Here is a 57671-nt window from a genome sequence, read left to right as displayed (position 1 = left end):
TCGGACGGTGGGACGGAGGGGTTTTCACCGTTCGGCGTCTCGCGGCTGCGTCGCCACGCCGTGCCGAGGGCCAGCGCTGCGGTGGCGAACATGCCCATCACGACCAGAACCGCGAGCAGCAGGGGAAAGCCGCGTTCATCCGGGCCGTTTCCGCGGTACCAGATGGCGACGGCGGCGGCGACCGGACCGCCGGTGAGCAGCGCCGGCAGAAGTGCGATGAAGCCGATGGCGACGAGCACGGGAGTCGGCGGAGGCTGCCGGATCAAGGCCAGCCACGTGTCGGGGAATCTATTGCCGCCTGCCCGAGAAGCTGAATCGCTCACAACCTCCACACCTCCGGATTCGATAAGTGCTCCTGCCTGCTTATTTGACGACAGGTTAGAACGCCGAACGTTTCAAATCGGGGAGGTCGGTCGGACGGCGATTCGCTAGTTCTCGACCGCCATGCGCGCGTCCACGACCAGGCCGATCACGCCGAGCGCGAGACAGGCCGCCGTCACGATCCACTGCGCGGGGGAGGTGCGATTGGTGAGGGCGTCGCCGAGCAGCACGGTGCCGACCGTGCCGGGAATGATCCCGAGGAAGGTGGCGACCAGATACGGCGTGAAGCGGATCGAAGACAGTGCCGCGCAATAGTTCACGATGGAGAACGGCGCGAACGCGATAAGCCGCAGGGATCCGACCGCCAGCCACCCGCGACGCGCGAGCCGGGCATCGACGGCCTGGACGGTCGGATGCGTCAGCCGCGCCCGCACCCGCTCGTGGTCGAGGGCCCGGACCAGCCACAGGGCAAGAACCGCACTCAAAGTCGTGGCCGTGATCGCCAGCGTCAGCCCCTCGGCCGACCCGAACAACATGCCCGCGCTGAGTGTGAAGATCGTGCGCGGGAAGGGCACGATACAGACCAGCGTGTGGACCGCGAAGAACACCAATGGCAGTGCGGGCCCGACCGAATCGGCCCACTCCCGGATCTGCTGCGGTGCCGGATGCGGCGCGAAGGCGGCCACGGCGAACAGTAGCCCGCAGCCGATCAGCAAGGCCAGGGTTCGCGGTTGACGGAGGCGGTTGAGCAGCCCGGATACCCGGTCGAGCGGCCCGCGCACGGTTGTTGGCACCGCGCCAGGTTACCCGCTGGTAGTGAGACTCCGGAGACGGTAATCGAAAGGGTGCCGCTAGCATCAGGGGAAAGACCATGAATGCTCGTTAACCAAAGTGGCCGTTGAGCTGGGCGAAGTCCAGAAAAACAGCCACACGGTCAGGGAGTGGAAGAAGGACAAGCAGCTATGCCGATTGCTTCCGACTCGGACACCGATCCGGTGCCCGAGTTTGCCGCCTGGCGCAAGGGTGTCGCCGGGGTGCTGGCCAAGGCCCGCAGGGTGGATGCGAGCGAATTGCCGGATGAGCCGGAGAAGCTGCTCGCGGTCACGACCTACGACGGTCTGACGGTCAACCCGCTGTACACGCGCCGCGACGAACTGCCCGAGCAGCCTTTGCCCGGGCAGTTCCCCTACGTGCGCGGTGGCGACGCCACCCGCGACGTGCACCGCGGGTGGTTCGTGAGCCAGCGCTTCGGCGGCGCGGACGCCAAGGCCGTCAATGGGGACATCCTCTTCGCGCTCGACAATGGCGTGAGCGCCGTATGGCTGGGCGTCGCCGAGCGCGGCGTGCCGGTCGACGGGATCGCCACCGCGCTGCAGGGCTTCCTGTTCGAGCTCGCGCCGCTGACCCTGGATGCCGGTCCGGCCGCCAATGAGGCTGCCGCCGCGCTGTTCTCGGTGCTGGACGGCTATTCGGCTCCGAACCGCAAGGACATTCGCGTCTCGCTGGGTGCGACCCCGCTGACGAGCCTGTTCGCGGGCACGCAGGCCATCGATCTGGACGGCGCGATCGCGCTGGCTCAGCAGGCGGTGGCTCGCACCGAGACGGTCCGTGCCATCACCGTGTGCGGCGTGGCCTTCCACAACCAGGGCGCCTCCGACGCCCAGGAGTTGGGCGCGGCCGTGGCCGCCGGTCTCGAATACCTGCGCTCGCTCACCGATGCCGGCGCCGATATCGCGGATGCGCTGGGCCAGTTGGAGTTCCGCTTCGCGGCCACCGACGACCAGTTCGAGACCATCGCGAAATTCCGTGCGGCCCGCAAGCTCTGGGCCCGCGTGGCGCACGTCTGCGGCGCTCCGGCCTTCGGCAACGCACCGCAGCAGGCGATCACTTCGGCGGCCATGATGAGCCAGCGCGATCCGTGGGTGAACATGCTGCGCACCACCCTGGCCGCGTTCGGCGCGGGCGTCGGCGGCGCGGACATTGTCACCGTGCTGCCCTTCGACGACGCGCTGCCCGCCGGGGAACTCGAAGTCTCCAAGGCGTTCTCGGAGCGCATGGCCCGCAACACCCAGCTGCTGCTGCTCGAGGAATCCCACCTCGGCCACGTGGTGGACCCGGCTGCGGGCTCCTGGTACGTGGAGTCGCTCACCGATGAACTCGCCGCCAAGGCGTGGGAGTTCATGCAGGAGATCGAGGCCGCGGGTGGTTACCTGGCCGCGTTGCAGAAGGGTCTGCTCGCCGAGCGCATCGGCGAGACCAAGGCCAAGCGGGATTCCGATGTGGCGCACCGCAAGACGGCCGTCACCGGCGTCAACGAGTTCCCGAACCTCGGCGAGAGGCCGCTGTCGGAGCAGGCCCGCGCCGCCAACGGCACCGCCCGCTACGGCGCGGCGTTCGAGGCGCTGCGCAACCGCTCGGACGCCTTCCTCGCCGCCCAGGGCAAGCGCCCGCAGGTGCGGCTGGTTCCGCTGGGACCGGTGGCGGAGAACAATGTTCGTGTCACCTTCACCACCAACCTGCTGGCCTCCGGCGGCATCGAAGCCGTCACCGAGGCCGGTCCGTCGATCGCCGTGCTGTGTGGCTCCGATAAGCGCTACGGCACCGATGCCGCCGCGGCCGTGCAGGAACTGCGGGGGGCGGGTGTGACCACCGTGCTGCTGGCCGGGCCCGAGAAGGCGGTCGCTGAGCTTTCCGGGGCGGATCGCCCGGATGGCTTCGTGACCGCGCGCATGGATGCCGTGGCGGCTCTGACCGGCCTGCTCGAAAAGCTGGGAGCGTAGAGATGAGCGATATCAAGCATCGCATCGGCAATTTCGCCGAAGTGCCGCTGACCGAGGGCGAGACCGCGCCCGCGCAGGTCAGCGCCGCGCAGGTCGAGGAGTTCGTCGCCGAGGCCGCGAGCGCCAATCACTATGCGCCCGAACAGCTCACGTGGTCGACGCCCGAAGGCATCGACGTGCCGCCGGTGTTCACCAAGGCCGACCGCGACGCCATCGTCGCCGAGGGCTACCCCCTCGACAGCGTGCCGGGTGTGGCCCCGTTCCTGCGCGGCCCGTACCCGACCATGTACGTGAACCAGCCGTGGACGATCCGCCAGTACGCGGGCTTCTCCACCGCCGCGGACTCGAACGCCTTCTACCGCCGCAACCTGCAGTCGGGTCAGAAGGGCCTGTCGGTCGCCTTCGACCTGGCCACCCACCGCGGCTACGACTCGGATCACCCGCGCGTGACCGGTGACGTCGGCATGGCCGGTGTCGCCATCGACTCCATCCTCGACATGCGGGAACTGTTCGATCAGATTCCGCTGGACCAGGTTTCGGTGTCGATGACCATGAACGGCGCGGTGCTGCCGATCCTGGCGCTCTACGTCGTCGCCGCCGAGGAACAGGGCGTCGCGCCCGAGCAGCTGGCCGGAACCATTCAGAACGACATTCTGAAGGAGTTCATGGTCCGCAACACCTACATCTACCCGCCCAAGCCCTCGATGCGGATCATCTCCGACATCTTCGCCTACACCTCCGCGAAGATGCCGAAGTTCAACTCGATCTCCATCTCCGGCTACCACATTCAGGAAGCGGGCGCGACCGCCGACCTGGAGCTGGCCTACACCCTCGCCGACGGCGTGGAGTACATCAAGGCCGGTCTGGACGCGGGCATGGAGGTCGACAAGTTCGCGCCGCGACTTTCGTTCTTCTGGGCCATCGGCATGAACTTCTTCATGGAGGTCGCCAAGCTGCGCGCCGGGCGCCTGCTGTGGAACGAGCTGGTCGCCAAGTTCGAGCCCAAGAACTCCAAGTCCCTTGCGCTGCGCACGCATTCGCAGACCTCGGGCTGGTCGCTGACCGCGCAGGATGTGTTCAACAACGTCGCCCGCACCTGCGTCGAGGCCATGGCCGCGACCCAGGGCCACACCCAGTCGCTGCACACGAACGCGCTGGACGAGGCGCTGGCGCTGCCGACGGACTTCTCCGCCCGCATCGCCCGCAACACCCAGCTGCTGATCCAGCAGGAGTCCAACACCACCCGTCCGGCCGACCCGTGGGGCGGCTCGTACTACGTGGAATGGCTGACCCACCAGCTGGCCGAGCGCGCCCGCGCCCACATCGCCGAGATCGAGGCGCACGGCGGTATGGCGCAGGCGATTTCGGAGGGCATCCCGAAGCTGCGCATCGAGGAGGCCGCGGCCCGCACCCAGGCCCGCATCGACACCGGCCAGCAGCCGGTGATCGGCGTGAACAAGTACCAGGTCGAGGAAGACACCCCGATCGAGGTGCTCAAGGTCGAGAACTCGCGCGTGCGCGCCGAGCAGAACGCCAAGCTGGAAAAGCTGCGCGCCGAGCGTGATTCGGCCGAGGTCGAGAAGGCGCTGGCCGAATTGACCCGTGCGGCAGCCTCGTCCGAGGGCGGCATGGACAACAACCTGATGGCCCTGGCCATCAACGCGGCTCGCGCCAAGGCCACCGTCGGCGAGATCTCCGACGCGCTGGAGAAGGTGTACGGCCGCCACCAGGCGGAAATCCGCACCCTGTCCGGCGTTTACCGCGAGGAGGCAGGCAAGGTGACCAACATCAGCAAGGCCATCGAGCTGGTCGAGGCGTTCGGTGAGGCCGAGGGCCGCCGCCCCCGCATCCTCATCGCCAAGATGGGCCAGGACGGCCACGACCGCGGCCAGAAGGTGATCGCCACCGCGTTCGCCGACCTCGGCATGGACGTCGACGTGGGCCCGCTGTTCCAGACCCCCGAAGAGGTGGCCCAGCAGGCAGCCGACAACGACGTGCACGTCGTCGGCGTCTCCTCGCTGGCAGCCGGCCACCTCACGCTGGTGCCCGCCCTGCGGCAGGCACTGGCCGATGTCGGCCGCCCCGACATCATGGTCACCGTCGGCGGCGTCATCCCGCCCGGTGACTACGACGAGCTGTACGCGGCGGGTGCGGCCGGCATCTTCGGCCCCGGCACCATCATCGCCGATGCCGCCATCGACCTGATCCAGAAGCTGGCCGCACAGCTGGGCCACGAGATCGGCACCGGCGCAACGGAATGAGCGACGCCGCACGCGGAACCGAGGGTGGCACGAACCACCCTCGGCTCGGCACCACCGCCGGGGTCGGCCGCTCCGCCCCCGGCGCTCCCGCCGCCGGTCCGGCGGCACGCCGAGTAATCGACGTCGACCAACTGGCCGCACAGGTGGCGGCGGGGGAGCGGGCCGGGCTGGCCCGCGCCATCACCCTCGTCGAATCCACCCGCGCCGACCATCGGGACCTGGCCCAGCAGCTCCTGCTGAAGCTGAGACCCGAATCCGGCAAGGTGCTCTCGAATCGCGTTGGTATCACGGGTGTTCCGGGTGTCGGCAAGTCGACATTCATCGACGCGCTCGGCATGTACCTCATCGGCCAGGGCCACCGCGTCGCGGTCCTGGCCGTGGACCCGTCCTCGACTCGCACCGGCGGCTCCATCCTCGGTGACAAGACCCGCATGGCGCGTCTATCGGTGGAACGCGACGCCTTCATCCGCCCTTCACCCACCGCGGGAACCCTTGGCGGCGTGGCGAAAGCGACCCGCGAGACCATCGTCCTGCTGGAGGCGGCAGGCTACGACGTCATCCTGGTGGAGACCGTCGGCGTAGGCCAATCCGAGGTCACCGTAGCCAATATGGTCGACGTCTTCTGCTTCCTCACCCTGGCCCGCACCGGCGACCAGCTACAGGGCATCAAGAAGGGCGTCCTCGAACTCGCCGACCTGGTAGCCGTGAATAAGGCCGACGGCCGCCACGAGCTGGAAGCCAAGGCCGCCGCCCGCGAACTCCAGGGCGCCATGCGCCTGATCCACCCCCGCGAATCCCTGTGGCGCCCACCGGTCCTCACCATGTCTGGCCTGAACGGAATCGGCCTCGACGCATTCTGGGACACCGTACTAACCCACCGCCGAGTCCTCACCGAAGCAGGCGAATTCGCCGAAAAGCGCCGCCGCCAACAGGTCGACTGGACCTGGACCATGGTCCACGACAACCTCCTGCGCCGCCTCACCGAAAACCCGAACGTGAAGGCACTACGAGGCCAGGTAGAAAAACAGATCCGCGACGGCTCACTGACTCCGGCCCTGGCCGCCGAGGAAATCCTCCGAGCCTTCGACGAACGGTCCTAAGCCCCATGGAGATCCGGATCCGCCCCGGCACCGACTCCGACGCGAAAGCGGTCGCCACGCTGCACACCGCCAGCTGGCGCACCGCCTACGCGGAAATCATGCCGGAGTCATTCCTCAATGGCCCGCTGGAGCACGACCACCAGGTCCTCTGGCTCACCCGCCTGACCGTCGGCCTCGCCGAGGGCGATCTGTTCGTCGCCGAATCTGACCAGAACCTGGTCGGATTCATCTATCTCTCCCTCCAACCGGACGGTCGAGTCCTCATCGACAACCTCCACGTCGACCCGACCCTCAAACGAGGCGGCATCGGCGGCCAACTGTTGCGACACGGATTCGACTGGGCCGCCAGCATGTACCCAGGCCGCCCCGTGTACCTGGAAGTGCTGCAAGCGAATACCCCCGCGATCGCCTTCTACGAACGCCACGGCGGCCGCGCCAGCGAACCCCGAATCGCCCACTTCTCAGCGGGCTTCGACGTCACCGAACTGGAAATCTCCTGGCCCCAGGCGTGAATCCGCTTACGACCACTGGCCAGGCTGGATCACATCCGTCCACTGAGCTGGCCAGGTAGCCAGAGCGACGATGGTCATGATGACGAGATGCACCGGGGCGGAGACGCTTTCCTTGATGCTGTGATGGTTGACGATGTGGGTTACCACGGCTCCCGTCAGGACGAGGATCAGGACGGCAGCGCCGAGAAAGCGTGTCTCGTGATACGGGAGGACCAGAAGTATCGCGCAGACCCCTTCGACAGCGCCGACCACGAACCGGAACCACCCGGGCCAACCCCAGCTGGGGAACTTTTCCGAGTACGCCGGGCCGAAGAACGTAGGGCCGGGCCAGAACTTGGTTACCGCACCCATGAGGAACTCGAGGGCCAGGATCCAGAAAAGAATAGTCATGCTGGCATGACCAGGCTCGGGGGCGGAGTGTGACACAAAGAGCCAAGAGATCAAAGAACAAAAGACAAAGACGCCAGGAGGAGGGGTGGGGAGGGGGTTGGGTTGGGCACCTCGGTGGCGGCACCAGCCTCCTCGAGGCTCGGGCGCGCAGCGGCCCGGGGTAGAACACTCAAAGACGCCCGTCGCGTGTCCAATTTGCCCGGTTGCTGTCGCCGAGAGGCACATTTTGGAGGCGGGATTAGGGAGGAACAGGACAAAGGCCCTCCAGGATGTGCCGCTCGATGAAGAGACAGGCGGGGAGGGGCTGGGCGGGGAGTTTGGCACCTTGTGGAGTTGTCAATGAGCGTTGGTGCTGGGGTTTTGGTTCTTGTTGTGTTGTTTCGAGTAGGTGATGCGTGCAGTCCGTGGGCTGGGATCGGTGGGTGGCGGCTCCGGGCTTGGCGTCAGCCCAAGTGCGGTAGGGCAGGCGGCGCAACCACGCTTCCCCGTGCTTTGCGTACGCCAGCTTCACACGAGCAGCCGGTTTCGGAAGCAGCCCACGGGGCCCCACCTTGGGTGAGGCTGCCACGGGAATTAGGGACGTAACCCGCACCGGACCGCCGGGCGCTTGCGCTTCTTGATCTTTGTGAGCAAGGCAGCCGCCAGCTCCCCGGCATGGTGACGGTCGTTGACCTGCGGTGTTTGGGTGGGGTCGATGGCGACCGGGGCGATCCAGCCGATGCGCCCGGCATGTTCGGAATCCGGTGGCATGACTACCGTTTTCCACCGGTCGGGGCCTTCCCCGATCAGCGAGTGGCAGGAATCGCATGCCAGGGTGAGGTTTTCGATGTCGGAGGGCCCGCCTTTGGACCAATCGGTGACGTGATGCACCGTGCACAGCGTGGCGGGGGCGTCGCAGCCGGGGCGGGTGCAGCCACGCTCGGTGGCGATCAAAGCCATCCGCTGATCAGCGGAGGCCAGACGGTGACCCCTGGCGCGACCGAAATGCAAAGGGCGACCGGCGTGGTCGAACACGACGAGGAACGGACGCGACTGCTGCGCCAACTGCAGCGCCTCTCCCATCGGGACCGTCCCACCGGAGGCGGTGGTCGCGACACCGGCGGCGGCCTCGACCTCGGCGAGCGACATGGTGATGATCGTCGAGACCGGCAGGCCACGGTGCTGGCCAAGGTTGGCCGGACCCATCTCCGGGCGCAGCAACGCGATCAACGCATCATGCTGACGCTGCGCGGTGGAACGGGTGTCACGGCGGGCGGCCGCCTGCAAAGCATCGGGGTGGATTCCCTTGGCGCGCTGCGGGCTCTGCGGATCATCCGGGTTGCACATGCCCGGCTGCGCGAGGTCAGCGAAGATCGGATCCAGCAGGGCACGCGCGGCGGGGGTGAGCTGGCCGGTGATGGTGCTCATGCCGTCCACGCCTTGCTTGCCCAGGATGATCCCGCGCCGCGCCTGGCGGTCGTCTTCGCTGACGAGGCGGCCGTCGGGGTCGAGGAACCCGAGGATCCGGTCCCCGATCTTGGGCAGATCATCGGGGGTGGAGCGGGTGGCGAAGTGGGCCAGCTGGATTTCGGCGTCGCCCTTGAGTTCCTCGTCGACCTTCTGCGGGATGCGGCCCATGATCTGCACGATGCGTCGCACGTGATCGGGGGAGGCCAGGCCTTGCCGCTGGGCGTAGGCGACCCACGCCAGGGTCGGTTCCAGGATCTGCCCTGCTTCTTGGCGTTCACCGAGCAGGGTGGCGGCATTGACGCGGGTGCGGGCCTCGATATGCCCCAGGCGCAGGACCTGTGCGAGGTATTTGTCGGTGTGGTTCTTCCAGCCCGCTTTCTGGGGCAGGTACCGCTTCTCGGCTTCCTTCACGAACCGGTGATCGACCGCGGCCAGGCGACGCTTGACGGTTTCGAATTCCTGCATCTGAACAACGAATTCATCATCGGTAGCAGGATCGAAAGAGTTAGCGAGCAAAGCGTCGGTGATCTCCGACAGCAGCGCGATCGCCGAAGCGATCGTGCCACCCCCGAGATTCCCTCCACCGCTGGTCATGCCTCCATTCTACGCTTCTCGATCATCCTTTCGAACCGAATTGCCAAGTGATATAAGGGTTTTCAAACTAAACCCCCAATGCCGCCGCAAACAATGGCCAGGAATCGTGGACATCGTCCTGCCAGTAAGGCCAAGCATGAGTCCCATTGCGGTAAGCCACCTGTGCCGGAATCCCAAGCGAAGCCAGCCGCCCCACAAGCGAATCCGTGCAATTCCGCACCACCGATTCCATGATTCCCCCAACAGCCAGTCGGTCCGTAAGCCGGGGCACGTCCCCCGCGATCGAGGCATCGCCGATGCCCTCGTGGATTCCGGGCAGCCCATTCCCGGCGGAGATGTAGAGGGCCACGCCGCGGAGGAGTTCCGCGTTCAGCACCGGGTCGTGGGCGTTCCAAGCCGGATTGTCGTCAGCCCCCCACATATTGGCCGCATTCGCGCCGAACAAACCCAATTCGGAGCGGACGTAGTTGCGGGCCACGGCGTCGCTGGTGCGGGGGCAGCCGCTGTAGGAGCCGACCGCTTGGTACATGCCGGGGGCGTCGATGGCCAGGTCGAGGGCGGAGGTTGCCGACATCGATGCGCCTGCCACCGCATTCCGGCCGGTCATTTGGAAGCGCGATTCCAGGAGGGGCGGGAGCTCGTGAATCAGGAAGGTGGACCATTTGTTTCGGCCCAGGGTCGGGTCGTCGGCCACCCAGTCGGTGTAGAAGCTGGCCCGGCCGCCGACCGGGGTGATGACGTTGACCGGTTTGTCGGCGAAGAACTGGGCCACGTCGGTGCGGTTGGTCCAGGGCCCGCCGTCCTCGCCGCCGTCGACGGCATTGAGGAGGTAGAAGGCCGGGGCCGGGAAGTCCGGGTGTGAAACCCATACCGGGATGGTTCGGTTCATGGCCGCGGAGTAGACGGTCACCTCGTACTGGCGGCCGCCGAGCGGGCGCACGCCGACGATTGCGGAGCCGTCGCCCGGGTCGGCGGAGGCGGTGACGGGCACAAGGGCAGCAAATGTGGCGATCAGGGTAAGGAGGGCGCGTGATAGCCGATGCATGACTGGAGTATCCCGCCGTTAGAGCCTATTTCCGGGAATCACCGCGCGTGTTCGTCGGCGGAATGTGCCCGCAGGGCGGTGATCTCGCCCGCCTCCGATTCGGATACTCGCATCCGTTCAGCTATCGACCAGCGGAGATTGCGGGGGAGATCGGGGGCGAGCTGGGAGAAGTAGGCGTAGAGCCAGTCGGAGCGGGCGACGAGGAAGGGGAAGTCGGTGCTCATCATGGCGCGCAGGACCAGCATGGGTAGCGGCGAATCCAGGGGATGGAAGTCGCGGTCCCAGAGGCCGGGGACGCTGCAGCCGGGGTAGAACTGGCCGAGCATCATGCCCTGCGACACCACCTCGGTCTTGCGGTCGCGATGAACGGCGTCGATCAGGTCGTAGCGGGTGAGTCCGGGGAACACGGTGACCAGCGTCAATCCTCGTGCCTCGGCCGGATTCTGCTGCCGCAGCTGGCGATACAGCTCGAACGCGTCATCGACGATGAGGTTCATCTGCTCAACCGGCAGGTCATCGCCGCCCTCCGCGAGCCCGGCCCAGAACAGCCGGCGCGTCAGGCTGTGCCGGACGAACGGGCAGACCGGTCCCGGCCGTCCGAGGTCCGGGTGCGGTCGCATGAGATGGTCGCCCACCCATTGCGTGAGGACTCCGGCCGCATCGCCCTGCTGCTCCCACAGCTCCGGATCCTGATAGACGTTGAACCATCGCACGCCCGTGCGCGATCCAGCCCTCATCCGCGGCCCTCGCGGTCCAGGTGCGCGTCGAGAATCGGGCCGATGACGGCGACGGCATCGGCATTGGTGAGCTGTGCGTGGGTGGCGGCCACCGGGTGCTCGATGAGCTGGCCGGTGACGTATGGCCGCCAGAGTCCGGAATCCAGCGAGTCGGTCATGCCGCGCGTGGCGGAGAAGTAGAGCAGGTCGCCATCGAAAACCGACGGTCGGTAGCGCGCGGAGAGCTGCACGCCGTCGACATAGCCGCGATGCAACCGGGTGAGCTGATCGGCGGTCAGTCCCGAACCGAAAGAGGCTGCGGACGTGGCCAATTCGGCTGCCGCCTGCTCTGCGGTGATATCGGGGAGCTCGTCGGCGTCCTCGGGTTCGTCGCCGAGCAGGTGCGTCAGCAGATCGCGCATGCGCGGGGTCGGTGGGGGAGGCATGTCATCGGGGAACACGATGCTGTCGAGCATGGCCAGCGTCGCGACTTCCGCGCCCTCGGCACGCAACCGCACCGCGATGGCGTGCGCGATCTGCCCGCCGAGCGACCATCCGAGCAGGTGATACGGCCCCTCCGGCTGCACCCGGCGGATCTCCCGCACATAGCCACCGGCGAGTTCGTCGATGCTGGTGGCGGATTGCACCTCGCCGCTGGCGCTCAATGCCTGCAATCCGTAGACCGGCCGATCCTGGATGTACTGCGCCAGGCCCGCATAGCACCAAGCCAGTGGCACGGCGGAATGCACACAGAAAAGGGGAGTACGAGAGCCGTTGCGACGCAGGGTGAGTACCGCGCCCAAGGCGTCATCGCTGGCGGTGCTGCCGTCGTGGCTCGTCAAGCGCTCCGCCAGTTCAGCCACCGTGGGCGCGGTGTACAACCAGCGGACCGTCACCGGCAGCCCGGTGGCCGCCGACAACTCGGCCGAAACCGCCACTCCCAGTAGTGAATTACCGCCCAGCTCGAAGAAGTCGTCGTCCAGCCCCACCCGCTCGGTCTCGGTGGCTGCGGCGAATTGCTCGGCCACCAACCGTTCCATCTCGCTCTCCGGGGCCCGGTACGGGTGCTGCACCGCGGGTGCCGGAGGCAGGGCGGCGCGATCCACCTTGCCGTGCGCGGTAATCGGGAGCCGCTCCAGCTCGACCAGCTGGGCGGGCACCAGCGCCGCGGGCAACAGTGTGCGCAAGCGGCGAACGAGGGCGGTCGTATCGAGTGGCACTCCCGGTGCGGCAACGACGTAGCCGATCAAGCGCGCACCGGTCGGTGCATCCTCCACGGTGACAATGGCCTGCGAGATCTCCGGCAGCGTCATCAGCGCCGCCGCGACCTCCCCGGCCTCGATACGTCGCCCCCGCACGGCCAGCTGATCGTCTGCGCGACCGAGAAAGTCCAAGCTGCCATCGACTTCGGCGACGACGAGATCGCCGGTCCGATAAAGCCTTTCACCCGACCCGAACGGATCCGCGACGAACCGCTCGGCGGTGGCAGCCGGACGATGCCGATAACCCTGCGCCACACCGGGACCACCCAGATACAGCTCACCCCGGCCGCCGGGCGGTACCGGCCGCAGCCGGGCATCGAGCACGAGCGCCCGCACCCCGGGCAGCGCCGGGCCGATCGTGACAGGACGATCAGCGGCCAACGCGTCCGACTGCGTTGCCATCACGGTGGTTTCGGTAGGGCCGTACCCGTTGAACAGCCGCAGCGCCGTCGCCCAGCGCCGCACCAGCTCGGCCGGGCACGCCTCCCCACCGACGACCGCCACCCGCAAGGTCGGGACCTCGGCCGGATTCAGTGTCGCCAGCACGGCGGGAGTCGTCAGGAAATGGCTGATCCGTGCCGCATTCAGCAGCTTGGTCAGGTCGGCTCCGGCGACGACGCCCGTCGGCTCGACCACCAGTCGCGCGCCCGCCACGAACGCAGCCAACAACTCCAGCAGGTGTGCATCGAACGACGGGGCGTGCGCGTGCAGCACATGCGAATCCGCACTCACCCCATAGTGTTCGACGATGTAGTCGGTGAGCGACCCGAGCCCGCGATGGGTGACCACGACACCCTTCGGCGTACCGGTCGTGCCGGAGGTGTAGATCAGGTAGGCGGGGTGTTCGGCGTGTAGTGGCCGGGTCCGATCCGTGTCCTGCACAACGGCACCGGATCGCTGCCGCACTTTCGCGTCCAGACGAGGATCGTCGAATTCCAGCCAGCGCGGCCCATCGGGCAAGTCGGCATGCACCGACGACACCGTGATCCCCACCCGCGCACCGGAATCCGCCGCCACCGTCTGCAACCGCCGCGCGGGATCGGTCGGATCCACCGGCACGAACGCCGCGCCGGACTTGGCGACCGCCCACACCGCCAGCACCGACTTGGCCGAGCGCGGCACCGCGACCAGGACGAATTCGCCGGGCCCGGCCCCGGACTCGATCAGCTCACGCGCCCACCGCGACGACAGCTCGTCCAACTCCCGGTATGTCCAGGTGCGACTACCGTCCTGGAGTGCGATGGCCTCGGGATCACTCGCTGCCCGAACGAGGTTGGTGCGCAGTAGATCCGGAAGCACGCGGAATTCGGCTCGGGCTTCGGTGACAGGCGGTGTCCCCGGCAGCTCCACCTCCGGAACCCGCCGGTCGAGTCCGTCCAAGAACCGCCCCAGATACTCCAGGAACCGCTCGTGATGCCAAGCCAGCGTCTCCCGGCTGTACACCTCCGGATTCGCCTGCATATCAACAGTGATCGTGCGCTCGTCCGGCCCGAGCTGGTACCCGTTGACCAGCAGATCCTCCACCGGCCCCAGCGACAGCAGCCGCACCTCCGCGCTCAACGGCCCCACCCGCGGCTGCTCGACGAACCGCAGCATGTTCACCACCGGCCCGAAACTGCCCCGCACCGTATGGCTTTCCCCGCTGTCGCGCAGCATGTCCTCGTACCGATACCGCTGATGCCGGAGCGCCCCGACCACCTTGGCCCGCACCTGTTCGATCACCTCGGCCCCGGTCGCGGTGCGAATCCCGGTCAGCCGCAACGGCACCACATTCGACACCGTCCCCGCCGAACGCCGCAGCGCCGCGCTCGGCCGGGCGGGCACCGGCAGCGACAGCACGATCTCCTCCGAGCCGGTCATCCCGGCCAGATAGCAGGCGAAGGCCGCGATGGTCAGCTCCGGAAACGCGATTCCCGAGCCCTGAAGCAACTCTCGCAGCCGGTGCGCGATCGGCTCCGGCACCGCGGCCGCCACCCGATGCGGCCGCGCCGCCGGTACCGCGGGCGCGCCGGCCAGCCGAACGGGCTCGCGCATCCCGCTCATCTCCTGCGACCAGTACTCGCGGTCGGCGCGAGCCCGGGACGAGCCGAGGTACTCCCGCTCGTCATCGAGGATCTCCGCGACCGTCAGAAATGACGGCTCACTCCTCGGCGCGGCATCCGAATCGAGTGTGGCGCTGTACAACTCGGTGGTCCGCCGCAGCAAGGCCGCGGCACCCAACCCGTCCAGCACAATGTGATGGCTGCGCAGATACAGCAGATGCCGTTCCGCCCCGAGCCGGTACACCGTGGCGACCGTCAGCGGATCCGTCAGCAGGTCCAGCGGCGAGCCGTAATCGGCCTCCATCAATTCCAGTGCGGCCCCGAGCGGATCCGCGTGGTCGCGCAGATCCACGAATGGCGCGGGCTCGAACGCCTCCGGATCCGCATACTGTCGCGGCAACCCGTCGACCAGCCGGAACCGCAGCAGCGGCGACTCCAGCTCCCGAGCCGCCCGCGCCCCGCACTCCTGCAGCAATTCCCGCTCCAGCGCCCCGGCCAACTCCAGGTACAGCGCCACGGTGTTCGGCACGGCCGGGAACAGCTGCTGGGCCACCCACCACCGCAATTGGGCTGCCGACAGGGGCAGGTCAGTGCAGACCGCCGTACCGCCCTCGCCGCCGGCCCGCGCCACCGCGCCTCCTCCGCCTCCCGAATCACCCGCCAGGTCACATTCGGTGGCAAACCTACGGCATCAGGCACCCGAACGGCCCGGAAGCAGGGCCGCCGGGCGTGGTTTCGATGCCGTCGAGGCGCGCTGGGCCGACCCAGCGGTATTTCAGATCATGGCGCGCAGCGGCCCCTCGGGCTCGACGCCCATGATGGTCAATGCCGTTGAGTGGTACAGCGATCCGGGCGTGTGAATCGCGTGTTGCAACCCCACATGCGCGTCCCGCCAGAACCGCTGCATAACATTCGCCCGCCGCACCGCATTGCCGCCCGACCGAGCGAAGATCTCGTCCACCGCCGACACTGCCCGCCACGCACAGCGAACTTGATTGCGGCGCACCAGGGAACGATCGGCGAAGGTGATCTCCTTACCCGCCTCGGCCTGGTCGTAGAGGCGGCTGACGCCATCCAGCAACTGGGTGCGCGAGGCCGCGATATCGGCCGCCGCCTCGGAAATCGCCGACAACACGTAAGGGTCGTCCTTGATCCGGGTGCCCATCGCGGTGACCCGGTCCCGCTGGTAGTCCAGGTGCGCCGCCAGCGCACCCTCGGCAATGCCGACCACCGCCGCGGTGATCCCCAGCGGGAACATGGCCCAGAAGGGCAGCTTGTAGACGGTGTCGGTGCGTCCCGCCCGCTCAGCGGCGATCTCACCCGCTGCCACCGCATCGAATTCGATGGTCCGATACGACGGAATGAACGCCCCGTCGACGATGATGTCCTTGCTCCCCGTGCCCTGCAGCCCGATCACATCCCACGAATCGTCCACGATCGTGTAGTCCTTGCGCGGCAGCACCACGTGCATGACCTTCGGCGGCATCAGCGGCTTGCCCTCGGCATCACCGGTCATCGCGCCCAGGAAGATCCAATCGCAGTGATCGGTGCCCGACGAGAACTGCCACCGCCCGCGCAGGATGAACCCGCCGTCGACCGGTGTCGCCACCCCCATCGCCGCATACGGTGAGGCGATCCAGGTGTCCGGGTTCTCGCCCCACACCTCGTTCTGCAGCCGCCGGTCCATGAGCGCCATCTCCCACGGATGCACCCCGCCCACCCCGCACACCCACCCGGTGGATCCGCAATGCTTGGCCACCGCCATGACCGCCTCGGCGAAGTCCCGCGGATGCGCCGCGTACCCGCCGAAATCGGTCGGCTGCAGCAGCCGCATCACCCCGGCCTGGCGAATGATCTTCACGCTCTCGTCGGAGAGTTTCCCCAGCCGCTCGGTCTCGTCGGCGGTGGCCGCCAACTGCCCCGACAGTTCCTCGACCCGGCTCACTACCTCGTGCGTCATCGCAACTCCAGTCCGCTATTAGAACGCGTTCTAGTGGACGGTAACGCCAATCCGGCTGCCCGCGAGGGAGTTTCCCGGTGATCGGTACCGGGCCTTGTCGTGGTCGCGGCCCCGGTGTGATGCACGAGACGCCGAGATAGATTGTGCACAATCTAATTGCGGGCTACTTTGTTGGATGTGACCGATGAGCAGGCGTTGGAGAACCAGCTGTGCTTCGCGCTCTACGCGGCGTCGAGGGCGATGACCACCATGTATCGCCCGAAACTCGACGCGCTCGGCATCACCTATCCGCAGTACCTGGTGCTGCTCGCGCTCTGGCAGCGCGACGGCCGCACCGTGGGTGATCTGTGCTCGGCCCTGGACCTGGATTCGGGCACGCTCTCGCCGCTGCTCAAACGGCTCGAATCGGCGGGCTTCGTGCAACGCCGCCGATCCGCCGCCGACGAGCGCCGCGTCGAGATCACCCTGACCGACCGGGGGCGCGAATTGCGTTCCGCCGCATGCCACATCCCGGAGCAGTCGGCCGAGATCACCGGCATGTCCCTGGCGGAGCTGTCCGAGCTCCGGGAAACCCTGCACCGCCTCACCGCGGCGCTGACCACTCACACCCGATCGAAGGAGAACGACCGATGAGCGTGCTCTACACAGCGGAGGCCCTGGCCACCGGGGACGGCCGCAACGGCCACGTCCGCACCGACGACGGCAAGGTCGAATTCGACCTGTCGATCCCCAAGGAGATGGGCGGCAACGGCCTCGGCACCAACCCGGAGCAGCTCTTCGCCGCCGGCTACGCGGCCTGCTTCCACTCCGCGCTGCGCACCGTCGCCCGCGGCACGAAGGAGAATGTGGACGACTCGGCCGTCGGCGCGAAGGTAGGCATCGGCCCCAACGAGAACGGCGGCTTCGGCCTGACCGTCACCCTCGAGGTGTCGCTGCCGCACCTGCCGCTGGACGAGGCGCGGGCGCTGGCGGACAAGGCACACCAGGTGTGCCCGTACTCCAATGCCACCCGCGGCAATATCCCTGTCGATGTCATCGTGGTCGAGGACTGAGGAGGATGAGCATGCGTGCGGTAGTCATCGAACAGTTCGGCGAGCCCAAGGATGTGCTGAAGGCGGGCGAGCGGCCCGTGCCCGAACCCGGTCCGGGTGAGGTGCGCATCGCCACCACCCTGGCCCCGATCCACAATCACGATCTGGCCATTGTCCGCGGCGTCTACGGGTACCGGCCGGAGCTGCCCGCGATTCCGGGCACCGAGGCGGTCGGCGTGGTCGATGGCCTCGGCCCTGATGTGACCGGCCTGGAAGTCGGTCAGCGCGTGACGGTTTCGGGAGTGCAGGGCGCGTGGGCGGAATACTTCGTGGCCAAGGCCGCCGGTGTGCTGCCGGTGCCGGACTCGGTGTCCGACGAGACCGCCAGTCAGCTGCTGGCCATGCCGCTGAGCTCGCTCATGCTGCTCGAGGACCTCAATGTCGAGGCCGGACAGTGGATTGCGATCAATGCCGCCAACGGCGCAGTCGGTCGACTGGTGAACCTGCTCGCCCGGGCGCGTGGCGTCAATGTCCTGAATCTGGTGCGCAGCGCGGCGGCCGCGAAGTCCTTGCAGGAGTTGGGTTTCGAACCCGTCCTGGATACCGAGACCGAGGGCTGGCAGCAGCGCGCGGGCGAACTGACCGGCGGCGAGCCCATCGTGCGGGCCGTCGACCAGGTGGGTGGCCCGGCCGCCAACGATCTGCTGACCCTGCTCGGCGCGGGCGGTGAACTCATCACCTTCGGCGCGCTCTCGGGCCAGCCGCTGGTCCTCAACCCCGGCCCGATCATCTTCAAACAGGCCGTGGTGAAGGGCTTCTGGGGTTCCAAGCGGGCCGAGGAGATCGGCGGCGAGCAGCGTCGCCGCCTCATCACCGAGCTGGTCACCCTGGCCGCCAAGGGCGTGCTGGACCTGCCCGTCGAGACGACCTACCCGCTCGAGGAAGCGGGCGAGGCGGCCGCGGCCACCGAGCGCCCCGGCCGCAACGCGAAGATCGCCCTCAGCGCCGCTGCTATCCGATAACCGGGCCGCTATCCGGCAATCAGCACCGCGGCGAGGGTGATCGCGCCCGGGATCGCCTGGGCGAACAGAATCCGCCGGCTGGCGGTGGCCGCGCCGTAGAGTCCGGCCACCACCACGCAGGCCGCGAAGAAGATCTTCGCGGCCTGCCCGACCGGATCGGAGGCGATCAGCCCCCAGATCAGTCCGGCGGCCAGAAAACCGTTGTAGAGCCCCTGATTCGCGGCCAGCACCTTGGTCGCCTCGGCGAATTCGGCGGTGTTCCCGAAGCTCGCCCGCACCCGCGGCGTCGTCCACAGGAACATCTCCATGACCAGGATGTAGACATGCAACGCGGCGAGCAATCCAACGAGAATCTCCGCGACCAATCGCATAACCCAACCGCCTTTCCTGAGGTGCCAGCCGATCCGGAACCGCCGCAATACTGACAGATCGGTCTCGGTGCGGACCCCGAACCCCTTCGGCGATTCGCTCGAGGCTTAGCCGAGGTCGAAGATCGCGGCCGCGTTGTCGTGACAGACCGCGCGCAGCCAATCGTCGCCGAGGTTCAGGCGTTCCAGGGCGAACAGGGCGTGGCCGTAGGGGTAGGGGATGTTGGGGAAGTCGCTGCCGAAGAGGATGCGGTGGCCGAGGTCTCGGACGCGGGGGAGTTCGGCGGTGGGGAAGTCGGCGGCGTCGAAGAAGTCGGTGAAGCTCATCGTGGTGTCGAGCAGGACACCGTCGTAGGACTCGGCGAGGTCGAGGAAATCGCTGTATTCGGGGGCGCCCATGTGGGCGATGATCGGGCGTAGTCGCGGGAAGCGCTGCAGCAGGACCTTCATGGGTTCCGGGCCCGTGAATTCGCCTGCGGCGGGGCCGGATCCGCAGTGCATGACCACCGGGATGCCCGCGTCCTGGACCATGCCCCACACCTCGTCCAGGCGCGGGTCGGCCGGGTCATAGTCGCCGACCTGAATGTGCAGCTTGAAGATTCGCGTGCCGCCCTCGATAGCGGCGCGCACGTAGGCGGGCGCGGACGGCTCCGGGTAGAACGTGGACGTGTGCAGGCAGTCGGGTGTGCGCGCGGCGAAGTCGGCGGACCAGTCGTTGAGCCAGGCCGCCATATCCGGCTTGTGTGGATAGATCATCGACGTGAACGCGCGAACACCGAAGCAGCGCAGCGTCTTCAGTCGCACCTGTTCCTCGTCGCGGTAGGTGATCGGCCATTCGCGGTTGCCGATCAGCGGCCCGGCGGCGTCGAAGTAACCCCACACCTTGCGCAGCACCTGGTCGGGCATGAAATGCGTGTGGATGTCGATGATCCCGGGCAGACCCAGGCGCTCGCGGAAACCGGTGACGTAGTCGAAGTCCTGCTCGTCGGTCACCGGCCGGTCTCGCCCTCCGCGAACACCGTCCGCGCGTAGTCGCCGACCCGGCTGATCAGCCGCTCGAAGAACACCTCCGGATCGGTGGCGACCACGATGTCCGCGTTGGGTTCTCGCCCCCACATGCCCGCCCAGTCGGCCACCGTGGTGGCGCGGGTGATGGTCCCGACCAATTCCACGTCCACGGTCGCGGGCTTGGTGATCGCGAGGCCCGGATCCAGCGCGACCGCCGCCGCGAACGGATCGTGCATGTGCGCCAGATAGCCCTGGTCGTAGAGCTTGTGGAAGTCGAAGTAGAAGCGGATCGCATCGGTCAGGAACCGGACCAGCGGATTGCTCGCCGCCGAGCGCGCTTCGGGCGGATCGTTCTCGGTGACCATCTCCACCGGGGTGCTCGCGGCCCGTTCGGCCAGCAGCGCCAGGTGTTTGGGCTTCATCTCGATGGTCTCGGTGATGTCGAGCGCGCATACGATGGGCCGCCGGTCCGCGGGCGCGGCGGAGAAGGCGTCGAAGACCTCCTTGGCCGCCTCCGGATCCACGTGGATGTTCCACTCGTTGGTGGGGGTGGTGTTGCCGGGGTGGTTGAACGCGCCGCCCATGATGACCAGCCGCCGGAGCAGTTGCGGCAGCTGCGGTTCCATCCGCAGCGCCAGCGCCAGATTGGTGAGCGGGCCGGTGCACAGTCCGACGATCTCGCCGGGATGCTCGCGGACCAGGTCCACCCACAGCTGCGCCGCCGACCGGTCGGACAATTTCCGGGTGGACGGCGGCAGTTCGGCGTAGCCCACGCCCTGCGGTCCGTGGGTGTCCTCGGTGGTGCGCAGTGGCACCGACAGGGGAGTCAGCGCCCCCTGGGCCACCTCGAGATCCGGCGCGCGCACCAGGTCGAGCAGGGCGAGGTTATTGGCCGCCACCTGCGGCGCGGGCACATTGCCCGCGCTGGAGGCGATTCCGACGATCTCGGCCTCGGGGGAGGAGAGCAGGTAGAGCAGGCCGAGGGAGTCATCGATGCCGGTGTCGTTGTCCATCAGGATCTTCTGCCGCACGGGTTCGAGGGTAGCGGGCACGGTGCCGGCACGAACTTCGGCACGGTGCCGGCCACGTCGACGGCACCGCACGCTCAGTAGGTCGGCAGGACGTAGTCTGCGGTGGCGGGGGAGAACAGCTTCCTGGCCACCGGCCGCATCGGCTTGGAGGTCATGAGCCGCCAGTTCATCCGCGCCATCGCGGTGCCGAACTTGCTGGTGGGCAGCATCATCTTGATGCCGCCGCCGGGCAGCTCCTTGGCCTTGTCCAGGAACGGGGTGATCAGCTCCTGGTACCGGGCCTGCGCCCGGCCCAGATCGCCCGGCGTGGCGGCGATTTCACCGGCGAGGATGTACGCGCCCACGATCGCCATGGCCGTACCCATGCCGGTCAGCGGCGAACCGCAGTACCCCGCGTCGCCGAGCAGGGTGACCCGCCCCGAGGACAACTCCGGCACATCCACCCGGGCCAGCTGATCGAAGTAGAAGTCCGGCGTGGAGGCCATGGCATCGAGGATGGTCGACGCCTTCCAGCCTGCGCCCGTGAGCATTTCGCGAATCCGCGCCTGCTGGGCCGCCGGATCCCGCCGCAGCGCCGGATCGTAGTCCTGGCGCAGCGTGATGATCGCCTTCGAGGTGACCGGATCGCGATCGGGCCGAATCGCGAAGGAGGCGCTGGGAATCGAGCATCCGGTCAGCCAGCCCTCCTCGGCGTCGGCGGGGGTGGGCAGGGTGAAGAAGGCCATGTAGCCGCCCAGGTGGGTGGTGAACTGCTCCTCGGGTCCGAAGACCAGGCGGCGGGTGGCCGAGTGCACGCCGTCGGCGGCGATCACGAGGTCGAAGCGTTCGGTGCCGCCGGAGGCGAAGGTGACATCGGCGCCGGTGTCGTCCTGGGCGATGTGCTCGATCCAGTCGCCGTAGCGGTAGTCCAGCGGCCCACCGGTCTCGGCGATGTGATCGAGCAGGACCTGATTGAGGTCGCCGCGCGCGATCTCGATCTCGGCCGCCGGACCCTCGCCGTCGAACATGGCCACGTCGATGCGGGCGTAGACCTTGCCGCTCTCGTCGACGTAGGCCCAGCCGCGCTCGTCGATCTGCAGCTTGCGGATGCCGGGCAGCAGGCCCATGCGCTCGGCGGCCTCCCGGCTGGCGGTGCGCAGGTCGACCGCCTGGCCGCCCGGCCGGGGAGCGGTGGCGCGCTCGACGACCGTGGTGGCGATGCCGGCCCGAAGCAGTTGCAGGGCAACGGTGTTGCCGGCGATGCCGCCGCCGACGACGAGGATGCGCGGTTTGGAGGTGGTGGTCATGGTGACTCCCGGATGAGGTGTGAACGTCTGTCTAAGACATATGTCTAACAGACTTTGACACGGCTGTCTAGAACAAATGTCTAAGACGCTGCTAGGGTGGGGTCATGGGAAATCGAGAAGACCTGCTGGAAGGTGCACGCCAGGCCGTTCTGGAACGTGGCCTGGCCAAGGTGACCGCACGCGATATCGCCAAGGCGGCCGGAGTGAGCCTGGCGGCCATCGGCTATCACTTCGGGTCCAAGGACCAATTGGTCACCGAGGCCATCACCGTGGGTATCGGCTCCCAGATCGGTGACGCCATGGACGCGGCGATCCGGGACGCGGGGGAGGGGCGCAGCCTGTGGGAGTCGCTGGCCGCGACCTGGAACGGTTTCGTCGACGTCGTGCGGCGCCATCGCGACGGGCTGATGCTCAGCGCGGAGAACGGCATTCAGATCGCCCGCGATCCGGAACAGCAGGCGTTCATGGCCGAGGCCACCGCGGTGGCCCATCGCGATATCGCGACGATCGTGCACGAGGTGCACCCGGACCTGAGCGAGGAGCAGGCCATGGCGGTCGGGCAGGTGCTGTTCCTGCTCTTCCAGGGCCTGGCCATGCAGAACGTGATCGCGCCCGGCGCCGAACTGCCGAACGGGGATTCGCTGCGGATCGCCGTCGAGGCCATGCGCGGCAAGTGAACTCGGCTGCGCCGAGCTAGCCCGGCGGGACGTGCCGGAGCTTCGAGATGGCGATCACCGCCAGCAGCAGCGCCGCCCCGGCGGCAATGGCCGCGGTGAGATGCATTCCGGTGAGGAACGCGTGCTTGGCCGCGTCGGCGACCGCCCCACCCACCTTGCCCGGCAGTGTCTTGGCGACATCCATTGCCGCGCCGAGCGTGTCACGCGCCGCGCGGGCGTCGTCGTCGGGCAGCCCGTAGGGCAGCGTGGCGTCGAGCTGGCTGCGGTAGATCGCGATGCTGATGCTGCCCAGAATGGAAATCCCCAGCGCACCCCCGAATTCGGCCCCCGTCTCCGACAACCCCGAGGCCGCCCCGGCCTGCTCCGGCGGCGCGGTGCCGACGATGAGTTCGGTGGTGATCCCGAAAACCGGTGCGAGACCGAAGGACACCAGCAGCGAGGCAGCGACGGTCAAGCCCACGCCGCCGGTCGCGGTGATCTGGGTGAGCAGCAACAGGCCCGCGGCCGCCATGGCCATGCCGACGCCGATCATGTAGGCGGGCCGCAGCACCTTCATGATCCGCGGACCCAGCTGTGAGCCGATCATGAATCCGAGCCCGGCCGGAATGGTGGCGATCCCGGCCCGCAACGGCGACATGCCCAGCACCAGTTGGAAATACTGGCCGACGAACAGCGCGTACCCGAAGGCCACGAAGATCGCGACCATATTGATGGTCAGCGCGGTGCGGAAGCTGCCCAGCCGGAACAGCCGCAGATCCAGCATCGGCTCGGCGGTGGTGAGCTGGCGTTTCACGAAGACCGCACCGATGCCCGCGCCGACCGCCAGCGCGCCGAGGGCGGCCGGGCCGGGACCGTCCTGGGCCGCCTGCTTCATTCCGAAGACCACCAGCAACACCGCGCTCGTGCACAGCGCCGCACTGATCAGGTCCAGGCGTCCGGCATGGGGATCGCGGTATTCGGGCAGCACTCTCGGGGCGAGCACGATCAGCAGCAGCATCACCGGCACCGCGAGCAGGAAAACCGAACCCCACCAGAAGTGTTCGAGCATGAGCCCACCGGCGAGCGGGCCGATGGATCCGCCGACCGAGTAGGAGCCCACCCAGACCCCGACCGCGATGGACCGCTGGCCGGGATCGCGAAACATGGTGAATATCAACGAGAGTGTGGACGGTGCGAGGGTGGCGCCGGCGACCCCGAGCAGGGCGCGGCAGCCGATGAGAACCGGGGCGGTCGGTGCGAAGGCTGCGATCACCGAGACGGCGGCGAAGGCGGCGGCACCGACCATCAATAGTCGTCTGCGCCCGATCCGGTCGCCGATGGTGCCCATGGTGAGCAGCAGCCCCGCCACCAGAAACCCGTAAACGTCGATGATCCAGAGCAATTGGGAGCTGGTGGGGCGCAGCACCTCGCTGATCTGCGGTACGGCCAGGTGCAGGACGGTGAGGTCCATCGAATACACCAGGCAGGCCAGGGCCAGCACCGACAATCCGGCCCATTCCCGTCTCCCTACCGCGTTACCGGCGTCAGCGGCGGCGGTGAGCAAGGGAGCAGGTGTGTCCACGATGACGTCCTCCATCCACATGTCGACATAGGGGTCGACAATATAGGTGTCGGTTTCAGGGTCTCATTTATTAACGTCACGCGGGGGTCAAGTACGGCGTGTCGAATGCCATTGATTACAAGCCGAATTCGCTTAATTCGCGGATGCACTTACGGGTGTGCGTGCATCGCGTTGTATACATTCGGTCCGGTCACAAACCGTCCGGTCGGGCTTTCCGGCTGAATGTGTCCGAACCGTAATCCGGAGCGGGCCAAGGATGGTCGGGATACTCGCTCAGCGCGGGCGCGGCGGTCGTCACCGCGCCGTGCGTGACGGCGTAGCGCGGGTCGGGCGCCTGCGCCACGGGGTGGTCCGGCGTGCGCCCCGGCTGGCTGAGCAGCCACGATCCGGTGCGCGCCAGGGCGACTCGAACATCACGGCCGCGACCGTCGGCGCGGCGGGTGCGCAACGCGTCCAGGACGCCCGCGGCGAGCAGGTAGCCGCTGGCGTGATCGAGGGCCTGCGCCGGGAGTGCGCCCACGGACGGTTCGCTATGCGAATTATCATGTGCGCCTTCGATGAGGGAAATTCCCGATGCGGCCTGCACGATGCTGTCGAAACCGCGCCGACCGCCCCAAGGTCCCGATTCACCCCAGGCCGAAACTCGGCCGTGCACAATTCCCGGACGCATTTCCGCGGGCCGCACTCCGAGTCGTTCCAAGCTGCCCGGTCGGTAACCGGAGATGATTATGTCCGCACTGCTGATCAATTCGTGAAAAACGGGAAGATCGGTACGCAAATCGACTACAGTGGAGCGCTTCCCCTGGCAGGTGTCCAGGAACTGCCAGCCGATTTCGGGCAGTTCCGGCGCGTCGATGCGCAGCACATCGGCTCCGAGCAGGGCCAATGCTCGCGTCGCCACCGGCCCCGCGATCACCCGGGTGAGATCGAGCACGCGCAGTCCGCGCAGCGGCAGCAGCGAGGTTGCGGCAGTGGGGGATTCGACCCAGCCGTTATCGTCGCGTGTCTCGACCGCGACCAAGGGACCGGAGGCGGCGGCCTTGCCTTGCGGACTGTCGGCCCATTCTTGTTCTCCGCGAACCCGAACCGCGATCGCTCCGCGCTCGGCGGCGCGCTGTTCGATATCGGCGGCGGACAGGGCCGCGACGCGGACGGTGACGTCCGCGCGCGTGGCGGAAGCGGGCAGATCGAGGGCCGCGAGCAGTCGCGCGCGGTGGTGCGGATAGTTGGCGTGCGTACGCACCCATGCGTCCGCCGCCCTGAAGAAGCCCGACAGCTCTGCGAAGATGTCCGGCTGCTGTCCGTTCAGCCGGAACAGGCGCTCGCTGGAGAAGGCGGCCGCCACCCGGCCCGGATCGAGGATCGAGCGCAGCGGGGTCAGGCCACAGTCCTCGCGCCAGCGGTCCGCGGCGGTGGCGAACGCGGCGACCGCACCGCCGGCCAGCGCCCAGACCGGCAGGGTCGCAGCCAGATTCGCACCCGGGGCGACCGGGGGCAGCGACTGCCCGGCAACGCCGACTCCGGCCTCGTATTCGCGGACCAACTCGTCGTAGGTAGCCACGATCCGACTCTATCGCCGCGACCCACCGCGCCCACCGTGGCGCGTGTCACGGCATACTCGACCGGTGACTGTCACCGGAACAACCTGGCTGCGTGAACTGAAGTCCGATCCGAATCCCGGCACCGTGCTGGTGTGCTTCCCGCCCGGCGGCGGTTCGGTCACCGCCTACCGGGCGCTGGCCCAGCGGTTCGGTTCGGGCACCGCGGTATTCGGCGTGCAGTACCCGGGGCGACAGGACCGCCTCGGCGATGCCATGGTGCCCGTCCTGACCGAGCTGGCCGCCGCGGCCGCCGCCGATCTGCTGGCCTGGCCCCGGGATGTGCGCCTGGCCATCTTCGGGCACAGCATGGGCGCGACCGTCGCCTACGAGGCCGCCCGGCGGGTCGAGGCCGGTGGCCGCGAAGTGTCGCACCTTTTCGTGTCGGGCCGTCCCGCACCGGCTTTCGAGGTGACCGACCGCCTGCACGAAGGTCCCGACGCGGGTCTCATCGCCGAGCTGGAGCGACTGTCCAACGATCCGGAATCGGTACGCATCCTGCGCGAGGAACCGAGCCTCGCCGAATTGGTGCTCCCGGCCGTGCGCAGCGACTACCAGGCGGTGGAGACCTACCGCCACGAGCCGGGCGCACCGCTCCGCACGCCCATCACCGCGCTGGTCAGCACCGCCGACCCGACCACCACGACCGCGCAGGCACAGCAGTGGCGCGACTACACCACCGCCGATTTCGACCTCGCCACCTTCCCCGGCGGGCATTTCTATCTGGACTTGCCCGAAAACCTGCCCGCCATCGCGGATTTGATCACTCGCACGCTGGCGGGGGCATTACCGGGTCGTTCGAGTTGAGGACCTCACTCCGGTACGGGTAGCTTCCTCCGTTGCGTCTTCGTAGCATGAGGGAGTCTTCAATGCCCAGAACACAATTCGTGGCCGCTCCGCCGGAAGGCAGTGAGCTGAAGCGGATCAGCGGGCCCGCGACACACTGGATTCCCCAGTTGCAGCGGCAGCGGCGCGATCCGGCCGCTGCCGCCTTCGAGGACGAGGCCACCTACGGTCCGCTCTACGTCCTGAACATGTTCGGCGAGAAGTGGATCATCGCGAACGGGCCCGACGCGGCGGCGCGCATCCTGATGAACAAGGAGCGGGTGTTCGCCAACGACCCGGCGTGGGGCCCGCTGCAGGGTCCGTTCTTCGAGCGGGGCCTGGTGCGGCTGGACTTCGACGAGCACCGCGGCCACCGCTCGATCATGCAGCAGGCCTTCGGGCGCGGTGCGCTCACCTCGTATCTGAAGGACATGCACGAGATCGCCGACCGGCATCTGAGCAAGCTGCCCGAAGGCGATGTGGCGCAGGGCAAACCGGTGCTCATGCACCAGCACCTGCAGCGGCTGACCCTCGACATCGTGCTCGAGGTGTTCATGGGGGCGCGACTGCCGCAGGCGGAGGCCGCGCGGATCTGCGGGGCCACCATGGACATCCTGCACGCCGGCGGTGCGATCGTGCGCGTCGCGATTCCCGGCAACCGCTGGTGGCGGGGCATGCGGGCGCGAAAGACGCTGTCGGAGTTCCTGGCCGAGCGGATCGTCGCCTCGCGCGCGAACCCGGGCACGGATCTGCTGTCGATGCTGTGCCAGGCCGCGAGCGAGGAGGGGGAGCGGTTCACCGACGAGGACATCGTGAACCACATGATCTTCCTGCTGGCCGCCGCCCACGACACGACCACGACCACGCTGTCGGGTGTCGTCTACAACCTGGCCAAGTACCCCGAATGGCAGAAGCGCGCGCGGTCGCGGTCGCTGGAGATGCCCTTCGAGCTGAGCTACGACGAGCTCGCGGAGCTGACCGAACTCGACTGGATCATCAAGGAAACCACCCGGTTGTGCACGCCGGTGCAGATCTTCCCGCGCGCGGTCATGGAGGACACCGAGGTGCTGGGCTACTTCGTTCCGAAGGGCTCGTTCGTGGTGGTGCCCATCAGCGTCAACCACCGCCGCCCCGACATCTGGTCGCGGCCGGAGGAATTCGATCCCGAGCGCTTCTCCGACGAGCGCGCCGAGCACAAGGCGCACCGGGTGGCGTGGGCGCCGTTCGGGGCGGGTGCGCACAAGTGCCTCGGGCAGTATTTCGCGGGGCTCGAGATCAAGACGATCGTGCATCAGCTGCTGCAGAAGTTCGAGTGGGAGGTCCCGCAGGACTACGTGATGCCCCTCGACATGAGCGCGACGCCGCTGCCGAAGGACGATCTGCCCGTGACGCTGCGGCGTCGCTGAACCCGTTGGTGCCGGGGCTTTTTCAGCCCAGGTACTCCGATTCGAGTACCCGGTCCTTGAGCAGGGACTGGTACTCGATGTGGGTGTCGTGTTCGACGGTGCGCCAGGTCTTGCCCTCGGCCTCGCGCATGTACTTCAGATAGTCCGGGGCACCCGGGATGCGCATATTGTCGGCCACCACGATGGTGCCCGGGTGCAGCCAGCCGGCGTCCAGGATGGTCTTCAGGTCGGCCAGGTAGGCGGACTTGTCGTGATCGACGAACACGAAATCGACCGAGCCCTCGGTGATTCCGTACTCCTCACCGAGGCGCTTCACGGTCTCGCCGCCGTCGCCGATGGTGCCCACCACCACGGTCACCCGGTCGGCCAGCCCCGCGTGGGCGATGATGGCGCGCGCCACCTCGGCATTGGCGGCGCTGAACTCGACCGAGATCAGCCGCGCGCCCTCCGGCATGGTGTGCGCGGTCCGCACCGCGCTGTAGCCGATGTAGGTGCCCAGCTCCAGCAGCAGCTTCGGATCCGCCTTGCGCACCGCCGCATCCAGCAGCAGACCCTTCTCATCGCCCACATTCACCAGATTGCTGCGCGTGCGCGCGAATCGGTCGATTGCGGCCAGCACGCTCTCGGGGTTGCCCTGCTCGGCATTGGCCAGCACGTGATCCCGCACCGCGGCCTCCCGCCCGTCACCGAACTGCCCGGTGCGCTGGAAGTTCCCGATGCCCCACACGGTGCTGATAGCGGTACGCACCGGATACACCACCCGCTCGAGCAGAACCGCCCCGATCGATGTGCCAGCCATGAAAACCCCTTCGTCGAATCATTGAGCAAGCGCGATTATGCACGCCCCGAACCGGTTTCGCCTCCGGCGGCCGTCGGCGATCGCTGCGATCAGGGTCGCTGGGTGAGGGCCCGGCGCTTGGTCAGCAGGTACAGGCCGACCCAGGACACCGCGACGCAGAGCACCACGAGGATCCGAACCTCCTCGAGCATGCTGCGGGGATAGAGCACTCCGGTGATGTAGTGGTCGATGAATCCGCTCGACGGCAAGCCCGCCTCGCCCGCTCGATGGCGCGCCCAGTTCTCCAGATTGGTCAGCGGGCACTCGAACTTGAACAACACCGTGCTGAAACCCCACGCGAAGGCCAGCAGATGCAGCCAGATGGTGCGCGGCCACCGCCAGGCGATGAAGCCGCCCACGACGACATAGGCCACGAACGCGAAGTGCACGACCGCGGTCGCGTCCGCGAGCAGCCGGTAGAACATGACCCCAGGATAGGGAAGGGGAGGGGATCGGTGGACGCGGACGATTCCGAGGCATCAGTTCGTCGAAGCGGTAGCCGGTTGAGGTCGTGAGTCGGTGCGGCTGCGTCCCGGCTCAGACGAGGTGGAAGAGGAAGGCCGGGTAGTTAACACAAGAACATACATACTGTTACGGAAATATGCGCATCTAAACATGAATTACCTTCTTTGGACATTGAAAACGTCACAGCCCCCTCACCTCAAAAAACGCCTAGAGGGGAGGGGGCTGGTCTCGTTGGTGCGGTATCGCTACCAGTTGGAGGGCTCGTAGTCCTTGAGGAAGCAGCCGTACAGGTCGTCTCCGGCTTCGCCGCGCACGATGGGGTCGTAGACCCGTGCCGCGCCGTCGACCAGGTCGAGGGGTGCGTGGAAGCCTTCCTCGGCGAGGCGGATCTTGGTGTAGTGCGGGCGTTCGTCGGTGATCCAGCCGGTGTCGACCGCGGTCATGAGGATTTTGTCGGTCTCGAACATTTCGCGAGCGCTGGTGCGGGTCAACATATTCAGCGCGGCCTTGGCCATATTGGTGTGCGGGTGGCCCGGGCCCTTGTAGCCGCGGGCGAAGACGCCTTCCATGGCGGAGACATTCACGACGTACTTGCGGCGGGCGGCCGCGGCGGCCATGGAGGCGCGCAGCCGGGAGATGAGGATGAACGGCGCGACCGAGTTGCACAGCTGGACTTCGAGCAGTTCGGTGGCGTCGACCTCGCCGACGGCCTGCACCCAGCTGTTGGTGTGCGCGAGGTCGGGCACCAGGCCGCCCGCGTCGATGGCGACGCCCTGCGAAATGCGTTCGGGCGTGGCCGATCCCGCGACGAGGGCGAGGTCGGTGATGTCCGCGCCGGACAGGCTGGGGGTCAGCGAGGCGGTGAGTGAGGCCGGGTGGGCCTGCATGGTCTTGCCGAAGCTGATCATCTCGGGCAGTTCGCCCGCGGGCAGCGGCCCGTTCTCGGCTTCGACGAGGGCGCTGTAGGCGCCGGTGCTGCGGCGTACGGTTTGGGCGGCGTTGTTGATCAGGATGTCGAGGGGGCCTTGTGCGGCAACGTCATCGGCGAGGGCGACGACCTGGGCGGGATCGCGGAGGTCGATGCCGATGATGCGCAGGCGGTGGATCCAGTCGGCGCTGTCGGGCTGGGCGCTGAAGCGGCGGATGGCGTCGTTGGGGAAGCGGGTGGTGATGGTGGTGTGCGCGCCGTCGCGCAGCAGGCGCAGCGCGATGTACATGCCGATCTTGGCGCGGCCGCCGGTGAGCAGGGCGCGGCGGCCGGTGAGGTCGGTGCCGGCGTCGCGTTTGGCGTGGCTCTTGGCGGCGCAGTCGGGGCAGAGCTGGTGGTAGAAGGCATCCACTCGGGTATAGCGCTGTTTGCATATGTAGCAGGGGCGCGGTCGCAGCAGGGTTCCGGCGCTGCCGCCATCGGTGGTGGAGCTGATCGGGATTCCGGCGGTTTCGTCGTCGATGCGGTTGGGTGAGCCGGTGGCGGTGGCGGCGACGACTTCCTTGTCGGCGGCGGAGATGGCGTCGCGGGCGGCGATGCGCTTGGTCTGCTTGAACTTCTTGAACATGTGCCCGACGGCGCGCTGGACGGTGATGGAGTCCGGGTGCTGCTTGTCGAGTTGTCCCGCTTGTTCGAGGACGCGCAGGCAGATGGCCAGCTCGTCCGGGTCGATGGCCGGTGCGTCGGTGGGTGCTGCCGTGGTGGTCTGCTCGGCCATCGGTGAGGGGTTCGGTCCTTCGTGCGGGGGTGTTTGACCGACCCATTCTTCCATTGCGCCGTGGTCGGGGGTTTCAGGGGTGAAACCCCCGAGCGGCTCGGAGGTTATTGCCTGCCTAGTGTGCGCTGGCTGCGACGGGTTCGAGTTCGCCCGCGTCGTCGTCGCGTCCGAGTTCGCGGGCGCGTTCGGCGAGCAGGGTGAGCAGGCGTGCGGGGATCTCGGCGCGGACCTGAATGAGGGCCTGCCACACCACGTCCGGGGTGTCGGGGGTGAGGGCGGAGAGGAATTCCTCGATGTCGTCCATGCCGTCGATGAGGTCCAGGACGCGGGCGCGGCCCTCCTGGTCCTGGGCGAGGGCGATGTCGACGAGGGTGTGGATGTTGTCGCCGCGGGAGGCGGTGAGGATGGCCGAGAGCAGCTGTTCGCGGGTGAGGTCGCCGATGAGCGAGGCCAGTGTCGGTTTGGTGGTCTCGGGCAGGGCGTCGACCAGGGGCAGCACCTGCGACCAGAGGTCGTGGTCGGCGGTGGCGGTGATGATCGCGGTGAGGACCTCGGGTTCGGTCATGACGGGTAGTCCGGCCATGCGGCGGCGGTTGTCGTCGGTGAGGGCGAGAGCGACGGGGATCATGGCGGCCCAGAGGCCGGCGGTGTGGGCGTCGCGGATGAGGTCGCCGAGGCGTTCGTCGTCCTGGTCGCCGACGCGGGCGGCGATGAAGGTGAGTTGTTCGGCGGGCAGGTGAGAGGCCAAGGGCAACAGGTTGACCCATTGGCCGCCGTCGAGGGCGGCGTCCATGATGGCGGCGAGGACGGTTTCGTCGTGGACGGTGGGTCGTTCGGCGAACAGGCGCAGGCTGTGTTCGCTCATGGCGCTGGTGATGGGCAGCAGGGTGGCCCAGGCGTCGAGTTCGGCGACGGCGGTGACGAGGGCGTCGAGGACTTCGCCGCCGAGGCCGGCGGTGATGTCGCCGATCCAGGCGCGGTTGTGGGGTGCGATGGAGTCGAGCAGGTCGATGCCCTCGGCCCACATGGTTTGTTCGTGGGCGGCGCGGATGACGCCGGCGACGCGGTCGGCGACGATGTGCAGGACGCGGTCGATGGCGGTTTTGTCTTCGAGCAGGAAGCCGATGCGCAGCAGGTCCGGGTCGCTCATGACGGGTGCAGCGGCGCGCAGGGCGGGTTCGGGGACGACGTGGACGAAGCGGCCCATGGTGATGTGGTCGCCGCGGGAAAGCAGTTCGCGCGCAACGTCGGTGACCATTTTGGGTGGGACGGCGGCGATGATGTCGGCGGTGCGGCGGGGGTCGAGTTGGACGGCGCATTCGGCGAGGAACTTCGGCGTGAGGTTCTTGGCGATGTCGACGGCGCGGTGGGGTTCGACGGCGCTGGCGACGGCGGCGCAGAGTACGGGTCCGAAGGCGCGTTCGGCCATTTTGGAGCTGAGGGCGACGGGCACGATCTTGCTGGCGGCGGCGATGCCCTTGAGGCGTTTGGTGTCGCGGTCGAAGAGGCGGTCGGTGACGCGTTCGCGGTATTCGCGGATGGCGGCGGGTGGCAGGTCGACGAGGAAGTCGAGTTCGGTGGGATCGGAGATGCCCAGTACGCGTGCGAGTTTGGTGGTTTCGGCGACGGCTGCGAGGTGCTCGCTCATAGTCCGAGTGCTTTCTTGATGGCGGGGCGCATGAGGCGCGGGACGATGTCGAGGGAGTCGCCGATGGCGGCGTCGAGGGTCTGGCCGCGGCGTTCGAGGGCCTGGGTGAGGAGGCGGTCGAGTTCGGCCAGGTCGGGGTCGGTGAGCTGGTCGAAGGCGGCGGGCAGGGCTGCTCGCAGGGTGTCGCTGAGTTGGCGTGCTGGGTCTGACATCGGCCGTCTTTCCGGTTGTGCGTACTGCCGGTACGGGAATCGATACTGGCAGTACGGACGGTCCGAAATCAAGTGGGATTACGGTCACGAGCGGGCGTACCGCCGGTACGTGTATGCTGTCGCGGTGGCTCGTAGCAGTGCCGGAACGGCGCGAATGGTGACCCGTGAGGACATTGTGGACGCGGCGATCCGAGTGATCGATCGCGCGGGCCCGCGCCCGAGCATGGACGACATCGCGCGCGAGGCGCAGATCACCAAGCCGCGGCTGTACCGCCAGTTCGCCGACAAGGGGGATCTGTTCACCGAGATCGCGGCGCGCATGTCGCGGCAGGCGTTCTCGGCCGCCGGTGCGGATATGACGTTGATGCTGCAGCCGCCGCGGCAGGCGCTGCGCCGCGTGTTCACCGAGTACTCGCAGGGAATCCTGGAGCATCCCAACGTTTTCCGGTATTTGGGTCAGGCACCGGTGTTGCAGCAGTCCGGAACCGGTGTGCTGCAACTGGATCTGGGACGGGATGCGGCGCGGCGGCTGGAGAAGCTGGCGCGTTCGGTGGCCGAGGCGGTGCCGCTGGATACGACGGGGCTGGACTATCTGTCGCGGGCGTTGATCGGGGCGGTCGTGTCGATCACCGATCTGTGGCTGACCGATTCGGATACGCCGTCGCCGGAGCAGACTGCGGAGTTCGTGGATCAGGCCACGGAGCTGGTGTGGGGTCTGATCGACGGGTTCCTGCGCCGCCAGGGCATCGAGGCGGACGCGGACACGCCGATCTTCACGACGTTCGCCGAGGTGCAGCGCTCAGCGGGTGGCGAGGACGGACAGGGAGTGCAGTAGGCCCTCCCAGCTCTGCCGGTCGTTGGCGGTGTCGGCGTGGGGTACGCGGAATCCGTGTGTGTAGAGCGCGACTTCGGTGAGATCCCAGCGCAGGCGATACAGCTCCAGCATGTCCTGGCGTACCGCGATTCCGGTCTGTTCGGTGTAGGCGGCCAGGACCGAGGGGTCGCCGGGTGCCAGGTCCCACAGGTCTCGTTCGGGCGGGGCCAGTTGGGTCGACTCCCAATCGATGAGGACGTACCCGGCGGCGGTGCGCATGGTGTTGGCGGCATGCGGTTCGCCGTGGGTGAGCACGGCCCGCTCCGGGTGCGCCCGGGCACGCGCCGCGAGAGAGTCGTAGTGCGCCAGCGCTTCTCGAATGTGCACGCGGTGCCGCGCGATCGCCTCGGCCGTTCGCGCTGTGTAGGGTCCGGCGCTGGGGATCTCGTCGGCGACGAGGGTGGCATCGAGTGCGTCGCGGCAGTCGACGCCGAAATCGTCCACCGGAGCGTCGGCCCAGAGGTCCCGGGGTGAAACATGCAGTGCCGTCAGCATTGCCAGCACCGCGTCGCGATGCTCGGGATCGTCGTACTCGCCGAAGCGGAAACTCTCACCCTCGATATACCGGTACAGCGAGACCGCGAAGTGCGATCCCAGCGCGGCGACGACGGAATCGTCCAGCCCGGGAACGGGTGCCGCGACGAAGTCGTAGCCGTGCTCGAACAGCCGCCGCGCGATGCCCAGGGCCGCGGGCAGGGTGGCGAAGCGTGGCGAGCTCGCTTCGTCCACATTGACGAACCAGCGGTGGCCGTCGCTGTCGGTCATGTCCCAGTGGTGGGTTCCGAACCCCACCGCCCGGTAGGCCAGGGCGGCGGGCGTGATTCCCCAGTGCCGTTTCACGGCGGTGGCCAGGTCGGTGTCTGTCAGTCCGGTCGGCGGATTCAGCACGCTCCGAGCCTAACCGCCGACATTGTTGACACGCCGCCAATAGCCGTGCACGCTGAGGGGCGAGGCGCTGCGGCGCACCCGCACGGACGCGAAGGAAGCACACGATGGCACGCCCCGCATGGAGCGACGACGAGGTCGAGGCGGTACGAGGTCTGGCGACCACCTTCTTCGAGAAGGAGGTGATCCCGCACACCGAGAAGTTCATCGCCCAGGGCCACCCGGACCGCAAGCTCTACAACCGGGCCGGTGAACTGGGGCTGCTGTGCGCGGCCATCCCGACCGAATACGGCGGTGGCGGCGGCACTTTCGCGCACGAGGCGGCGATCATCGAGGCCCAGACCCACGCCGGGGACGGCTCGCTGGGCATGTCGGTGCACTCCTCGATCATCGCGCCCTATATCCACGAGTTCGGGTCCGAGGAGCTCAAGCGGCGCGTGCTGCCCAAGGCGGCCAGCGGCGAGATGGTGCTGTCGATCGGCATGACCGAACCGGGTACGGGCTCGGATCTGCAGAACATCAAGACCCGCGCGGTGCGCGAGGGCGACGAGTACGTCATCACCGGCTCGAAGATCTTCATCTCCAACGGCTGGCTGTGTGACGGCATCATCCTCGCGGTCAAGACCGACCCCACCCAGGGCGCGGCCGGTGTCTCGCTGATCTTCGCCGAAGTCTCCGACGAGACACCCGGATTCAAGCGCGGCCGCATCCTGTCCAAGATCGGCGGCAAGGCCCAGGACACCGCCGAGCTGTTCTTCGACGGCCTGCGCGTGCCCGCGTCGAACCTGTTGGGGGAGGCCGAGGGGCAGGGCTTCTATCAGATGATGCAGATGCTGGCCCAGGAACGCCTGGTCACCGCCATCCTCGCGGTCGCCATGACCGAGAAGGCCGTGGCGCTGACCGTCGACTACACCAAGGGCCGCGAAGCCTTCGGCAAGCCGCTGTTCGCGATGCAGAACACCAAGTTCGAACTCGCCGAGTGCGCCACCATCGCCAAGGTCGGCCGCGTGTTCCTCGACGACTGCATCTCCAAGCACCTGCGCGGTGAGCTCGATATCCCCACCGCGGCCATGTCGAAATACTGGTTGACCGATCAACTCGGTAATGTGGTGGATCGCTGCCTGCAGTTCTTCGGCGGCTATGGATACATGACCGAATACCCGATTTCCCAGCTGTACACCGGCGCTCGGGTCCTGCGAATCCTCGCGGGAGCCAACGAGGTGATGAAGGATCTCATTGCCCGCTCACTCTGACACAGACATCGAGCCGACGACCTCCGAGGACACCTCGGACGCGCCGTCGCGTCGCCGCCGGCTCGAACCCGACGAACGCCGCGCGCAGATCCTGTCCTGCGCCATCGACATGTTCGGCGAACGTCCCTACGCCGCCGTGTCCACCGCCGAGCTCGCCCAGCGGGCCGGGGTGGCGCGCGGACTGATCAACCACTACTTCGGCAACAAGCGTGACCTGTACCTGGCGGTGGTGCGGCGCATGGTGACCCTGCCGCGCCCCGACCGCATGGTGGTGCCCGCCGGGTCGACGCGGGATCGGGTGGACGCCAGCGTGTCCTGGCTGCTCGACACCATCAGCGAGCACGGCAGCACCTGGGTGAAGGTCACCGGGCACGAAGGGGTCGGCGACGATCCGGAGGTGCAGCGCATTCTCGACGAGGCCGACTACGCCGCCGCCGACCGCATGGTCCAGATGATGGGCCTGGCCGAATCGCTGCATTCGGGCGAATTGCGGGCGCTGGTGCGCTGTTACGGCGGACTGGTCAAGGCGGCCGGGCGCGAATGGATCGTGCGCGGCAGCCTGACCCGCGAGCAGGTGCACCACCTGCTCGCGGACGCGCTGCTCACCCTGGTCACCGACACCTTCCCGAAGGTGGACGCGGGCCACTAGTTTCGGGCGGTGAGCTCCTCGACCTGCCATTTCACCCCGGACAGGGCCAATTGGTCGAGGAAGCTCGCCGCATCGAAAGCCTGTGCCGGAGACAGGGTTCCGGCGGGCGCGCCGTCGGCGACCAGACGACGCGCGGCCTCCACGGCGATGACCGCGGTGGAGGCGTAAGCGTCGAACCCGGTCACCCAGCCGCGGGCGCGGCGGCCGTCGGCGGCGACGGCCTCGGCGAGCATCATCCAGCGCGAGGCCGCCAGTTCGGCCGGATCCGGGATCTCCGGAATCGATTCGGCGACTTCACCACTGAGCCCGGCGAACAACTCGCCGACCTCGGCGCGGATCAGGCCCCGCACAGTGGGAGTGTCGATGTGACGGGGGATCGTGTAGACACCCGGCAGCGCCAGCGCGGTCACCGCGACCGGGTCGGTCTCGCCGGGCTCTGTGATGGTGCGGGCCTGCCCGTCCACCGGTTGCCAGCTGCGGTCGCGGTATTCGACCTGGTCCAGGACGACGATGGCGGCCATGGAGCGGGCGGTGCCGCGCGAGGCGGCCCCGGGGCGGCGCAGGTCGGCCAGACGGATCTCGGCGGCGGGTGCGTCGAGGCGGGCGGCGGCCAGGGCGGCGATGAGATCACCGGGCACCCCGTCGTCGGTGGCGCCCGGAATGACCGCGATCCCGGCCTGTTTCGCGGGCTCGTCGTAGGTGGTCAGGATTTTCTGCAGGTAGGCGGGTTCGCCGGTGGTGTCGAGGTAGGGGCGGCGTGCGGCGACGGCGGCCCGCACCACCGGCTCACCCCACAAGGTGAACGGTCCGGCGGCGTTGATGACCGCATCGCAGTCGCTGAACGCGGCGGTGAGGGCGTCGATGTCGTCGAGGGTGGCGACGCGGATCTCGGCGTCGGGCGCGCCGGACCGTTCGGCAACCCGGCGCAGGCGGGCGGCGTCGCGCCCGACCAGGACCGGGGTGAGGTCACGGCGCACGAGTTCGGCGACGATGAGGGAACCGGTGAAACCGCTCGCGCCGTGCACGGCAATACGCATGGCAGACAACTCCATTGGGTGAAGGGGAGAACCGGAATCGGCTCGTCGTTCACGCTATGGCCGCTGATCCGGACGATCCATGCTCGATAATCCGGATCCGATGTCCGATCGTCCGAGCCGATGACCGCCGCCGGTACGGTGAGAGGGTGGACATTCTCAGCGACGCGGTCGCCGCGATGCGCACCGGCACCCCGCATTCCAGCCGCACCGTGATGCGCGGGCACTGGTACACGCATTTCCCGGCCCAAGGCAACAGCGCGGGATTCCATGTGGTGCTACAAGGTTCGTGCTGGCTGCTGCCCGACGACGGCGACCCGGTACACCTGCAGGTCGGAGACGTGGCGTTCCTGCCGCGCAGCCGCGGGCACGCGATCGCCGACAGCCGCGACGGCGAGCGGGCCGCCGGGGAAACCGGTGGCGACACCGGACCGGAGACCGTATTGCTGTGCGGCGCATACGCTCTCGACGATTCCCGTGAGCACCCCGCCGTCGGTGAGCTGCCCGATGTCGTGCACCTGCCCGCCCGCGTCGGCCACTACAGTCCGCTGCGCGCCGCGATCGATCTGCTCGGCCACGAAATCGACACCCGCGAAGGCTCCGGCGCCCTCGCGCCCCTGCTCGAGGTGCTGCTGTTGTTCATGCTGCGCGCCTGGCACGAGGCGCATCCCGCCGACCCCGGATGGGTTGCCGCACTCCGAGATCCCGACATCTACGCCGCGCTGGCCGCCATTCACTCCGAACCGGGCGCGCCGTGGACGGTGCAGTCGCTGGCCGCCCGCGCGGGCTTGTCACGGTCGGTGTTCGCGCAACGCTTCACCGCCACCCTGGGCACCGGTCCGCTGACCTATCTGACCTGGTGGCGCATGACGTGCGCGGCGAAACTGCTGCGCGAGACCGATGTACTGCTGCGGGTGATCGCCGAAAAGTCCGGGTACACCTCCGAATACGCGTTCGCCAAGGCGTTCAAACGCGAATTCGGGGTGGCACCCGGACGATTCCGCGCCCAAGGGCGTCCCGAGGCCGCCTAGGGCAGCAGTACCAGCCGACCGCGCACGCCGCCCTTCTCGAAACGGGCGTGCGCCTCGGCGGCCTGGGCCAGGGGATAGGTCTCGGCGACTCGCAGGGTCAGCGTGCCCGCCTCGACCAGATTCACCAGTTCGGCCAGACGGCGGCCGTCGGGGGCCTGCTGCACGGTGGTCACGGTGATATCGCGCTCGGCGGTCGGGGCGAGCGGCGGCAGCAGCGCCACGAACGCACCGCCGTCGCGCACCACCGGCAGCAGCGGCGCACCGATCAGCGCCGCGTCGATGACCGCATCGACACTGCCCGCGCCCAGCCGCTGCGCCAGATCGTCACCGCGCGCGGCGAATTCGCTCGCACCCAGACCGCGCACCAGATCCTCGTCACCGGCCCCGGCGACCGCGATCACCCTCGCGCCCAGGCTGGTGGCCAGCTGCACGGCGTAACCGCCGACACCACCGGCCGCACCGGTGACCAGCACCGTCCTACCCGCGGCCGCCCCGGCGTACGAGACCGCCAGATCGGCGGTGATCGCGTTGAGCGGCAAGGTCGACGCCGCGGTGAGATCGACATCGGTCGGCGCGGCCGCGACCAGATCGGCCGCGATCACCAGGTAGTCGGTGTAGCTGCCGGCGAAAGTGGCCAGCCACGGGATCAGCCCGACGACCGGCTGCCCGATCTGCGTGCCCTCGACCCCCGCGCCCACCGCCTCGATGCGTCCGGCGAACTCGACCCCGGGCACCCAGTACTCCCGTGCGGGCAACAGTGCCGCGAACGCTCCGGCCCGCGCCCCGATATCGACCGGATTGACCGGCGCCGCAGCGATTTTCACCAGCACCTCACCCGGGCCGGGCGTCGGGGTGGGCGTGTCGATGACCTCGAGGACCTCCGGCCCGCCGAAACGGGAAAAGGCAACAGCAACCATGGAAATGCTCCTGAGACTGCGAAGGAATGAAGGTCCACCGGTGGAACGCCGCCGCCTCGACGAATCGGTCGGTGCGGAGCGTGGTCCCACCGTAAGTCGAGCCCGGCGGCCACGGCCAGTAGGCACCTGAAAGTACCCAGGTCACTCCAGGGAGTGCAGGCGCGGCAAGCATTGGGCGCATCGGGAATCCGAGAGTGGACGCCGCGAATCGGGGGCGGGAATGAATTCGGCGCGGCAAACGGGAATGCCCGCCCGCGCCCGCATCGCTGTAGTCAGGGTGACGACCACCACCGCCGCGCAACGCCGGGAACAGGCCAAGGTCGACTACAACGCCTTCCTGGCCGCCTGCCCCACCAACAAGCTCCTCGACACCCTCAGTGACAAATGGGTGTGCCTGATCCTGGCCGCCCTCGCCGACGGGCCCTGCCGCTACGGCGAGCTCGGCGCCACCGTGGCCGCGGTCAGCAACAAGATGCTCACCCAGACCCTGCGCACCCTCGAACGCGACGGGCTGGTGGCGCGGGAGGTGACCGCGCAAGTGCCGGTGCGCGTGGACTATTCGCTCACCCCGCTCGGGGAGAGCCTGCTGCCGATCCTGTCCCAGCTCAAGGACTGGGCCGAAGGGCACATGGACGACGTGTTGCTCGCCCGCGCCGAATTCGATCATCACGGCGGGAATGCCGGGTGATCGCGCCATGTTGCGAGCCGATATGGCATTCGACAACTTGGGACCATTCGGTGTGTGGCAGCCGTATCCGCTGAGCAGCCCCGAATCGGCGCGTGAACTGGAAGAACTCGGGTACGGCACGATCTGGCTGGGCAGTTCCCCGCCCGCCGACTGGGACGGCTACGAGGGTTTGCTCGCGGCCACCGAATCACTGGTCGTCGCCACCAGCATCGTCAACGTGTGGGCCTCGGCGGCCGAGGCGGCCGCGGAGACCTATCTACGGCTCGAGGAGAAGTTCCCGGGCCGATTCCTGCTCGGGGTCGGTGTCGGGCACCGCGAGCACACCGGCACCTACGCCAAACCCTATGACGCGCTGGTCGAATACCTCGACGTGCTCGACGCGCGCGGCGTCCCGCAGCACGGGCGGGCGCTGGCCGCGCTCGGACCGCGCGTGGCCCGGCTGGCCCGCGACCGCACCGCCGGGGCGCTGCCGTACCTGACCGTGCCCGAGCACACCGCCGAACTGCGCGGCATCCTCGGACCCGACGCTCTGCTGGCCGTCGAACACAAGGTGGTCCTCGACACCGATCCCGACCGTGCCCGCGGCGTGGGCCGCGAACGCGCGGGCTTCTACCTGGGCCTGAGCAACTACGTGAACAACCTGCGCCGCTTCGATTTCGACGAGGCCGACCTCGCGGCCCCCGGCAGCGACCGCTACGTCGACGCGGTCGTCGCCCACGGTGACGCGGCCGCGATCGGCGACCGGCTCGCCGAGCACGCGCGCGCCGGAGCCGATCACGTCGCGGTGCAGGTGCTCGGCGACGACCCCCTCGCGACCCTGCGCGCCCTCGCGCCGGTACTGGCCGAACGCCTGAAGTAGGCCTGTTTCAGGCGGATTCGAGGCTCTCGAGTGCTTTCTGGAGGCGGGAAGCCCGGATTTTCGGGCTTCTCGCCTTGTATAGCTCGAGCACGAGCAGGTACTGACCCGTCCGATCCAGCGCCTGATAGGCCGCGGAGGCGGCGGGCCGGTTCTCCAGCGCGAGCGCCAGATCCGGCGGGATCGTGAAATTCGCCTGCGACGGGTAGGCCGCCGCCCAGCGGCCATCCGCCTGCGCCGCGGCCACCTCGGCCAGCCCTGGCGCGTGCATGCGACCGGCGGCGGTGAGCGCTTCGACCTTGTCGATATTGACCTGCGACCAGTAGCTGCGCGGGCGGCGCGGCACATACTTCTGCAGATAGTGATCGGCGTCGAAACCCTTGCGCTGCCCCGAGATCCAGCCCCAGCACAACCCCACATCGACCGCCTCGTCCTCGGTCAACGACGCGATCCCCGACCCCTTCTTCGCCATCAGGATCCATACCCCTTCCGGGCGTGCGTGATTGGCCTGCAGCCAGGCGTCGAAGGCGTCCGCGTCGGCGAAGGGCACCGCATCCATATCGATCACTGTGGCAGAGGGCACCGACATTTCCGACGGCAGCACCGGCATTCCGAACAGACACCGCCACCGAAAATTGTCCCAGACACACCTTGTCCGTGACATAGTGTCGCGGCTACCGTGAATCGATGACGACCTCCAGCTCCACCGCCGCAGCCGGACTACCCGCCGGAGTCAGCGGCACCGCCGACCCCCGATTCGCCTCCGCCGTACGAACTTTCGCCCGCGTCTTCGCCGGGCGCCGCGGCAATGGCGGCGCGCTGGCGGTCTACCAGCACGGCGAACCCGTCGTCGACATCTGGGCCGGATCCGCCGACGCCCACGGCACACCCTGGACCGCCGACACCGGCGCCATGATCTACTCCGCCTCCAAAGGTGTCTCGGCCACTGTCCTGCACCGCCTGGCCGACCGCGGCCTGCTCGACTATTCCGCCCCCGTCGCGCACTACTGGCCCGAATTCGGCGCGCACGGCAAGGCCGCCATCACCGTCGCCGAAATGCTCAGCCACCGCGCCGGACTCTCCGCCCTGCCCGCCACCACCCCCGCCGAGGTCCTCGACCACGAACTCATGGAATCGCGCCTGGCCGCCGCGAAACCCGATCACCTGCTGGGCAAACCGATCTACCACGCCCTCACCATCGGCTGGCTCATGACCGGCCTGGCCCGCGCCCTCACCGGCCACGACATGGCCCACCTCTACCGCACCGAGATCGCCGACCCCCTCGGCGTCGACGGCATCCACCTGGGCACCCCACCCGCGGGCGCCCGCACCACCGCCGCAGACCTCGTCGGCTCGGTCAAAACCCTTGCCGAACGCAACATCCCGGCCCCCGTCGCCACCGCGGTCCCACGCCTGCCCCGAGTTCTGCGCTCCCCGCTCTCCTCCATCTACGTCCCCGGCCTGGAATCCATCTTCCGCGGCGACCACCCCGCCATCCTGGCCACCGCCCTGCCCGCTGGCAACGCCGTCTGCACCGCGCGCGGCCTGGCGAAGATGTACAGCGCCTTGGCGTGCGACGGCTACATCGACGGCCACGCCTACCTGTCCGCCAAAACCGTCCGCGAACTCGAACGCATCCGCACCTACCAACTCGACCACGCCCTCCTGATCCCCTTCTGGCACTTGGGCTACCACAGCCTCCCCGCCGCCCGAGCCCCCCGAGGCTACGGCCACATGGGCGCCTTCGGCTCCACCGGCTGGACCGACCCAGCCTCCGGCCTGTCGGTCGGCTTCGTCCACAACCGCATGTCCCTGGCCTGGAGCGCGATCGACCAAACCTTCGCCGTACCGCTGCTGCACCTCATCGTGCGCGCCGCCCGCCTGCCCGCCGCCCAACTCGAACAGCGCGCCGCAGGGGCCGCCTGACATCGGAATCGCCCGCGCCGCAACGGCACTCGCCGCTCAGAGGGCTTCGAGGATCATGGCGTTGGCTTGGCCGCCGGATTCGCACATGGTTTGCAGGCCGTAGCGGGCGCCTCGGGCGTGCAGGGCGTGGACGAGGGTGGCGGTGAGGCGGACGCCGCTGGCACCCAACGGGTGGCCCAGGGAGATGGCGCCGCCGTGGACGTTCACGCGGGACAGGTCGGCGCCGGTTTCCTTGGCCCAGGCCAGGATTACGCTGGCGTAGGCCTCGTTGATCTCGATGAGGTCGATATCGGCGAGGCGCAGGCCGGTTTGGCGCAGGACCTTCTCGGTGGCGGGGATGACCGCGGTCAACATCAGGTAGGGGTCGTCGCCGACGGCGATGTGGCTGCGGATGCGGGCCAGCGGGGTCAGGCCGAGGCGTTCGGCGTGGTCGCTGGTGGTGACCAGGACCGCGGCGGAGCCGTCGCCGAGCTGGCTGGCGTTGCCGGCGGTGATGTGCCAGGGGATTTCGGGGAAGCGGGCGGCGAGGGCCTGGTTGTAGAAGGAGGACTTCAATGCGCCCAAGCCGGCGGCGCTGGCGTCGTAGCGGATGGTCTCGTCGAAGCCCAGACCGTTGATAGCGGCGGTGAGCTCGGCGTCGAACAGGCCGTCCTTGGTGGCCGCCGCGGCGCGCCGATGGCTCTCCAGAGCGTAGTCGTCGAGCTGGGTACGGCTGAAACCCCAACGGGTGGTAATGAGTTCGGCGCTGACGCCCTGCCACGGCACCCCCTGCGGATAACGCTCCAGGAACGCCGACCCGGTCAGGTTGTCGGCGTCGAGCAGGCTGGTGCCCATCGGGATACGGCTCACCGACTCGACACCGGTGGCCACCACCAGATCACAGTCCCCGGCGATGACCGCGTGCGCGGCGAAACGCAAAGCCTGCTGGCTGGCGCTGCACTGGCGGTCGATGGTGCTGGCGGGCACCGACTCCGGGAATCCGGCCGCCAGCGACGCCCGCCGGGTGACATTGGTGGCCTGCTCACCGACCTGACTGACCACCCCGCCGATGACCTCGTCGATGAGCGCCGGATCGATCCCGGCCTGCTCGACCACCGCGCGCAGGCTGTGCGCCATCAGATCCACCGGATGCACCCCGTCCAGCGCGCCACCGGGTTTGCCCCGGCCGATCGGCGTGCGCACCGCCGCGACGATTACCGCGTCCCGCATGATCCCGAACCCTCGACAATCACGGTGTTCACGCCGGAATCCCCAGCACCCGGCGCATGGTGGCCAGCTTGGCGGAAGTCTCGGCGAACTCGACGTCGATACGGCTGCGCGAGACCACCCCGCCACCGGCCCGCAACGTCAGATGCCCACGGTGGGAATCGAGTTCGAGCCCGCGCAACGCCATATGGAACTCGCAGTCCCCGTCACTGTCGACCCACCCCACCAGGCCGCCGTAATACTCGCGCGCCGACTCGTACCCGGCGATCATGGCCCGCGCCTGCACCTGGGGGACACCACACACCGCGGGGGAGGGATGCAGCGCCGCCACCAGCTCGGCCACCGGGGTGTCGGGATCGGTCAGGCGCGCGGTGATGGGAGTTCCCAAGTGCCACAACCCCGGAGCGCTCACCAGCACCGGCTCCTGCGGGCAGTCCAGCTCCGGGCAGAACGGCGCCAAACCCTTCACCATGAAATCCACCAGATGCCGATGCTCGGCCAGATACTTCTCATCGAACAACACCGCGCGGGCGCGCTGCTTGTCCTCGGATTCGGGCAGCCGGGTATCGCGCACAATCGTGCCCGCCAACGGCGTCATCGTGACCGTGTGACCGGTCTTGCGCAGGAACAACTCCGGGCTCGCGCCCAAGGTGTACACGCCCGGATGCTCGAGATGCTCGACGAAATAGCTCTGCGCGTTCGGATACAGGCTCGCGATGCGCGCGAACATCCGCAGCGGATCCACGACCCCGTCGTAGAAGTAGCGTTCGGCGCGCGCCACGACGATCTTCTCGAGCTCGGAATCCGGCGACCGCAACAACTCGAGCGCATCCTCGATCAACCGCAGATAGTCCGCGATCGACGCATCGTTGAACGCGATATCGGCCCGGAAATCCGCGCGCGCCCCGCTCTCGCCCCGCGATTCGAGCCGATCGGTATTGCGCCAGCCCAGATACAGCGACGCACTCGCGGCCTCGTCGTCGAAGGGGATCGAGCCCGCGACCAGATTGCCGTAATCTGCCGCGCGCACCGCCGCCTCGGCCTCGGCCAGATTGTGATAGCAGATCAGCGGGCCGTCCAACCCGACCGGGCCGCTGCCGCCGCTGAGGCGGAATCGTGTGGGTTCACTCATAGTTCTGCTCCGATTCCGGTTCCTGCCAACAACTCCCGCACCGTGCGGCGGTCGATCTTCGAATTGGGCAGCAGCGGCAGCGCACTGCCCACCAGCACCCGCTTGGGCACCGCCGCCCGCCCGAGCCGCGCCCGCACCGCCTCACGCAGCACCGCCACCTCCGGCATGCCGTGCGGTGCAACGACATACGCGCCGATGGCCTCGCCCCACTCGCGGTCGGGCAGACCCATCACCACCGCGGCCTGCACACCCGCCACCTCGGTCAGCGCCTGTTCGACCGCCACCGCCGAGACCTTGACCCCGCCGGTGTTGATCAGATCGTCGATCCGCCCGGTCGGCACCAGCAGCCCATCGGCCCACCGTCCGCGATCGGCCGTGCGATACCAGCGCGTGTCAGCCTCGCGGTAGAACGGCTGCTCGGCCGCGCCGAGGTAGCCGTCGGCGACCACGTCCCCGCCCAGATGGATGATGTCGTCGATGAGGCGCACCTGCACCCCGCGCAGCGGCCGCCCGTCGTACACGCAGCCCCCGCAGGTCTCGGTCATCCCGTAGGTGATCACCGCATCGGTCACCGCCCGCAGCCGCGCCCCGGTCTCCTCGTCCAGGCGCGCACCCCCGATCAGCACCTTGTCGAAACCGGCCAGCGCTTCCCGTGATTCGGGCTCGGCGAGCAGCCGCTGCACCTGCGTGGGTACCAGCGAGGTGTAGCGGCGACCGGCAGGCATGGCCCGCGCGGCCGCGGCGAACCCGGCCGGATCGAAACGACCCCCGGCCAGGCCCGAGACCCGGGTACCACCCAGCACCGCCCGCGAGATCACCTGGAACCCGGCCACGAAACCCGGCGGCAGGCACAACAGCCAGTCGCCCGCCCCGCCGAGGCGCTCCGCGCTCGCCTGCGCCGAGGCCAGCAACGCGTTGCGCGACAACAGGGTTCGCTTGGGCACACCACTGGATCCGGAGGTGGACAGCACCACCGCGGTCCCGGCGGGCACCGTAGGCGGCAGCGCGGCGGCCGCGCCCGGATCGGTGATCGGGGCGATCGCGTGCCCACCGCGGTGGACAGCGTCGATGGCGTGCTGCAGTGCGGCGACCGCGGTGTCGGGATCCTCGGGCACGAGCAGCGGCGTGAGCGGGATCGAAGTCGATGTGTGTGGCATCAGGAGTATTCGAGATTTCCGGACAGTTCAGGGGTGGGCAGCGCCAGCTCGACGGCCAGCTCCGGGACTGCGACCGCATCGAAGTCGGCCTCGGCACCGGTAGTGAAGGCCGCATCGGCGACCCGGCGCGTCTCGGCGTGGATATCGCGCAAACCCGCTCGCGCGACCGGGATTTCGAGCACCGCACGCCGCCGCGCCCGCCGAGCCCGCTCCAGCGCCGCAGCCAGCTCCTCGACCTCGACCCGCTGATGGGCGACCCCGTACCCGCCGCACAACTGCGCGATATCGATCTGCTGCGGTGTCCCGTAGATCCGTTCGAAGGTATCGCCGTAAGGCTCCTGCTTGTAGGTGGCGTGCCCCTGCTCGAGCAGCTCGAAGATCCCGCCGCCGGAGTCGTTGGACACCACGATGATCAGATTGTCGGGCACCTGCTCCAACTGCCCGGTCTGCAAACCCGACGCGTCATAGGCGAAGGTCAGATCACCCAGCAGCGCGACCACCGTCCGCTCCGGCGCCGAGAGCGCCGCACCCACCGCGGCACTGACATTGCCGTCGATCCCGGCGACACCGCGATTGGACAGCACCCGCACACCGGTGGGCACCCGGCCGGCCGTCGACACATCGCGGATCGGATTCGACGCCCCCACCCACAACAGGTCACCGGCGCGCAGCCCGCCCAGCACGGCATGGGCCACACCCATTCCCGTGCGCCGGCTCACCGGATCGGCCAGCGTGCGCGCCCAGGCCCGGCGCACCAGCGCATCGGTGAGTTCGAGCTCGCGCACCCACCCCGGCGACACCGCACCGGTGAAACCCGGATTCCGCGACAGCACGTCGATATCCGGTGCCGCATACACCCAATCGCCGCCCCCGGCGACGAGCACGGTGTTCACCTCCGGATGCGCCAGCAGCCGCCCCACATTGCGATGCAGGGTCGGACGCCCGTAGATCAGCACCTGTTCGGGCCGCACGTAATCGAGCACCCACGGGTGCAGTCGCACCCGCGCACCCACCTCCACCGTCGGCTCGGCCATGCACGGCAGATCCGCGGGCAGATCGGCCGGATCGGTGCCGTCCCCGGCGATGACCAGCGTCGAGCCGCGCAGATCGATGCGCGGGGAATCCGCGTGCTGCCCGCGCCGCGGATCGGGCATCCGGATCCACGGCGCCCCGTCGGGACGCCCACCCGGACAAGAGGATTCGGCCGCCGGCGGCATACCCGAGACCAGCGGCACATCGATCTGCACCGGACCGGGCCGACCCAGCAACTGCCCGGTCCCGATACCCAGCGCCCGGCAGATCTGCGAGCGCAGCACCCCGTTCTCCCGCGACCCCAGCACCTCGCCCGACCACAGTTGCTGCACGTGACGCACCTGCGCGCCCAGCAGCGTGGTCTGCTCCACCGTCTGCGAGGCACCGGTGCCCAGCACATCCGGCGGCCGGTTGGCGGTCACCAGAATCAACGGCAGATCCGCGTAGTTGGCCTCGGTGACCGCGGGCAGCAGATTCGACACCGCGGTACCCGAGGTGGTCACCACCGCGGCCGGCACCCCGCTGGCCTTGGTGATCCCCAGCGCCACGAACGCCGCCGACCGCTCGTCCAGGCGCACCTGCAGCCTGATCTGCCCGGCCCGCGCGCGCCGCACGAGTTCGAAACCCAGCGGCCCATTGCGCGAACCCGGGCAATAGACGACCCATTCCACGCCGTTGCGAATGAGTTCATCCACGACCACGGCGGAAATAGTCGATTGCACCGCACTGCCTGCGGCTGTATCGATACCGCTTCGGCCCGAAACGATCTCGGCATGCGAAAAAGCAGACCGGTTTGGAAAATTGTTCACAAAAACATCCCCGACGAAACTTCCCCGGTCCGAATTCGTTGTTGGTCATCCGACCGGCAACGTCACGGCGACACGTTATCGGCCGGACGTGGCGGTGTCAATTTGACCTCTGCCACCGAACGACATTGCAGTTCAGGCTGTTTCAGCGGCCTCGGCCTGCTCCGGGGGCGGTTGCGGGCGGCCAGGATACCCGCGGATCGAGGTTCTGGCTATGGCCAAGCTAACGGGTTCGTTTGGTGCGGTGAGCAAATCGAAAGCGAACTGACCGGTCTGTCTACATTCGCCGCGATGGCCTGACCAGCGGCTGTTAATTACGTGTTAAGAAACGATGTTCCACATCGGGTGCGGATTTGGTCCGGTGACACAAGATGTGCGAATATCCCGGTGTCGAAAACACCGGGAGCGCAACCACTATTCGGCGGAATCCTTACGAGCCTTCGAAGGCTGGACGCGTGAGGGCTCATTGGGCATCTTCGGATACACCGGCGGCCACGGCGCATCCATCAACCCCGCGGCCATGTCCTTGTCCGACATCTCGAGCAGCGGCGTGAGCGACTGTGGCGTGCGATCGGCCCACGGATCACCCAGCTCGGCCACCCGCGCGGGCACGGTGGCGATGGTCAGCTCATCGGGCACGATCGATTCCAGCGCCTCCCACGACACCGGCGTCGACACCTGCGCGCCCACCTTCGGCCGCACGCACCACGCCCCGAAAACCGTTTTGTGCGGGGCGTTCTGGTTGAAATCGACGAACACCCGCGACCCGCGTTCTTCCTTCCACCAGGCCGCAGTGATCTCCTGCGGATGGCGGCGCTCGAGCTCACGGGCCAGCGCCACCGCCGCGGCGCGCACCTGATAGCCGTCCCAGTGCGGTTGCAGCAGCGCGTACAAATGCAGACCGCGCGACCCCGAAGTCTTCACCCGCACATCGATACCCAGCTCCTCGCACAGCGCGCGCACCGCGAACGCCGCACGGCGCAGATCCTCGAAACCGATGCCGGGGGAGGGGTCCAGATCGATGCGCAGCTCATCGGTCACACCCGTGGGCGGCAGCACGTTCCCGGCCGCATCCAGCACCGGCGGAAACGTCGAGGCCGCCTCGGCACCCGCGTGGGTGGGCCACACGTGAAAACCCAAGCAGCCCAGATTGACCGCCCAGAGAATGTGGGCCATGTCCACCGCGACCAGCGCGTCACTGGTGGTCCCGTTGGGCGTGGACACCACCGTGGTCTGCAGCCAGTCCGGCGCCGACTTGGGCACCCGCTTCTGGAACCACGACTTGCCCGACGCCCCGTCCGGATACCGTTCGAGCAGCACCGGCCGCCCGCCGATGGTCCGCATGATCGGATCCGCCACGGCCAGGTAGTAATTCACCAGATCCAGCTTGGTCTCACCGCGCTTGGTGAAGTAGATCTTGCCCGGATTGCTGAGGGTGACCCGGTGCCCGGCCACCTCGAGCTCCAGCGATTCACTCACCGCGCGGTCCCTTTCGCCGCTCTGGCCTCGGCGAAGATATCGGCCAGCTCAGCCGGGGCGACCTCGTCGAGCTGGGCGTAGGTGCACGACTGCGGTGTGCGGTCGGTGCGGAAACGCACCAGCCGCCCGCCGTGGCGCAGCCGCCCGGCCATCACATGCTCGTAGCGGACCTCGGCGACCAGCTCGGGCCGCAACGCCTCCCACGACAAATCCTTGCCGCCGGTCCAGCGGCTCACCCCGCCGGGCATCTTGCCCTCGGCCTTGGCCTGGGCCGCGGCATCGGCCCACGAACGCCACGGATGATTCTCGAGTGCGTTGCGCCGCAACGGTTCCAGCTCGTCGACGAGCTCCTTGCGCCGGGCCGCGGTGAAACTCGACGCCACCCCGACATGATGCAGATTGCCCTCGTCGTCGAACAGCCCCAGCAGCAGCGACCCCACGCCCTGGCCGTCCTTGTGCCAACGGAATCCGGCGATCACACAGTCGGCGGTGCGCTCATGCTTGATCTTGAGCATCACCCGCTTGTCCTGCAGATAAGGCAGATCCGCCGCTTTCGCCATCACCCCGTCGAAACCCGCGCCCTCGAACCGGGTGAACCAGTCCGCCGCGACATCGGCCTCGGCGGTGATCGGGGTGAGGTGGGTGCGCGAAAACTGGCCGTCGAGAACGGTTTCCAGCAGGCGCCGCCGCTCGGCGAAGGGCCGCTCGGTCAGATCCTCATCACCCAGCGCGAGCAGATCGAAGCCCACGAAACTGGCCGGAGTCTCCACCGCCAGCTTGTTGACCCGCGAGGCCGCCGGATGCAGCCGCTGCTGCAGGGTGTCGAAGTCCAGGCCGTTCTCGGTGACGACCACGATCTCCCCGTCCACCACACACCGCGGCGGCAGCGCCTGACCCAGCAATTCCACCAGTTCGGGGAAGTACCGGGTCAGGGGCCGATCATTGCGCGAACCCAGTTCGATCTCGTCACCGTCACGGAAGACGATGCAGCGGAACCCGTCCCACTTGGGCTCGTACAGCAACCCCGGATCACGCGGCAGGTCGGAGACGGATTTGGCCAGCATCGGTTTGACCGGTGGCATGACGGGCAGTTGCACACGACCTCCTCGGTTCGCGGTGGACCCGCAACCGATCGTAATGCGAACCGGTCAGTTTTCGAGCCACCCGTGCTGATCGGCGAACGCGGTGAGCCGATCCCGGATCGTGATGATCTCCCCGGCCGTCAACTGCGGCGACGCGTCGAGCAGCAGCTCGGTGATCAACCGCCGATGCTCGGCCGCGCTCAACTGCCCCGACCCGCGCGCATGGTCGTTCTTCTTGTGCCGCGCCGCGGCCGGGGCGGTCTGCCCCGGCACCACCGCGAGGTTGATCGCCTTGGGCCCGCGATCACCCTCGGTCACATCGAATTCGAAAACCCGCCCCTGGCGCAGCTCGTCCTCGTCCAGCCCGATGTCGTTGACGTGCACGAACACGTCCGGCCCGCCGTCTTCCGGACGGATGAACCCGAAACCCCTGGAACTGTCGAACGACACCAATTTCCCGATGGACACCTAAACACCCGCTCCTCGTCGCCGCGTCCCTCTCAGACGGCCACTCTAGTCCGCAGGTTGATCATTGTTGGAAGAAAGTGCCTTTTGCAACGAATTGAAGACGGTCAGACCTTGGCCCACCATCCCGTTCACGATCTCCGACACCCCGTCCGGGCCGTTGAGCACCGTCAGATTCGCCTTCGACAGGCCCACCGAGGCCTGCTTGACGATCTCGGGCAACTGCTCGATCAGCAGCTGATCCAACGCGATCCGATTGTTCGACGCCGCCGCCTCGGCCTGGATCCGCGTGCGGTCGGCCTCGGCTTCGGCCAGGATGCGCACCCGTTCCGCTTCTGCCAGAGCGGGTTTGACGACCTCGGCCTGCAGCTGCTGCTCGCGCAGCTCGGCCTGCTTGCGCGCCTGCTCGGCCTGCGCGGTGAGCACCTCCTGCAGCGCGTTGGCCTGGGCGAGCGGACCCGCCTGTGCCGCTTCGGCATTGGCCTTGTCGATATCGCGCTGGTACTGCGCCTTCAAAATCGCGGTCTCGCGCTGGTATTCGGCCTGGCGGCGCTGGGACTCCTGCTCGGCCTGGGCGGCCAGCTGCGCGGCGGCGGCCTGGGCGATCGACGCGTCGCGCTGCACCGCGGCATTGTGCGGGGCGGCCAGGGCGGCGATGTAGCCGAGGTTGCCGTCGTCGATGTGCTGGATCTGGAACGAGTCCACCCACAGCCCGATATTGCTCATCTCCACCTTCGAGGCCACCAGCACCTCATCGGCCAGCTTCTGGCGCTCGCGGATGATCTCCTCCACCGTCATCGAGCCCACGATCGAGCGCAGATGCCCGGAGAAGATACGCCCGGTCAGCACGCTCATCTCCCGCTCCTGCTCGGACAGGAACCGTTGCGCCGCATTGACGATCGACTGCGTGTCATTGGCGACCTTGAACGCGATCACCGCCCGCACATCGAGCTGGATGGCCTGCTTGGTCACGCAGCGCTCGCCGATCTCGGCCTCGAACATGGCCAGCGACAGATACCGCACCTTGCGGAACATCGGGACCACGAACGCGCCGTGGCCGATGATCACCCGGAACGGGGCGTTGTCCTTACCGCCGCGGCCGCCTGAGACCAGCATCGCCTGGTCCGGGGCCGGAACGTGATATCCGAGCATCGATGTCTCCCTCGATTTGATGATGCGAAGAGATGAGCGGTGAGAGGTTCTTGATCTATCGATCGCCCGGAAGCGGTATCCACGCAACAACATCGACCACACGCCCCGGATGCACGGCCACGACCAGTACCGTGGTGCCGATGTCGAGGGGTTCCTCGGCGCGCGCGATGTAGAGCTCGGTTCCCCCTCGAATGGCGACCAGTACCTCACCGAGTGCGCCCGCGCCCCGGATCGGCGAGGTCAGCGTACCGGTCAAGCCCACAACGGGGTCGGTCATCGCGGGTGAACTCCTCGGGTGCAGCGCTGGAGAAACACAGACTACGCGCGGTCCGACGTCGTTGTGCCGCCGCGACATTGCGCAATGGTTGCTAGCGCTCGGTATGATCGACGGGTTCCGACTCCGAGGCGTTTCGCACTGTGAGGGAGGACTGTCATGAGCGCCGATCTCGTGCCGTATCGCGCCGACACCAAAATGTGCTGGTTTCGTCACCGACCGGCTGGCAGGCTGAAGCGGTGACCACCCCTCCGGATAGCACGGCGGTCGATCCCGCCGACGACAAACTGGACATCGGCGTCTTCAAGATCGCCGGTGTCGTGGTGCTCGGCGCCATCATGTCGATCCTCGACGTCACCGTCGTGACCGTCGCGATTCCCACCTTCCAGACCGCCTTCGACCGTCCGGTCTCCTACGCCGTCGCGGCGTGGACGATGACCGGATACACCCTCGCGCTGGCCACCGTCATCCCGCTGACGGGCTGGGCCGCCGACCGCTTCGGCACCAAACGCCTCTACATGATGGCGCTGACCTTCTTCGTCATCGGCTCGGTGCTGTGCTCGACCGCATGGAACATCGAGTCGCTCATCGCCTTCCGCGTCATCCAGGGCCTCGGCGGCGGCATGCTGATGCCCCTCGGTATGACGATCATGACCCACGCTGCGGGCCCGACCCGGATCGGGCGGGTCATGGCGGTGCTGGGCGTGCCGATGCTGCTGGGCCCGATCATGGGTCCGATCCTGGGCGGCTGGCTCATCGACGCCTTCAGCTGGCACTGGATCTTCCTGATCAACCTGCCCATCGGCATCATCGCGCTGATCCTGGCGTTCGTGGTGTTCCCGCGCGACAATCCCGAACCCTCGCAGACCTTCGACTTCGTCGGCATGCTGCTGGCCTCACCGGGTCTGGCCGCCTTCCTCTACGGTGTGTCCTCGATTCCCGGTGAGGGCACGGTGAAATCGGCCAAGGTGCTGATTCCGGCGGTCATCGGCCTGGGGTTGCTGATCGGGTTCGTGTTCCACGCGCTGCGCACCGAGCATCCGCTGATCGAGTTGCGGCTGTTCAAGAACAAGTCGCTGCGCTTCGCGGTGATGACCATGACGCTGTTCGCGATGGCGTTCTTCGGGTCCGGTCTGCTGTTGCCGTCGTATCTGCAGCAGGTGCGCGGGGAATCCACCCTCGCCGCCGGTCTGCTGATCGCGCCGCAGGGATTGGGCGCGATGCTGACCATGCCGATCGCGGGCCGGCTCGTCGACAAGATCGGGCCCGGCAAGATCGTGCTCACCGGCATCAGCGTCATGTCGATCTCGATGGCGTTCCTGACCCAGGTCAAGGCCGATACGCCGTATGTGCTGCTGTGCGGGGTGCTGTTCGTGATGGGCCTGGGCATGGGCTGCACCATGATGCCGACCATGACCGCGGCCATCCAGACGCTCACCCACGGTGAGGTCGCGCGCGGGTCGACGCTGATGAACATCGTCAACCAGACCGCCGGATCCATCGGCACCGCAACCATTTCCGTGGTGCTGACCACCCTGCTCAACCGGGGCACGACCCTCGGCGACAAGGGCATGCACCTGCCGCCGGGCGCACCGGATCCCACGCTGGCCAACGCGGCCATCGGGTCACGGCACAGCGAGCAGCTCGCGCAGCTGCCGCGCACGCTGCTCGACGAGGGATTCGACCTGGCCGCACGCGCTTTCGGGCACACCTTCGTGGTGGCGTTGTGCCTGCTGGTGGCCACACTGATCCCGGCATTCTTCCTGCCGCGCACCAAACCGGCCGCGCCCGCACCGGTCGACGCACCCGCCGTCGTGCACTGAACAGAGAGATGATGCACCGCGTGTCGTGATGCATCGGGTGAAAACTCGTGTGGCCCATCCGGAATCTCGATTCCGGGTGGGCCACACCGCGTTTCAGGGCAGTTGCGCGCCGGTGGTGGTGAGGTGCTCGCCGTAGAAGGCGATCAGACCGGTCGCCGAGGCGATCGCGGCCAGCAGCCAGAACCGGATGATGACGGTGGTCTCCGGCCAGCCGGTGAGCTCGAAATGGTGATGGAACGGCGCCATTTTGAACAATCGGGTGCGGGTGGTGCGGAACATGACGATCTGCAGCGCCACCGACAGGATCTCGGCCACGAACAGCGCGCCCACCGCGACCATCAGCAGCTCGGTGCGGCTGGTGATCGACAGCCCCGCCAGCAGCCCGCCCAACGCCAGCGCGCCGGTGTCGCCCATGAAGATCTTCGCCGGAGCCGCGTTCCACCACAGGAATCCGACACACGCCGTCGCCCCGGCCGCGCACACGATCGACAGATCCAGGGGATCGCGCACGGTGTAGCAGCCCGGCACCGCGCGGCTGGCGCAGGAATGCGTGAACTGCCAGAACGTGATCAGCACATAGGAACCCAGCGTCAAACCCATGGAGCCCGCGGCCAATCCGTCCAGGCCGTCGGTGATGTTGACCGCGTTGGACCAGGCCACCACCAGCAGGCACGCCGCCAGCAGGAACCCGGTCATACCCAGGGACACCGTGGTGATGTCACGCACGATCGACACGTGGCGGCTGCCCGGCGTCAGCCCGCCGCCACCGCGGAAATGCAGGGCCAGCACCCCGAAGATGACCGCGGCGCCGAGCTGTCCGACATACTTGCCCGACGCGGTCAGCCCGAGACTGCGCTGCTTGGACAGCTTGATGTAATCGTCGAGGAACCCGACCCCGCCCAGCGCGGTGGCCAGGCACAGCACCAATATTCCCGAGGCGCTGGGGCCGGGCTCGCCGTAATGCATGCCCACCAGGTGCGCGCCCAGGTAGCCGGCCCACATGCCGATCAGGATCGCGATGCCGCCCATGGTGGGGGTGCCGCGCTTGGCCAGGTGGCTCTGGGGTCCGTCCCCGCGGATCTGCTGACCCAGTTGCCGGCGCGTGAACAGCCGAATCAGCAACGGCGTCACCGTGATCGACACCGCCAGCGCGACCATCGCCGCCACCAGGATCTGCCGCATCCGCCCCCCTCGAGACCAATTCGGTCACATGCTAACCGGGCGTGGGACGGCAGGGGCGGGTGTGATTGTTAGCGTGAGGTATGGATCAGGCACGCGGACGGCGGGAATTGCTGCGCGAATTCCTGCGCGGCAGACGCGCCCGCATCACCCCCGACCAGGTCGGACTTCCCGTCGCCGGGCGGCGCCGCACCCCGGGGTTACGGCGCGAGGAGGTCGCCGTTCTCGCCGGGGTCGGTGTGAGCTGGTACACCTGGCTCGAACAGGGGCGCGAGATCACCGTCTCCACCGAGGTATTGGACGCCATCGCCGCCGCGCTGCTGCTCACCGGGCCCGAACGCGCCCACCTGTATGTGCTGGCCGGACTCAACGCACCCTGCCACGGGGTCGACAGCGGGCCCGACGTCACTCCCGAACTGCGAAACCTCCTCGACGCGTGGGGAACCCGCCCCGCCGTGCTGCGTGACCGCTACTGGAACGTCCTCGCCTTCAACGACACCGCCCGCGCCGTCTTCGGTTACGAGGGCACCGGCCACAACTGCCTGATCACCTACTTCACCAGCCCCCGCTACCTCGCGATGCGTGAGGTCTGGTCCGAGGCCGCCCCCGCGGTGGTCGCCGCCTACCGCGCCGACACCGCGCCCTGCCCCGGTGACCCCGGCTTCGAGTCCGTCATCACCGAACTGCGTTCCCGCAGTCCGCAATTCGCCGAACTGTGGTCGCGTCACGACGTCGGCCCCGCCCGTCAGGCCGTCAACGCCCTGCAGCATCCGGAGGTCGGCGACCTCTACTTCGATGCCACCACCCTCACCGTCGCCGACCACCCCGACCGTCACCTGGTCCTCTACAACCCGCATCCCGGTCACGACACCATCGAACGCCTCGCCCGCCTGCAGCACCTGCGCCTGGCCGCGCCCGCCTGAGCCGGGTCAGTGACCGGTCGAGTCGGGTGCGAGGGCATCGACGACCAGCTCCAGGGCGCGGCGGTATCCGGCGATGTCGAGCTCGGGTTCCCAGGCCTGCTGCAGGATGAAGCCCTGGATCAAGGCCAGGCACAGCCGGGTGATCGACTCGGCGTCGGCGCGGGTGGTGATCGCTCCACCGGCCTGCCCGGCGCGGATCGAGTCCAGAGCCAGTGCGCGCTGGCCGATTCCATCCTGCACGGTGGGCCGCAATTTGGTGTTGACCAGCGATTCCGCCCACACCAGCACACTGACTCGGCGACGGCGTTGTTCGGCGGGCTCGGCGAGCCAGGTGAAATAGGAGTCCAGGAATTCCCGCAACGCGGTATGCGGGTCGGTGCCCGACACCGCGGTCTCGATCAGCTCGCGCTCGTGGCGGTGGCGTTGCTCGGCGACGGCCTCGATGATGGCTTCCTTGCTGGGATACCAGCAGTACACCGCGCCCGGGCTCAGCCCCGAGCGTCGGCAGATGTCCTGCATGGTGGTCGCGTGCAGGCCGCGTTCGGCGAAGCAGTCCAATGCCGCGTCGATGATCCGGTGCCGGCGTTGCTGTTCGGTGGCGGGGGTCAGGCGGGGCATGCGATGCGGGCCAGGGCAATCCGGTAGAGCTCCGAGCCGCGGTCGGTGCGCCCGCGCGGCGGGAAGTAGCGTCGTCCCGCCGCGGCGGTCGATTCCTCCCACACCAGCTCGTATCC

The 57671-nt window shown here is 68.0% G+C and carries 53 protein-coding genes (1 of these 53 running past the window's edge); 19 read left to right on the top strand and 34 right to left on the bottom strand.

Features of this window, described 5'->3' with window-relative positions:
* A protein-coding gene (locus ON43_RS13625; protein WP_157514018.1) for a hypothetical protein crosses the window boundary here: on the bottom strand, nt 1-323 show its 5' portion. The gene continues 67 nt to the left of window position 1, outside the view; 323 of the gene's 390 nt are visible here — the first part of the coding sequence; its start codon is at nt 321-323; the stop codon falls past the left edge of the window.
* A gap of 105 nt (nt 324-428) precedes the next feature.
* Nucleotides 429-1115: a TVP38/TMEM64 family protein gene (locus ON43_RS13620; RefSeq protein WP_306304965.1), complete on the bottom strand. Its 687-nt coding sequence runs from the start codon at nt 1113-1115 to the stop codon at nt 429-431.
* 168 nt (nt 1116-1283) lie between these two features.
* Between ON43_RS13620 and ON43_RS13615 the strand changes: the two genes are divergently transcribed.
* Genes ON43_RS13615 through ON43_RS13600 form a run of 4 tightly spaced genes read left to right on the top strand, consistent with a single transcriptional unit; the run spans nt 1284 to nt 6974 of the window.
* Nucleotides 1284-3101 carry a methylmalonyl-CoA mutase family protein gene (locus ON43_RS13615; RefSeq protein WP_040807473.1) on the top strand — a complete coding sequence of 606 codons (1818 nt, stop codon included), beginning with the start codon at nt 1284-1286 and terminating at the stop codon, nt 3099-3101.
* A 2-nt stretch (nt 3102-3103) separates the two neighbouring features.
* A complete protein-coding gene (gene scpA, locus ON43_RS13610; RefSeq protein WP_040807472.1) occupies nt 3104-5362 on the top strand; it encodes a methylmalonyl-CoA mutase in 2259 nt (752 codons plus the stop codon).
* On the top strand, nt 5359-6462 hold the full coding sequence (gene meaB / locus ON43_RS13605) for a methylmalonyl Co-A mutase-associated GTPase MeaB (protein WP_083913394.1): 1104 nt from the start codon (nt 5359-5361) through the stop codon (nt 6460-6462). Before scpA ends, meaB begins: the two co-directional genes overlap by 4 nt.
* Before the next feature lie 5 nt (nt 6463-6467).
* Nucleotides 6468-6974 (top strand): GNAT family N-acetyltransferase, encoded by a 507-nt coding sequence (locus ON43_RS13600; RefSeq protein WP_245568576.1) that lies wholly within the window; start codon nt 6468-6470, stop codon nt 6972-6974.
* Between the two features lie 6 nt (nt 6975-6980).
* Here ON43_RS13600 and ON43_RS13595 read toward each other — a convergent pair whose 3' ends face one another.
* The 6 genes from ON43_RS13595 to ON43_RS13570 all read right to left on the bottom strand — a co-directional run bounded on the left by ON43_RS13595 (nt 6981) and on the right by ON43_RS13570 (nt 16432).
* On the bottom strand, nt 6981-7364 hold the full coding sequence (locus tag ON43_RS13595; protein ID WP_040807471.1) for a DoxX family protein: 384 nt from the start codon (nt 7362-7364) through the stop codon (nt 6981-6983).
* 573 nt (nt 7365-7937) lie between these two features.
* Entirely contained in the window at nt 7938-9407 is a 1470-nt protein-coding gene (locus ON43_RS13590) for an HNH endonuclease signature motif containing protein (RefSeq protein ID WP_051178387.1), read from the bottom strand.
* A 67-nt stretch (nt 9408-9474) separates the two neighbouring features.
* Nucleotides 9475-10452, bottom strand: a complete 978-nt coding sequence (locus tag ON43_RS13585; protein ID WP_040807470.1) for an alpha/beta hydrolase — start codon at nt 10450-10452, stop codon at nt 9475-9477.
* Between the two features lie 38 nt (nt 10453-10490).
* Nucleotides 10491-11165, bottom strand: a complete 675-nt coding sequence (locus ON43_RS13580) for a DUF6875 domain-containing protein (protein ID WP_051178386.1) — start codon at nt 11163-11165, stop codon at nt 10491-10493.
* 20 nt (nt 11166-11185) lie between these two features.
* Nucleotides 11186-15103, bottom strand: coding sequence for a non-ribosomal peptide synthetase (locus tag ON43_RS13575; RefSeq protein WP_040807469.1), 3918 nt, complete (start codon nt 15101-15103; stop codon nt 11186-11188).
* A gap of 144 nt (nt 15104-15247) precedes the next feature.
* Complete coding sequence (locus ON43_RS13570) at nt 15248-16432, bottom strand: acyl-CoA dehydrogenase family protein (protein WP_040807468.1); 1185 nt, start codon at nt 16430-16432, stop codon at nt 15248-15250.
* 177 nt (nt 16433-16609) lie between these two features.
* Here ON43_RS13570 and ON43_RS13565 point away from each other — a divergent pair, with 177 nt between their 5' ends.
* From ON43_RS13565 to ON43_RS13555, 3 genes are read left to right on the top strand one after another with little or no spacing between them, the layout of a single operon-like run.
* The gene (locus ON43_RS13565; RefSeq protein WP_040807551.1) at nt 16610-17065 is read left to right on the top strand and encodes a MarR family winged helix-turn-helix transcriptional regulator; all 456 of its coding nucleotides are present in this window, start codon (nt 16610-16612) and stop codon (nt 17063-17065) included.
* The gene (locus ON43_RS13560; protein ID WP_040807466.1) at nt 17062-17484 is read left to right on the top strand and encodes an organic hydroperoxide resistance protein; all 423 of its coding nucleotides are present in this window, start codon (nt 17062-17064) and stop codon (nt 17482-17484) included. The genes ON43_RS13565 and ON43_RS13560 overlap by 4 nt, the downstream gene beginning before the upstream one ends.
* A gap of 11 nt (nt 17485-17495) precedes the next feature.
* A complete protein-coding gene (locus ON43_RS13555) occupies nt 17496-18485 on the top strand; it encodes a zinc-binding dehydrogenase (protein WP_040807550.1) in 990 nt (329 codons plus the stop codon).
* A gap of 8 nt (nt 18486-18493) precedes the next feature.
* Here ON43_RS13555 and ON43_RS13550 read toward each other — a convergent pair whose 3' ends face one another.
* The 4 genes from ON43_RS13550 to ON43_RS13535 form a co-directional block, all read right to left on the bottom strand.
* A complete protein-coding gene (locus ON43_RS13550; RefSeq protein WP_040807464.1) occupies nt 18494-18856 on the bottom strand; it encodes a DUF1304 domain-containing protein in 363 nt (120 codons plus the stop codon).
* Nucleotides 18857-18961: 105 nt separating this feature from the next.
* The gene (locus ON43_RS13545) at nt 18962-19846 is read right to left on the bottom strand and encodes an amidohydrolase family protein (protein ID WP_040807463.1); all 885 of its coding nucleotides are present in this window, start codon (nt 19844-19846) and stop codon (nt 18962-18964) included.
* Complete coding sequence (locus ON43_RS13540; protein WP_040807548.1) at nt 19843-20874, bottom strand: nucleoside hydrolase; 1032 nt, start codon at nt 20872-20874, stop codon at nt 19843-19845. Before ON43_RS13540 ends, ON43_RS13545 begins: the two co-directional genes overlap by 4 nt.
* 92 nt (nt 20875-20966) lie before the next feature.
* Entirely contained in the window at nt 20967-22178 is a 1212-nt protein-coding gene (locus ON43_RS13535) for an FAD-dependent monooxygenase (RefSeq protein ID WP_040807462.1), read from the bottom strand.
* A gap of 104 nt (nt 22179-22282) precedes the next feature.
* Here ON43_RS13535 and ON43_RS13530 point away from each other — a divergent pair, with 104 nt between their 5' ends.
* Entirely contained in the window at nt 22283-22855 is a 573-nt protein-coding gene (locus ON43_RS13530; RefSeq protein WP_040807461.1) for a TetR/AcrR family transcriptional regulator, read from the top strand.
* A 16-nt stretch (nt 22856-22871) separates the two neighbouring features.
* On the opposite strand, the gene ON43_RS13525 is transcribed toward ON43_RS13530, so the two are convergent.
* On the bottom strand, nt 22872-24416 hold the full coding sequence (locus ON43_RS13525) for an MFS transporter (RefSeq protein WP_245568575.1): 1545 nt from the start codon (nt 24414-24416) through the stop codon (nt 22872-22874).
* Nucleotides 24417-24606: 190 nt separating this feature from the next.
* Nucleotides 24607-25977: a CoA transferase gene (locus ON43_RS13520; protein ID WP_040807458.1), complete on the bottom strand. Its 1371-nt coding sequence runs from the start codon at nt 25975-25977 to the stop codon at nt 24607-24609.
* A gap of 64 nt (nt 25978-26041) precedes the next feature.
* Between ON43_RS13520 and ON43_RS13515 the strand changes: the two genes are divergently transcribed.
* The gene (locus ON43_RS13515; RefSeq protein ID WP_051178385.1) at nt 26042-26821 is read left to right on the top strand and encodes a thioesterase II family protein; all 780 of its coding nucleotides are present in this window, start codon (nt 26042-26044) and stop codon (nt 26819-26821) included.
* A gap of 62 nt (nt 26822-26883) precedes the next feature.
* Nucleotides 26884-28245, top strand: coding sequence for a cytochrome P450 (locus ON43_RS13510; RefSeq protein ID WP_040807457.1), 1362 nt, complete (start codon nt 26884-26886; stop codon nt 28243-28245).
* Nucleotides 28246-28267: 22 nt separating this feature from the next.
* Here ON43_RS13510 and ON43_RS13505 read toward each other — a convergent pair whose 3' ends face one another.
* The 5 genes from ON43_RS13505 to ON43_RS13485 all read right to left on the bottom strand — a co-directional run bounded on the left by ON43_RS13505 (nt 28268) and on the right by ON43_RS13485 (nt 33114).
* Nucleotides 28268-29044 carry an O-methyltransferase gene (locus ON43_RS13505; protein ID WP_083913393.1) on the bottom strand — a complete coding sequence of 259 codons (777 nt, stop codon included), beginning with the start codon at nt 29042-29044 and terminating at the stop codon, nt 28268-28270.
* 89 nt (nt 29045-29133) lie between these two features.
* On the bottom strand, nt 29134-29508 hold the full coding sequence (locus ON43_RS13500; protein WP_040807455.1) for a DUF2784 domain-containing protein: 375 nt from the start codon (nt 29506-29508) through the stop codon (nt 29134-29136).
* A gap of 285 nt (nt 29509-29793) precedes the next feature.
* Nucleotides 29794-31254 (bottom strand): SDR family NAD(P)-dependent oxidoreductase, encoded by a 1461-nt coding sequence (locus ON43_RS13495; protein ID WP_040807454.1) that lies wholly within the window; start codon nt 31252-31254, stop codon nt 29794-29796.
* Nucleotides 31255-31369: 115 nt separating this feature from the next.
* A complete protein-coding gene (locus ON43_RS13490; RefSeq protein WP_040807453.1) occupies nt 31370-32902 on the bottom strand; it encodes a hypothetical protein in 1533 nt (510 codons plus the stop codon).
* Nucleotides 32899-33114, bottom strand: coding sequence for a hypothetical protein (locus ON43_RS13485; protein WP_040807451.1), 216 nt, complete (start codon nt 33112-33114; stop codon nt 32899-32901). Before ON43_RS13485 ends, ON43_RS13490 begins: the two co-directional genes overlap by 4 nt.
* 124 nt (nt 33115-33238) lie before the next feature.
* Here ON43_RS13485 and ON43_RS13480 point away from each other — a divergent pair, with 124 nt between their 5' ends.
* Nucleotides 33239-33949 carry a TetR/AcrR family transcriptional regulator gene (locus tag ON43_RS13480; RefSeq protein ID WP_040807541.1) on the top strand — a complete coding sequence of 237 codons (711 nt, stop codon included), beginning with the start codon at nt 33239-33241 and terminating at the stop codon, nt 33947-33949.
* Here the strand turns inward: ON43_RS13480 and ON43_RS13475 are convergent.
* Nucleotides 33914-34876 carry a phosphotransferase gene (locus ON43_RS13475; protein WP_051178383.1) on the bottom strand — a complete coding sequence of 321 codons (963 nt, stop codon included), beginning with the start codon at nt 34874-34876 and terminating at the stop codon, nt 33914-33916. The two genes, ON43_RS13480 and ON43_RS13475, sit on opposite strands and share 36 nt — an antisense overlap.
* Before the next feature lie 104 nt (nt 34877-34980).
* Between ON43_RS13475 and ON43_RS13470 the strand changes: the two genes are divergently transcribed.
* Together ON43_RS13470 and ON43_RS13465 are read left to right on the top strand one after the other, a co-directional pair.
* Nucleotides 34981-36126 (top strand): acyl-CoA dehydrogenase family protein, encoded by a 1146-nt coding sequence (locus ON43_RS13470; RefSeq protein WP_040807450.1) that lies wholly within the window; start codon nt 34981-34983, stop codon nt 36124-36126.
* Complete coding sequence (locus ON43_RS13465) at nt 36110-36775, top strand: TetR/AcrR family transcriptional regulator (RefSeq protein WP_245568574.1); 666 nt, start codon at nt 36110-36112, stop codon at nt 36773-36775. The genes ON43_RS13470 and ON43_RS13465 overlap by 17 nt, the downstream gene beginning before the upstream one ends.
* Here the strand turns inward: ON43_RS13465 and ON43_RS13460 are convergent.
* Nucleotides 36772-37812, bottom strand: a complete 1041-nt coding sequence (locus ON43_RS13460) for a saccharopine dehydrogenase family protein (RefSeq protein WP_040807448.1) — start codon at nt 37810-37812, stop codon at nt 36772-36774. The genes ON43_RS13465 and ON43_RS13460 overlap by 4 nt on opposite strands.
* A 146-nt stretch (nt 37813-37958) precedes the next feature.
* Between ON43_RS13460 and ON43_RS13455 the strand changes: the two genes are divergently transcribed.
* On the top strand, nt 37959-38840 hold the full coding sequence (locus tag ON43_RS13455) for an AraC family transcriptional regulator (protein ID WP_040807446.1): 882 nt from the start codon (nt 37959-37961) through the stop codon (nt 38838-38840).
* Here ON43_RS13455 and ON43_RS13450 read toward each other — a convergent pair.
* Nucleotides 38837-39757, bottom strand: coding sequence for an NADP-dependent oxidoreductase (locus ON43_RS13450; RefSeq protein WP_040807445.1), 921 nt, complete (start codon nt 39755-39757; stop codon nt 38837-38839). The genes ON43_RS13455 and ON43_RS13450 overlap by 4 nt on opposite strands.
* Before the next feature lie 277 nt (nt 39758-40034).
* Here ON43_RS13450 and ON43_RS13445 point away from each other — a divergent pair, with 277 nt between their 5' ends.
* Both ON43_RS13445 and ON43_RS13440 read left to right on the top strand, forming a co-directional pair.
* Complete coding sequence (locus tag ON43_RS13445) at nt 40035-40445, top strand: winged helix-turn-helix transcriptional regulator (RefSeq protein WP_040807444.1); 411 nt, start codon at nt 40035-40037, stop codon at nt 40443-40445.
* Between the two features lie 22 nt (nt 40446-40467).
* Entirely contained in the window at nt 40468-41304 is an 837-nt protein-coding gene (locus ON43_RS13440; protein WP_040807536.1) for an LLM class F420-dependent oxidoreductase, read from the top strand.
* Between the two features lie 7 nt (nt 41305-41311).
* On the opposite strand, the gene ON43_RS13435 is transcribed toward ON43_RS13440, so the two are convergent.
* Nucleotides 41312-41884, bottom strand: a complete 573-nt coding sequence (locus ON43_RS13435) for a YdeI/OmpD-associated family protein (RefSeq protein ID WP_245568573.1) — start codon at nt 41882-41884, stop codon at nt 41312-41314.
* A 104-nt stretch (nt 41885-41988) separates the two neighbouring features.
* Here ON43_RS13435 and ON43_RS13430 point away from each other — a divergent pair, with 104 nt between their 5' ends.
* Entirely contained in the window at nt 41989-43227 is a 1239-nt protein-coding gene (locus ON43_RS13430) for a serine hydrolase domain-containing protein (RefSeq protein WP_040807442.1), read from the top strand.
* Between the two features lie 36 nt (nt 43228-43263).
* On the opposite strand, the gene ON43_RS13425 is transcribed toward ON43_RS13430, so the two are convergent.
* The 9 genes from ON43_RS13425 to ON43_RS13385 form a co-directional block, all read right to left on the bottom strand.
* On the bottom strand, nt 43264-44436 hold the full coding sequence (locus tag ON43_RS13425; RefSeq protein ID WP_040807440.1) for a thiolase family protein: 1173 nt from the start codon (nt 44434-44436) through the stop codon (nt 43264-43266).
* 28 nt (nt 44437-44464) lie between these two features.
* Nucleotides 44465-45565 carry an isochorismate synthase gene (locus ON43_RS13420; RefSeq protein ID WP_051178382.1) on the bottom strand — a complete coding sequence of 367 codons (1101 nt, stop codon included), beginning with the start codon at nt 45563-45565 and terminating at the stop codon, nt 44465-44467.
* Nucleotides 45562-46722 carry an AMP-binding protein gene (locus ON43_RS13415; protein WP_083913392.1) on the bottom strand — a complete coding sequence of 387 codons (1161 nt, stop codon included), beginning with the start codon at nt 46720-46722 and terminating at the stop codon, nt 45562-45564. Before ON43_RS13415 ends, ON43_RS13420 begins: the two co-directional genes overlap by 4 nt.
* Nucleotides 46722-48455, bottom strand: coding sequence for a 2-succinyl-5-enolpyruvyl-6-hydroxy-3-cyclohexene-1-carboxylic-acid synthase (gene menD / locus ON43_RS13410; protein WP_083913396.1), 1734 nt, complete (start codon nt 48453-48455; stop codon nt 46722-46724). Before menD ends, ON43_RS13415 begins: the two co-directional genes overlap by 1 nt.
* Before the next feature lie 519 nt (nt 48456-48974).
* Nucleotides 48975-50039, bottom strand: coding sequence for a DNA polymerase domain-containing protein (locus tag ON43_RS13405; RefSeq protein WP_040807437.1), 1065 nt, complete (start codon nt 50037-50039; stop codon nt 48975-48977).
* A complete protein-coding gene (locus ON43_RS13400) occupies nt 50036-51136 on the bottom strand; it encodes an ATP-dependent DNA ligase (RefSeq protein ID WP_218003255.1) in 1101 nt (366 codons plus the stop codon). Before ON43_RS13400 ends, ON43_RS13405 begins: the two co-directional genes overlap by 4 nt.
* Nucleotides 51137-51187: 51 nt before the next feature.
* Nucleotides 51188-51589, bottom strand: a complete 402-nt coding sequence (locus ON43_RS13395) for a cold-shock protein (RefSeq protein WP_040807435.1) — start codon at nt 51587-51589, stop codon at nt 51188-51190.
* Between the two features lie 45 nt (nt 51590-51634).
* Nucleotides 51635-52738 carry an SPFH domain-containing protein gene (locus tag ON43_RS13390; RefSeq protein ID WP_040807434.1) on the bottom strand — a complete coding sequence of 368 codons (1104 nt, stop codon included), beginning with the start codon at nt 52736-52738 and terminating at the stop codon, nt 51635-51637.
* A gap of 55 nt (nt 52739-52793) precedes the next feature.
* Nucleotides 52794-53015, bottom strand: coding sequence for an NfeD C-terminal domain-containing protein (locus tag ON43_RS13385; RefSeq protein WP_040807433.1), 222 nt, complete (start codon nt 53013-53015; stop codon nt 52794-52796).
* 236 nt (nt 53016-53251) lie between these two features.
* On the opposite strand from ON43_RS13385, the gene ON43_RS13380 reads away from it, so the two are divergent.
* Nucleotides 53252-54835 carry a DHA2 family efflux MFS transporter permease subunit gene (locus ON43_RS13380; RefSeq protein WP_040807529.1) on the top strand — a complete coding sequence of 528 codons (1584 nt, stop codon included), beginning with the start codon at nt 53252-53254 and terminating at the stop codon, nt 54833-54835.
* A gap of 93 nt (nt 54836-54928) precedes the next feature.
* Here the strand turns inward: ON43_RS13380 and mraY are convergent, their stop codons facing one another.
* Complete coding sequence (gene mraY, locus ON43_RS13375; RefSeq protein WP_040807430.1) at nt 54929-56017, bottom strand: phospho-N-acetylmuramoyl-pentapeptide-transferase; 1089 nt, start codon at nt 56015-56017, stop codon at nt 54929-54931.
* An 80-nt stretch (nt 56018-56097) separates the two neighbouring features.
* Between mraY and ON43_RS13370 the strand changes: the two genes are divergently transcribed.
* A complete protein-coding gene (locus tag ON43_RS13370) occupies nt 56098-56937 on the top strand; it encodes a helix-turn-helix transcriptional regulator (RefSeq protein WP_040807429.1) in 840 nt (279 codons plus the stop codon).
* A gap of 6 nt (nt 56938-56943) precedes the next feature.
* Here the strand turns inward: ON43_RS13370 and ON43_RS13365 are convergent, their stop codons facing one another.
* On the bottom strand, nt 56944-57555 hold the full coding sequence (locus ON43_RS13365; RefSeq protein WP_040807428.1) for a TetR/AcrR family transcriptional regulator: 612 nt from the start codon (nt 57553-57555) through the stop codon (nt 56944-56946).
* Between the last annotated feature and the right edge of the window lie 116 nt (nt 57556-57671).

Source organism: Nocardia concava NBRC 100430 (assembly GCF_000308815.1).
GTDB classification, from domain to species: Bacteria; Actinomycetota; Actinomycetes; order Mycobacteriales; family Mycobacteriaceae; genus Nocardia; species Nocardia concava.
Note: the sequence above shows the minus strand (reverse complement) of the source record. Positions and strands in the feature narration are given on the sequence as shown.

What these genes read in the sequence shown, in the direction of transcription:
- ON43_RS13615 (WP_040807473.1), top strand. Translation starts at nt 1,284, where the DNA reads ATGCCGATTGCTTCCGACTCGGACACCGATCCGGTGCCCGAGTTTGCC.
- scpA (WP_040807472.1), top strand. Translation starts at nt 3,104, where the DNA reads ATGAGCGATATCAAGCATCGCATCGGCAATTTCGCCGAAGTGCCGCTG.
- meaB (WP_083913394.1), top strand. Translation starts at nt 5,359, where the DNA reads ATGAGCGACGCCGCACGCGGAACCGAGGGTGGCACGAACCACCCTCGG.
- ON43_RS13600 (WP_245568576.1), top strand. Translation starts at nt 6,468, where the DNA reads ATGGAGATCCGGATCCGCCCCGGCACCGACTCCGACGCGAAAGCGGTC.
- ON43_RS13595 (WP_040807471.1), bottom strand. Translation starts at nt 7,364, where the DNA reads ATGACTATTCTTTTCTGGATCCTGGCCCTCGAGTTCCTCATGGGTGCG.
- ON43_RS13590 (WP_051178387.1), bottom strand. Translation starts at nt 9,407, where the DNA reads ATGACCAGCGGTGGAGGGAATCTCGGGGGTGGCACGATCGCTTCGGCG.
- ON43_RS13585 (WP_040807470.1), bottom strand. Translation starts at nt 10,452, where the DNA reads ATGCATCGGCTATCACGCGCCCTCCTTACCCTGATCGCCACATTTGCT.
- ON43_RS13570 (WP_040807468.1), bottom strand. Translation starts at nt 16,432, where the DNA reads ATGACGCACGAGGTAGTGAGCCGGGTCGAGGAACTGTCGGGGCAGTTG.
- ON43_RS13560 (WP_040807466.1), top strand. Translation starts at nt 17,062, where the DNA reads ATGAGCGTGCTCTACACAGCGGAGGCCCTGGCCACCGGGGACGGCCGC.
- ON43_RS13555 (WP_040807550.1), top strand. Translation starts at nt 17,496, where the DNA reads ATGCGTGCGGTAGTCATCGAACAGTTCGGCGAGCCCAAGGATGTGCTG.
- ON43_RS13550 (WP_040807464.1), bottom strand. Translation starts at nt 18,856, where the DNA reads ATGCGATTGGTCGCGGAGATTCTCGTTGGATTGCTCGCCGCGTTGCAT.
- ON43_RS13540 (WP_040807548.1), bottom strand. Translation starts at nt 20,874, where the DNA reads ATGGACAACGACACCGGCATCGATGACTCCCTCGGCCTGCTCTACCTG.
- ON43_RS13535 (WP_040807462.1), bottom strand. Translation starts at nt 22,178, where the DNA reads ATGACCACCACCTCCAAACCGCGCATCCTCGTCGTCGGCGGCGGCATC.
- ON43_RS13530 (WP_040807461.1), top strand. Translation starts at nt 22,283, where the DNA reads ATGGGAAATCGAGAAGACCTGCTGGAAGGTGCACGCCAGGCCGTTCTG.
- ON43_RS13510 (WP_040807457.1), top strand. Translation starts at nt 26,884, where the DNA reads ATGCCCAGAACACAATTCGTGGCCGCTCCGCCGGAAGGCAGTGAGCTG.
- ON43_RS13505 (WP_083913393.1), bottom strand. Translation starts at nt 29,044, where the DNA reads ATGGCTGGCACATCGATCGGGGCGGTTCTGCTCGAGCGGGTGGTGTAT.
- ON43_RS13500 (WP_040807455.1), bottom strand. Translation starts at nt 29,508, where the DNA reads ATGTTCTACCGGCTGCTCGCGGACGCGACCGCGGTCGTGCACTTCGCG.
- ON43_RS13495 (WP_040807454.1), bottom strand. Translation starts at nt 31,254, where the DNA reads ATGGCCGAGCAGACCACCACGGCAGCACCCACCGACGCACCGGCCATC.
- ON43_RS13490 (WP_040807453.1), bottom strand. Translation starts at nt 32,902, where the DNA reads ATGAGCGAGCACCTCGCAGCCGTCGCCGAAACCACCAAACTCGCACGC.
- ON43_RS13485 (WP_040807451.1), bottom strand. Translation starts at nt 33,114, where the DNA reads ATGTCAGACCCAGCACGCCAACTCAGCGACACCCTGCGAGCAGCCCTG.
- ON43_RS13470 (WP_040807450.1), top strand. Translation starts at nt 34,981, where the DNA reads ATGGCACGCCCCGCATGGAGCGACGACGAGGTCGAGGCGGTACGAGGT.
- ON43_RS13460 (WP_040807448.1), bottom strand. Translation starts at nt 37,812, where the DNA reads ATGCGTATTGCCGTGCACGGCGCGAGCGGTTTCACCGGTTCCCTCATC.
- ON43_RS13450 (WP_040807445.1), bottom strand. Translation starts at nt 39,757, where the DNA reads ATGGTTGCTGTTGCCTTTTCCCGTTTCGGCGGGCCGGAGGTCCTCGAG.
- ON43_RS13440 (WP_040807536.1), top strand. Translation starts at nt 40,468, where the DNA reads ATGGCATTCGACAACTTGGGACCATTCGGTGTGTGGCAGCCGTATCCG.
- ON43_RS13430 (WP_040807442.1), top strand. Translation starts at nt 41,989, where the DNA reads ATGACGACCTCCAGCTCCACCGCCGCAGCCGGACTACCCGCCGGAGTC.
- ON43_RS13425 (WP_040807440.1), bottom strand. Translation starts at nt 44,436, where the DNA reads ATGCGGGACGCGGTAATCGTCGCGGCGGTGCGCACGCCGATCGGCCGG.
- ON43_RS13420 (WP_051178382.1), bottom strand. Translation starts at nt 45,565, where the DNA reads ATGAGTGAACCCACACGATTCCGCCTCAGCGGCGGCAGCGGCCCGGTC.
- ON43_RS13415 (WP_083913392.1), bottom strand. Translation starts at nt 46,722, where the DNA reads ATGCCACACACATCGACTTCGATCCCGCTCACGCCGCTGCTCGTGCCC.
- ON43_RS13390 (WP_040807434.1), bottom strand. Translation starts at nt 52,738, where the DNA reads ATGCTCGGATATCACGTTCCGGCCCCGGACCAGGCGATGCTGGTCTCA.
- ON43_RS13385 (WP_040807433.1), bottom strand. Translation starts at nt 53,015, where the DNA reads ATGACCGACCCCGTTGTGGGCTTGACCGGTACGCTGACCTCGCCGATC.
- mraY (WP_040807430.1), bottom strand. Translation starts at nt 56,017, where the DNA reads ATGCGGCAGATCCTGGTGGCGGCGATGGTCGCGCTGGCGGTGTCGATC.
- ON43_RS13370 (WP_040807429.1), top strand. Translation starts at nt 56,098, where the DNA reads ATGGATCAGGCACGCGGACGGCGGGAATTGCTGCGCGAATTCCTGCGC.
- ON43_RS13365 (WP_040807428.1), bottom strand. Translation starts at nt 57,555, where the DNA reads ATGCCCCGCCTGACCCCCGCCACCGAACAGCAACGCCGGCACCGGATC.